This window comes from Nocardia sp. NPDC051900 (genome assembly GCF_044452545.1).
In the GTDB taxonomy this organism is placed as follows: domain Bacteria; phylum Actinomycetota; class Actinomycetes; order Mycobacteriales; family Mycobacteriaceae; genus Nocardia; species Nocardia sichangensis.
On record NZ_JBITBU010000025.1, the window covers coordinates 55,822 to 98,459 of the forward strand.

General features: G+C 65.8%; 29 protein-coding genes. 15 read left to right on the forward strand and 14 right to left on the reverse strand.

Going from position 1 to position 42,638, the window contains the following annotated elements:
- Window positions 1-184: 184 nt before the first annotated feature.
- Entirely contained in the window at window positions 185-946 is a 762-nt protein-coding gene (locus tag ACIA5H_RS32805) for a BTAD domain-containing putative transcriptional regulator (protein ID WP_397079715.1), read from the forward strand.
- Between the two features lie 158 nt (window positions 947-1,104).
- Window positions 1,105-3,186 carry a trypsin-like peptidase domain-containing protein gene (locus ACIA5H_RS32810; RefSeq protein ID WP_397079717.1) on the forward strand — a complete coding sequence of 694 codons (2,082 nt, stop codon included), beginning with the start codon at window positions 1,105-1,107 and terminating at the stop codon, window positions 3,184-3,186.
- 383 nt (window positions 3,187-3,569) lie between these two features.
- Here the strand turns inward: ACIA5H_RS32810 and ACIA5H_RS32815 are convergent, their stop codons facing one another.
- A complete protein-coding gene (locus ACIA5H_RS32815) occupies window positions 3,570-4,115 on the reverse strand; it encodes a hypothetical protein (RefSeq protein WP_379252284.1) in 546 nt (181 codons plus the stop codon).
- Between the two features lie 316 nt (window positions 4,116-4,431).
- Here ACIA5H_RS32815 and ACIA5H_RS32820 point away from each other — a divergent pair, with 316 nt between their 5' ends.
- Window positions 4,432-5,346, forward strand: a complete 915-nt coding sequence (locus tag ACIA5H_RS32820; protein WP_397079720.1) for an SDR family NAD(P)-dependent oxidoreductase — start codon at window positions 4,432-4,434, stop codon at window positions 5,344-5,346.
- 98 nt (window positions 5,347-5,444) lie between these two features.
- On the opposite strand, the gene ACIA5H_RS32825 is transcribed toward ACIA5H_RS32820, so the two are convergent.
- Entirely contained in the window at window positions 5,445-7,442 is a 1,998-nt protein-coding gene (locus ACIA5H_RS32825; protein WP_364425396.1) for an APC family permease, read from the reverse strand.
- A 431-nt stretch (window positions 7,443-7,873) separates the two neighbouring features.
- Here ACIA5H_RS32825 and ACIA5H_RS32830 point away from each other — a divergent pair, with 431 nt between their 5' ends.
- Window positions 7,874-9,271, forward strand: coding sequence for an amino acid permease (locus tag ACIA5H_RS32830; RefSeq protein ID WP_397079722.1), 1,398 nt, complete (start codon window positions 7,874-7,876; stop codon window positions 9,269-9,271).
- 65 nt (window positions 9,272-9,336) lie between these two features.
- Here the strand turns inward: ACIA5H_RS32830 and ACIA5H_RS32835 are convergent, their stop codons facing one another.
- Both ACIA5H_RS32835 and ACIA5H_RS32840 read right to left on the reverse strand, forming a co-directional pair.
- Window positions 9,337-12,270 carry a tetratricopeptide repeat protein gene (locus ACIA5H_RS32835; protein WP_397079724.1) on the reverse strand — a complete coding sequence of 978 codons (2,934 nt, stop codon included), beginning with the start codon at window positions 12,268-12,270 and terminating at the stop codon, window positions 9,337-9,339.
- A gap of 101 nt (window positions 12,271-12,371) precedes the next feature.
- Window positions 12,372-12,818, reverse strand: coding sequence for a hypothetical protein (locus tag ACIA5H_RS32840; protein ID WP_379252288.1), 447 nt, complete (start codon window positions 12,816-12,818; stop codon window positions 12,372-12,374).
- Window positions 12,819-13,328: 510 nt separating this feature from the next.
- Between ACIA5H_RS32840 and ACIA5H_RS32845 the strand changes: the two genes are divergently transcribed.
- Both ACIA5H_RS32845 and ACIA5H_RS32850 read left to right on the forward strand, forming a co-directional pair.
- On the forward strand, window positions 13,329-13,934 hold the full coding sequence (locus tag ACIA5H_RS32845) for an ABC transporter ATP-binding protein (RefSeq protein WP_397079765.1): 606 nt from the start codon (window positions 13,329-13,331) through the stop codon (window positions 13,932-13,934).
- Between the two features lie 8 nt (window positions 13,935-13,942).
- Window positions 13,943-14,749: a hypothetical protein gene (locus ACIA5H_RS32850; RefSeq protein WP_397079727.1), complete on the forward strand. Its 807-nt coding sequence runs from the start codon at window positions 13,943-13,945 to the stop codon at window positions 14,747-14,749.
- A gap of 282 nt (window positions 14,750-15,031) precedes the next feature.
- Here the strand turns inward: ACIA5H_RS32850 and ACIA5H_RS32855 are convergent, their stop codons facing one another.
- Window positions 15,032-16,825 carry a polyprenyl synthetase family protein gene (locus tag ACIA5H_RS32855; RefSeq protein ID WP_397079729.1) on the reverse strand — a complete coding sequence of 598 codons (1,794 nt, stop codon included), beginning with the start codon at window positions 16,823-16,825 and terminating at the stop codon, window positions 15,032-15,034.
- A gap of 169 nt (window positions 16,826-16,994) precedes the next feature.
- On the opposite strand from ACIA5H_RS32855, the gene ACIA5H_RS32860 reads away from it, so the two are divergent.
- Window positions 16,995-17,135: a hypothetical protein gene (locus tag ACIA5H_RS32860; RefSeq protein WP_397079731.1), complete on the forward strand. Its 141-nt coding sequence runs from the start codon at window positions 16,995-16,997 to the stop codon at window positions 17,133-17,135.
- Window positions 17,136-17,266: 131 nt separating this feature from the next.
- Here ACIA5H_RS32860 and ACIA5H_RS32865 read toward each other — a convergent pair whose 3' ends face one another.
- The 3 genes from ACIA5H_RS32865 to ACIA5H_RS32875 all read right to left on the reverse strand — a co-directional run bounded on the left by ACIA5H_RS32865 (window position 17,267) and on the right by ACIA5H_RS32875 (window position 20,681).
- Entirely contained in the window at window positions 17,267-18,595 is a 1,329-nt protein-coding gene (locus tag ACIA5H_RS32865; protein ID WP_397079733.1) for a cytochrome P450, read from the reverse strand.
- Window positions 18,596-18,885: 290 nt separating this feature from the next.
- The gene (locus ACIA5H_RS32870) at window positions 18,886-19,269 is read right to left on the reverse strand and encodes a GFA family protein (RefSeq protein ID WP_379252293.1); all 384 of its coding nucleotides are present in this window, start codon (window positions 19,267-19,269) and stop codon (window positions 18,886-18,888) included.
- A gap of 239 nt (window positions 19,270-19,508) precedes the next feature.
- Window positions 19,509-20,681 (reverse strand): hypothetical protein, encoded by a 1,173-nt coding sequence (locus ACIA5H_RS32875; protein ID WP_397079736.1) that lies wholly within the window; start codon window positions 20,679-20,681, stop codon window positions 19,509-19,511.
- A gap of 390 nt (window positions 20,682-21,071) precedes the next feature.
- On the opposite strand from ACIA5H_RS32875, the gene ACIA5H_RS32880 reads away from it, so the two are divergent.
- The gene (locus ACIA5H_RS32880) at window positions 21,072-22,214 is read left to right on the forward strand and encodes a protein kinase family protein (RefSeq protein WP_397079738.1); all 1,143 of its coding nucleotides are present in this window, start codon (window positions 21,072-21,074) and stop codon (window positions 22,212-22,214) included.
- A gap of 104 nt (window positions 22,215-22,318) precedes the next feature.
- On the opposite strand, the gene ACIA5H_RS32885 is transcribed toward ACIA5H_RS32880, so the two are convergent.
- On the reverse strand, window positions 22,319-23,068 hold the full coding sequence (locus ACIA5H_RS32885) for a TetR/AcrR family transcriptional regulator (protein WP_397079740.1): 750 nt from the start codon (window positions 23,066-23,068) through the stop codon (window positions 22,319-22,321).
- 29 nt (window positions 23,069-23,097) lie between these two features.
- On the opposite strand from ACIA5H_RS32885, the gene ACIA5H_RS32890 reads away from it, so the two are divergent.
- Window positions 23,098-23,391 (forward strand): hypothetical protein, encoded by a 294-nt coding sequence (locus ACIA5H_RS32890; protein WP_397079742.1) that lies wholly within the window; start codon window positions 23,098-23,100, stop codon window positions 23,389-23,391.
- Between the two features lie 208 nt (window positions 23,392-23,599).
- On the opposite strand, the gene ACIA5H_RS32895 is transcribed toward ACIA5H_RS32890, so the two are convergent.
- Window positions 23,600-24,307 (reverse strand): hypothetical protein, encoded by a 708-nt coding sequence (locus ACIA5H_RS32895; RefSeq protein ID WP_397079744.1) that lies wholly within the window; start codon window positions 24,305-24,307, stop codon window positions 23,600-23,602.
- 590 nt (window positions 24,308-24,897) lie between these two features.
- On the opposite strand from ACIA5H_RS32895, the gene ACIA5H_RS32900 reads away from it, so the two are divergent.
- Both ACIA5H_RS32900 and ACIA5H_RS32905 read left to right on the forward strand, forming a co-directional pair.
- Window positions 24,898-25,275 (forward strand): hypothetical protein, encoded by a 378-nt coding sequence (locus ACIA5H_RS32900; protein WP_397079746.1) that lies wholly within the window; start codon window positions 24,898-24,900, stop codon window positions 25,273-25,275.
- A 57-nt stretch (window positions 25,276-25,332) separates the two neighbouring features.
- Window positions 25,333-33,828 carry an amino acid adenylation domain-containing protein gene (locus tag ACIA5H_RS32905; protein ID WP_397079748.1) on the forward strand — a complete coding sequence of 2,832 codons (8,496 nt, stop codon included), beginning with the start codon at window positions 25,333-25,335 and terminating at the stop codon, window positions 33,826-33,828.
- Window positions 33,829-33,917: 89 nt separating this feature from the next.
- Here ACIA5H_RS32905 and ACIA5H_RS32910 read toward each other — a convergent pair whose 3' ends face one another.
- Window positions 33,918-35,237: an FAD-binding oxidoreductase gene (locus ACIA5H_RS32910; protein ID WP_397079750.1), complete on the reverse strand. Its 1,320-nt coding sequence runs from the start codon at window positions 35,235-35,237 to the stop codon at window positions 33,918-33,920.
- A gap of 456 nt (window positions 35,238-35,693) precedes the next feature.
- Between ACIA5H_RS32910 and ACIA5H_RS32915 the strand changes: the two genes are divergently transcribed.
- The gene (locus tag ACIA5H_RS32915; RefSeq protein WP_355078115.1) at window positions 35,694-36,578 is read left to right on the forward strand and encodes a hypothetical protein; all 885 of its coding nucleotides are present in this window, start codon (window positions 35,694-35,696) and stop codon (window positions 36,576-36,578) included.
- A 584-nt stretch (window positions 36,579-37,162) separates the two neighbouring features.
- Here the strand turns inward: ACIA5H_RS32915 and ACIA5H_RS32920 are convergent.
- From ACIA5H_RS32920 to ACIA5H_RS32930, 3 genes are all read right to left on the reverse strand, one after another.
- Complete coding sequence (locus ACIA5H_RS32920; RefSeq protein ID WP_397079752.1) at window positions 37,163-38,404, reverse strand: hypothetical protein; 1,242 nt, start codon at window positions 38,402-38,404, stop codon at window positions 37,163-37,165.
- Window positions 38,405-38,646: 242 nt separating this feature from the next.
- On the reverse strand, window positions 38,647-39,084 hold the full coding sequence (locus tag ACIA5H_RS32925) for a peptidase inhibitor family I36 protein (protein ID WP_379252303.1): 438 nt from the start codon (window positions 39,082-39,084) through the stop codon (window positions 38,647-38,649).
- A gap of 89 nt (window positions 39,085-39,173) precedes the next feature.
- On the reverse strand, window positions 39,174-40,073 hold the full coding sequence (locus ACIA5H_RS32930) for an AraC family transcriptional regulator (RefSeq protein WP_379252305.1): 900 nt from the start codon (window positions 40,071-40,073) through the stop codon (window positions 39,174-39,176).
- Between the two features lie 571 nt (window positions 40,074-40,644).
- On the opposite strand from ACIA5H_RS32930, the gene ACIA5H_RS32935 reads away from it, so the two are divergent.
- The 3 genes from ACIA5H_RS32935 to ACIA5H_RS32945 all read left to right on the forward strand — a co-directional run bounded on the left by ACIA5H_RS32935 (window position 40,645) and on the right by ACIA5H_RS32945 (window position 42,541).
- Window positions 40,645-41,244, forward strand: coding sequence for a putative immunity protein (locus ACIA5H_RS32935; RefSeq protein WP_397079755.1), 600 nt, complete (start codon window positions 40,645-40,647; stop codon window positions 41,242-41,244).
- Entirely contained in the window at window positions 41,241-41,750 is a 510-nt protein-coding gene (locus tag ACIA5H_RS32940) for a putative immunity protein (protein WP_355078110.1), read from the forward strand. The genes ACIA5H_RS32935 and ACIA5H_RS32940 overlap by 4 nt, the downstream gene beginning before the upstream one ends.
- Window positions 41,751-41,923: 173 nt before the next feature.
- Window positions 41,924-42,541: a TetR/AcrR family transcriptional regulator gene (locus ACIA5H_RS32945; RefSeq protein WP_397079757.1), complete on the forward strand. Its 618-nt coding sequence runs from the start codon at window positions 41,924-41,926 to the stop codon at window positions 42,539-42,541.
- The last annotated feature ends 97 nt before the right edge of the window (window positions 42,542-42,638 follow it).

Here is a 42,638-nt window from a genome sequence, read left to right on the forward strand (position 1 = left end):
GGCGGTTCGTTCTGGGCGTGGCGACGAGAGTCATTCGTCGACGTGCGTTGTCTCGCGATCGCGTAGTCGGCTACTCGCGCCGACAGTTCGTGACCTGGGCATGATGGCCGGTGTGCGATAGCCGAGATCGACCGGTCGACGTACGCCCGCGAAATGAAGACCGACGCCCCGATCGAGTAGTGAAATGGTGCTCATCCATAATGCCACGCATGCGACGTGTTTCCAGCTCACGTTGATCGAAGAATTCGCCCTGCACAGCGGCGACCGCCGACTTTCCATTCCGCACGCGGCGGAGCGGGTGCTGACCTATCTGGCACTGCTGAACCGGCCGGTCTCTCGTGGCCGCCTCGCCGGCGCGCTGTGGCCGGAGTGCGCTGATCACTGCGCGGCGCAGCGTCTGCGAACCGCCCTGTGGCGCTTGCGCCGTATCCAGGACGCAGTCGTGGAGATCAACGGCGACCGTCTTCGCCTCCATCCGGACGTGGTCGTCGATCTGGCGTATCTGACCGAATTGGCGCAGAAACTGGTTCACCAGCCGTGCTCGGAGGATCTCGCGCGCGTTCCGCTGCTGCTGGATCGCGCAGCGCTGCTGGCGGACTGGGACGAGGAGTGGGTGGTCGTCGACCGGGAACGGTACCGATTGGGCTGGGTCGCGGCGCTGGAAGCGGCGGCCGAATCCTTGCTGGAGCGTCGGCAGGTCGGCGCCGCCCTGATGGCCGCGTCGGCGGTGGCGGCGGCAGAGCCGCTCCGAGAAAGCTCCCGCAGGATTCTGATGCGAATCCATCTCGCGCAGGGCAACAAGATCGACGCCCTTCGGGAATACCGGCGATACCGAGACCTGCTGTGGGCCGAGTTCGACACCGAGCCGTCGCCGGAATTCGACGAACTCCTCCTCCGCGTCCAGAAGTGCGACGCCCCGGCGGTCGAGTCGCTCCGGAATCGCTGACACGAGTCGCACGGGCTCGGTGACGATAGACGACGAACACTGTCGGGAAATGCCGCGCTGGGCGAAACGCTGAGGTGACGGTGGTGTGACGCGCCTGAGGAACACTCCGCCAGTAGCGGACATGACCACATCAACCTCTGTTTCCAGGCGGTTGCACCATGAACTCTCGTGAACAAGTCCAAGCGGCGTGGTTGAAGCAGATCGGGGCCGCCGCAGAGCGTTACGTCGCGACCGAGACCAAGCGCGAAGACATCGAGCAACGTCGCAAAATGAAGGACAGTCCGGTTGTCGACTCTCCGGAACAGATCAGCGCTCGGGCGCAGCGGCTGGCTACAAGCGGCGAGATGCCGGTCGAGGCCATGATCGAAGCCGGCCGGATCGAGCCCTCCGACCGGATCACGACGCTCGAGCGGATCATCGGCGCCAGCAACGAACTCCAACCGGCCAACTTCCTTTCCCGCGGTGCTCGCACGGCGGCGTCGGTCGCGCGGATATCGCTGAGCCGCAACGGCCGAGAAGTACCGCTGGGCACCGGGTTCCTGGTGTCGCCCCGGCTGCTCTTGACCAACAATCACGTACTTCCCGATCAGGACACCGCCCGGCAGGTCGTGATCGAGTTCGGCGCCGAGACGACGATCGACAACGACCCTCGCCTTCCTGTGCGGTTCCGTCTCGACCCCGACTTCTTCGTCACCGATGAGCACCTGGATTTCACTTTGGTACCGGTTCGTCCCGGCGCCGACGGCAAGCCGCCCGGCGACGCCGTCGGCTGGTGGAACCGGCTGATCATGGACCAGGGAAAGATCGTCATCGGTGAGGCGATGAACGTCATCGGGCACCCGATGGGCAGGCTCAAGGAGATCGGAATCCGCCGCAACCAGCTCGACTTGCAGCTCGATGACTTCCTGCACTACTCGACCGACACCGAACCGGGGAACTCCGGCTCGCCGGTCTTCAACGACCAATGGGAGGTCGTCGCGTTGCACCACTCCGGCGTTCCGCGCACCGACGAGCAAGGGCGGATTCTGCGCCGCGACGGCACAGTCTGGCACGAAGGCGACGGTGACGACGCGATTGCCTGGAGGGCCAACGAGGGAGTGCGCATCAGTGCGATCCTCACGCACCTGGCCGGACTGCAGCGCTCGGCGCGCGACCACGAGTTTCTCGCCGAACTCGGTCCCAACGCCGGGCCGGTCGGCGGACCGTCGGCAATCCGCCCCCGCCTCGCACCTGCCGAGGACCGCACCGAACTGATAGGTCCGGCTTCGGCGCCGCGTGAAAGCACGGAACTCCGCCACGGCGTCACCGCCCGAGCAGGCGCCTTCGGCGGCACACGTCACCTGCTGTTCCTGCATGGCCGCAGCCAGCATGGTCGCGATCCCGAACTTCTGCGCCGCGAGTGGACCGCCGGCCTCAACAAGGGCCTCACCCTCGCCGGTCTCAGCACGTTCGATCCAGCGGATGCCTTCTTCCCGTTCTACGGCGACCGTTTGGCAGCCCTGCTGCAGCCCACGGAGGAAACGGCACTCGCGCCCGAGACCATGGCCGTCGATCATGCGCTGGCAATGGCGCCGACCACGCCGCAGGCTCGCCGGCTGTACGAACAGATCCTGCAGAACGCGGCCGCGGACGCGGGCATGCCCGCCCAGGACGGGCAACCGACCGACCGGGTCGAAGCGGAAGGACTCGGTTCGATCGGCAGCGCGATCGTGAGCAGGCTGCAGCGGCAGCTCAGCTGGCTCGCCGCCCGTACCGACCTGGACGAGCTCATCATCGCCCAAGTCTTCCGGGACGTCGCTTCGTACCTCGCCGACGAGCAGATCCGGCAAGCGGTACTCGACTGTGTCCTCGAGACCGTTCCCGCATCGGGACGGCTCACCCTCGTCAGCCACAGCCTCGGCACCGTGGTCGCGATGGATCTGCTCACCCGGCTCCAGCCCCAGCTCGACGTCGCCGTGCTGCTCACTCTCGGCAGTCCCCTGGGGCTGGACGCGGTTTACAACAAACTCCTGGTCCGAGGACCGCACCGGCCGGAGCGTGTCGGCGACTGGCTGAATGCCTGGTCCGTGGTGGATCCGATCACCATCGGATGCCCGCTGCGCCATATCTGGAAGGGACAACTGCGGGAGATTCCCGTCGACAATCCCAAGGAACGGGCCCACAGCATCGCTGAGTACCTTGCCCATCCAGCTGTCGCGCAAGCCATCCACAACGGTGTCGCGCCGACGACGGGACCATGACGGGGAGTCCGTGGTTCGTGATGGTCCGGGACTCGTCGTGACGCGTCGGACGCGGCCGGTGACAGCGGCGCTGCCGAGGGCCGGTCCCGGTCACTTGCTCAAAACCTGGCCGTCAGGTGCGGAATGGCGGCGAGCGAGTTCGCAGTGGTCGGCAACGACCGAGTTTGTGCCTGAGGACTGCGCGGATATTTCGCGGAGTTGCGGACGATTTCTACCGGCTGCTCATAGTCGTGTTCGATGTCGGCGGACCGGTGGCGGATTGCTGTCGGTGCCGCCAGAGTCGTCCCCAACGGTATGAGCTTCCCGCACCGGTTCACGCAATGTGGGTTGCCGACGGATATGTGTGGGCGCTGGGTGCGGCGACAGCCTAGCGAAGGAAGAGTTCAGCGTGGGCCAGCAGGTCCGTCGACCTGGTCGGGGTCGCCGTTGCGACCACTGTCGGGCTGGCCTTCGGTGCCTGCTCTCTCGCTTGCGCTTTTTCCCACTCGGCGCGGTTTGACCATGCGCCGAATACCGGCGGCCGGAGCATCTTCACCAGCTCGTTTCCGCCGCAACGCGTCGAGATCGATGACACTGGCATCAGGCTCGGCACTGCCCGGATCATCCTTCGGAGCGGGGTGCCGCGCCGCGCCGGGGTCGACCGGCCACCACCCTGTCTCCCGCTGCAGTTCCGATCGCAGTACGGGCTTGGTCGGTGCAGGATCATAGACGGAGCCACCGTCCGAGCGCCGAGTCTTATGGAAACGTTCGCCGGCCTCTTCTGCCACGCGCCGCGGGCGACGTGGTAGTCGGGTGACTTTCGACGTGCCGTCTCCCGCTCCGGGAGTCTCCACAGCCTTCATCCCTTCGTCCTGTTTTCCGCGCGACCGGTCCAGCTCGTCGAACCCCTTCCGGCTGGGCCCTGGCAAGGATTCCGGTGCGTCGCTCACGTCCGTATTCTCCCTCAATAGGTAAACCGCTGGGCACCGGAGCCAGGCCCGGGCCGCCGCGAGACCGGCGGGTATACCGGAATGTGTTGCGCACGCAGGTGTGCTGCCACACGGTGGTGATCGCATCCGGCGGATCTTTCAGGCCATCGCACACCTGCGACGCCATGACCGTCGTCGGCCACGCAAGGACCTCCCGATCGATGTCTCGCCACCCTCTTGCGCAACCGCGGCGGGAGCGCGACGGTGTGAGTGTGAGTCCCACCCCCGCCGGGCTCGTCGGACAATGCGACGGACCGACCGATCGTTGGGAGGAAAAATGGCGAACAGGTGGACCGAGCAAGACATACCAGCCCAGAAGGGACGACTAGCGGTCGTCACCGGCGCCAACAGCGGGCTGGGGTTCGAGACGGCCCGAGCGCTCGCGGCGCACGGTGCGTCGGTGGTGTTGGCGGTTCGGGATGTCGACAAGGGCAAACACGCCGCAGACCGTATCGCCGGTGCGGTTCCCGGCGCGGACACCACCATCCAGCAGCTGGATCTGACCTCGCTGGCATCTGTACGGACTGCTGCCGAACAGCTGAAATCCGCTCACGCCACGATCGACCTCTTGATCAACAACGCCGGGGTGATGTACCCGCCGAGACAGACCACCAGCGACGGGTTCGAGCTGCAATTCGGGACCAATCATCTGGGACACTTCGCGCTCACCGGGCTGCTGCTGGACAGAATGCTGCCGGTGCCGGGCTCGCGGGTGGTCACGGTCAGCAGTGTCGGACATCGAATCCGGGCGCGAATCGACTTCGACGATCTGCAAGGCGAACGGTCCTACAACCGGGTGGCGGCCTACGGCCGGTCCAAGCTGGCGAATCTGATGTTCACCTACGAACTGCAACGTCGTCTGTCCGGCAACGGCAAAACGATCGCGGTCGCGGCACACCCCGGTGCCGCGAACACCGACCTCATGCGCAACATGCCCACTGCGCTGCGTGCGCTCGTGCCTGTCATCGCGCCCATCGTCACGCAAAGCCCCGCGATGGGGGCCTTGCCGGTCCTCCGCGCGGCCACCGATCCCGGCGTGCTGGGCGGTGAGTACTACGGGCCGGGCGGATTCCTGGAGACCCGCGGCTACCCGAAGATCGTCGAATCGAGCGACCAATCACATGACATGGCGATTCAGCAACGTTTGTGGACGGTCTCCGAGGAACTGACCGGAGTCACCTTCCCGGTCTGATCGCCACCGCACGGCCGGAAGGGCGTTCGACGAAGAACCTCCCCAGCCCTGTCCACGCACCTCTAGCAGTACCTGCACTGGTGCACCGCGCCGCCTCGTCATGGGACGTGCGTGATGCCTCGGCGGATTTCGCCGGGGGAGTGTTCGATTTTCGACAGGTCACGCGAGCGTGAGGAGCGTAGCTGCCACGGGACGCTGGTGACCATCACCCCCGGTTCGAAGAGCAAGCGTGCCTTCAGGCGAAGCGAGCTCTGGTTGTGCAGGAAATTCTCCCACCAGTGACCGACCACGTATTCGGGGATATAGACAGCGACGACGTCGCGGGGATGGTCCTTGCGTAGTCGTTTGATGTAGTCGAGGACGGGGCGGGTGATCTCCCGATACGGCGACTCGATCACCTTGAGCGGGATGCTGACGTTGTGTTTGTCCCAGTCTTGATGCAACAGGCGGGTATCGGTGTCATCGACGTTGACGGTGATGGCGGTGAGCGTGTCCGGGCGGGTGGCCCGTGCGAATTGGACGGCGCGCTGGGTCGGCTTGTGCCAGCCGGAGACCAACACCAGGGCGTGCACCCGGCTGGGCAGGGTCTCGATGCTGTCCTCGTCGACAGCCAGTTCGGTGCGAACGGTGTTGTAGTGGCGGTTGATCAGCCACATGATCAGTACCAGCACCGGCATGGCGAAAACCACGAGATAGGCGCCGTGGGCGAACTTGGTGACCATGACGACCACCAAGACGACCCCGGTGAAGACCGCGCCGAACGCGTTGATCAGCCGGCCCTGGTGGATGCGGCGCTTGTCGGCAGTTGTCGTCGCAGTCGCGAGTTCGCGATTCCAATGCCGCACCATGCCTGCCTGACAGAGTGTGAACGAGGTGAAGACACCGACGATGTAGAGCTGGATCAGGCGGGTCGTCTCGGCATCGAAGGCGTAGACGAGGCCGCCCGCGACCACCGCGAGCAGGATGATGCCGTTGGAGAATGCCAGCCGATCACCGCGCGTGTGCAACTGCCGCGGCATGTATCGGTGCTGGGCCAGAATCGAATTCAGGAGCGGGAAGCCATTGTAGGCGGTGTTCGCGGCCAGAATGAGGATGAGCGCCGTCGTCACCATCAGGTAGTAGAACGGGAGGCTGTGGCCACCGAACACCGCGGCCGCGATTTGTGCGATCACGGTCTTCTGGGCGTCGGTCTCGCAGTTGCCCTGGAACCCGATCAGATCGCAGGTGTTCTCGGTGACGCGGGTGTGGGAGATCATGGCGAGGACGGTCACGCCCGAGAACATGGTGATAGCGATCAGGCCCATGGCGGACATGGTGCGGGCCGCGTTGAGCGCTTTCGGTTTCCGGAACGCGGGCACACCGTTGGAGATCGCCTCGGCACCCGTCAACGCCGTACAGCCGGACGAGAACGCTCGCAGAGCCAGGAAAGCGATCGCCGCGGCGCTGAGACCGACGTGCTCGGCGCGGATTTCGTAGTGCGCACTCTCGGCGACCGGTGCATGTCCGAGCAGCGCCTGACCCAGACCTACCACGATCATCACCAGTACACCGACGACGAATCCATAGGTGGGGATGGCGAACGCGCGGCCCGATTCGCGCACGCCGCGCAGGTTCATCGCGGTCAGGAACGCGATGAACCCGATATTGATCAGCACGCGATGCGCGTTCAGGTCGGGGATCGCGGAGATGACGTTGTCGACGCCGGCGGCGACCGACACTGCCACGGTCATCACGTAGTCGACCAGCAGTGCCGCCGCCACGACCAGCCCGGGAAGCGGCCCCAGGTTCTCGGCGACCACCTCGTAGGAGCCGCCACCGGAGGGATAGGCCTGCACCACTTGGCGGTAGGACAGGGTGACGACCGCGAGCAGGACGACGACGCCACCCGCGACCCACGGTGTGAGATAGAGGTAGCTGAGCCCACCGAGGGTGAGGATGAGCAGGATCTCCTGCGTCGCATACGCGACCGAGGACAGCGGGTCGCTGGCGAAAATCGGTAGCGCCAGTCGCTTCGGCAGCAACGTCTCACCGAGCCGATCGCTGCGAAACGGGCGTCCGAGCACAACTCGCTTGGCGATGTCGATCGGTGAAACCACGATGAGCGAGCCTAAGGCGACTGACCTCGATCCCGCATCGCACAAACCGTATGTATTCCGTAAAAAATTGCCCAGCCCTCCGCGAGGATTCTTCAAGTCCATGTTATCTGCGCCTTTGCCGCGACCAGCGCGGTTTGCTGAAGCGCGCGTGCGCTGGCGGGCGCCTTGCGAGTGGTCGGCATCCACGGGTCGCGAACATGGGCAGTTCGGACGAGCCGCAGGCAGCCGATACCGTCGTGCGGCACACCGAGCGCAGTGTTGCGGCCGTTGCGCGCCTTGTCGGTCCAGCGCCACAGGACTATCGGACCGATAGTTCGCGGCGGTGGTCGTCGGCGTGACTTGCTTCGCAGGCTGACTTGACGGAATCTTGATGCAGGAGCGCCGGGAAGTCTGGTCGGCATACGTATTCGTCGATCGACGGAAGTGATCTCGTGCCCGAGACATCCCAGCCCGGCGTTGCCCGAGGCCGCGTGGCCGTGGCGCTCAACGCGCGCGTGGCCCTGCTACTCGCATTCGCCTTCGCGGTGATGGCCGATCCGGTGTCGTCGGTGGCCTATGCGATCGAGGCCGCGTTGCGCGCTCTCGATGGTGATCTGGGTCTGTTGCTACCGGCGATGACGCTGGTGGTAGCGGTCATCGCGTTGGTGATCGTGAACTATCAGCAGCTCATCGCGCGGTATCCGCAGGGCGGTGGGGCATCGGCTGCCACAGGGGAGGCCTTCGGTGAGGGTTGGGCGTTCGTGCCGATCGCGGCCTTGATCGTGGATTTCGTCCTCACGATTGCGATCAGCGTCTCCGCCGGCGCCTCGGCGATGATCGCCTACATCCCTGCGCTAGCGCCCGAGCGCAGCGTCTTGGCCCTGGCGCTGGTTGTCCTCGTGGGGGCGGCAACGTGGTTCGGCCATTCGGGACGGATGGTGTTCGGTGCGATGACCATCGCCTTCATCGCCGTTTCCATGGCGGTCCTGGCGTTTGGGCTCGGTGCGCACCCTCAACCGATCGGCACCATCACCACCACTGCCGGACACCGGTCCGTGCTGGCGGTTGTGTTGGCCTTCCCTGTCGCCATGGCACTGGCGACGGGTGTGGAGGCTCCGTCTTCGGCCATCGCCCAGCTCGGTCAACTCGATGATCGGGGCCGCAGGTACTTCGGGAAGGTCACGCTATGGCTGACACTCGCCATCGTCGGCGCCATAACTTTGGGACTGACCCTGGAAGCCCATCACCTTCGCGTCGGGGTCCCGCCCGAGGGCACCACGCAGATCGCCGAGCTGGCTCGGATCGCGGCACCCGCTCCGTTGTTCGCCGCGTTCCAACTCGTGACGGCCTTGTTGTTGCTGTCCGCGGCGAGTTCGTCTTTCCAGGCCGGTCCGGGCCTGCTGAAAGCTCTGGCTCGGCACACCGATGCTGCTGGACGCAGCACCGGAATCCTGCCCCCGATGCTCGCCCGCACGAACACCCGCCACACACCGTATTGGGGCGTGGCGTGGTTCACCGGAATCGCCGCGGCTGTAACCGTGGCGGCAGGCGGCTACGACCAGCGGCTGGTCCTGTTCTACGCGGTGGCGGTGTTTCTGAGCTTCCTGGCCGGGCTGGTGGCCATGGCAGTGTTCTCCCACCGCGAGGGCCGGTTCCGTTCCCTGATGCTCAACATCGTGGGCGTTGTCGTCGTCGGATTCACCTTGCTGGTGAACCTGGCCCGCGGCGAGCCGGTGTTCAGTCTGCTCGTGGCCCTGCTCCTCGCCGCAGGCTTGCATCTGATGTGGGTCAAGGCCGGACGGCCGCGTGGGGTTGGCGACGTCGAAGCGCTCGCCGAGGGCGGCACCTGACCCACTCCCATATCGTTTCCTGGTTAGTGACTTGCTGCCCCGCAGGGGATGGGCTGAATCGAGTCTCAGGCCGGCGGGTTCGGAGGGTGCCGCCTGTGGGTCTCGGCTACCTGCTCGGCCGCGGCAAGATGGTCGCGCACCACGTCAGCCAGTGGATGGTCGCTGCCGAGGGCTCGCTTCGTCTGGTCGAACATTGTCTCGAAGAGTTGCACGGCCTCCTCGAATCGGCCTGCCGCGTGATAGGCGAGCGCGAGTCCGTTGACCGAACGCCCGGTGAGGGAGTCGTCGGGGCCGAACTCCTGCTGGTCGATGTTCGCCTCGTACAAGGGAATGGCTTCCTCGAATCGGCCTGCGGCTCGGAGGGTGTCGGCAAGCGCGTTGCGGGTGCTCCGGAGCCGTGGATGGCCGGGAAGAGCGCGGTGGTACTCGGCGAGATTCGTCTTGAACAAGTCGATCGCGGTGTCGAGATGACCGGCTGAGCGGTACGCGGCCGCGAGGCTGTCGCGAGAGGCGAGGGTGGCGTGGTGGTCCGGCCCGAGGACGCGCAGTCGGTCGGTCAAGGTGGTTCGGTGGTTGGTGAGGGCGTCATCGATGCGGCCTGCCGCGTGATAGGCGGCGGCGAGGTTGTGCCGGTAGGTCAAGGTGTCGGGGTGGTCGAGACCGAGTTCTCGCGCGCTGGCGGAGACGTTGGCCTCCAGCAATGGAATGGCGCGTCCTGGTTGCCGCACTCCCAGGGCGTCGGCGAGGTTGTTGCGCGCCTTCAGAGTGTCGGGATGGTCGGGACCGAGAATCCGGAGGCGATCCCGCAGGGAGGCTTCCTGTATGGCGATCGACTCGTCCCAGCGTCCGGACGCGCTGTAGGCGATGGCGAGCCCGCCCTGAGTGAGCAGGGTGATCGGGTGGTCGGAACCGAGTATCCGGGGAAAATCGGCGATATTCGCTTCGAAAAGTGCGACGGCGTCCGCGAGCCGCCCGGCCGTCTGCAAGGCACAGGCGAGGTTGTGGCGGGTTATGAGAGTGTCCGGGTGTTCCGGCCCGAGGACCCGCAGCCGCTCGACGAGGTTTGCTTCGCCGAGACGGACGGCGTCGTCGGCCCGGCCGATGGCGTCGTAGATCTCGGCGAGGTTGTTGCGGCAGGCCAGCGTGACGGGATGATCACCTCCGAAGATCCGCACGGCGTCGTCGAGGTTCTTCCGCAGGAGCGGGACGGCTTCGTCGGTGCGTCCTGCCGCCCCGTAAGCGCGAGCGAGTTTGTGCAGGCAGAAGAACGAATCGACGTGATCGGCACCGAGTACTCGTAGGTAGACGGGCAAGAGATCCTCGAAGATGGCGATCGCGTCCGCGAGGTGACCCGCCGACACGTGGACCTGAGCGAGCCCGCCGCGAAAGTTGAGGGTCTGGTGCGCGTCCGCACCGAATACCTGCCGGCTGTACGCGATGTTCTCGGTGTGCAGGGCCTTGGACTTGTCCAGGAACCCGGCCTGGAGGTACGTGTCCGCCAGTTGAAAGCGCATGGCCAGCGTGACGGGATGGGCGGGTCCGAGAACCTGCCCGGCGTCGGTCAGGGATGCCTCGAGCCAGGCGGCTGCTTCATCGAGCCTGCCGCAGGCGGCGTGGGCCCGGGCCAGTAGATATCGGGCAGTGAACGTATCGGGATGCTCGCCGCCGAGGATCTGCTCGCTGGAGATGACGACATCCTGCGCGAGGGTCAGCGCCCTGGCGGTGTCGGCGGCCTCGGTCAGCTGCTCGACGGCCCATCTGCGAACGGCGATCATTGCCGCGGCATGTTTTCTGGTGCTGCCGTGCACCATTTCGGTGTCCCACAGCGCGTCGATCTGATCGACGAGATGCGCGCCGTCCCTCCGGCGCGCCCACGCCTGCGAGGGCGGAAACGTATTGCGCATGATGATGGCGAGCGCGGACCGGACGAGTTCGACCGTGGACCGCGCGGCAGGAGCCCGATTACGAACTGCTGCGGCCGCTCGCCGGAAGAAGCTGATCGACTGCGTATTCGAACCGCGTTCGCGCAGCACGCGGCCCACGAGCCGGTGCATGATCAGCGCCTCGCCGGAAGTCGACCAGGACAGCAGGGAACCGGCCACACATCGTTCCAGTGCCTCGTCGACTCGCCTGGGGCTGGTGGCGAGCAGGGATCGGTGCACGCCACCGGGCGAGAGCATGGCCATCGCACCCAGAAGCCAGGCGACGTCGGCCGCGAGCTGGTAATCGCCGGTGACGCCCTCGGTGGTTTCGATGCACAACGAGATCGCTTGGACGACCGACCGGGGATAGTCGTGACCGGCGGTGCGCCGCAATACGGTCGGCAATGGGCTGTCGTGCAGCAGCTGCCGGTACTGCGCGTAGCCGAGGCGGCGACCGACCATCGTCGCCGCGGCGGCGGACAGTGCCAGCGGCAGGTCACCCAGGTCCTCGGCGACCTGATCGGCACCGTCGTCGCCGAGTCCGGTCGAGTCGGCGAGGTAGCGCACTGATTCAGGGCGAGTGAAACAGGTGACGTCGACTGCCTCGCCGAAGGCCGCGAAGGACCGGTCGACGCTGGTGATCACGATGCGCGTGCGGCCACCGGTCGGCAACAGCTCCCGGAGGTGGTCGGCGTCGGTGGCGTTGTCGAACACCAATAGCGCCGCGACGGTGTCTCCGGAGAGGTGATCGCGTAACCGCCGGGCCGACACCGCGGAGTCGCCGTCGGGGTCGGCGACGCCCAGCCGCTGGGCGATATCGGCGAGTCCGGACAGTGTGCTGTCCGGCGTTTCGGCATTGACCCACCCCACCAGACCCTGTCCGGAATCGAACAGTGAGCGTGCGTGAGCGGCCGCCAGGTGGGTCTTGCCCGCGCCGCGAAGTCCGGTGACGACGACGGCCGCCGCCGGGCGCTCCAGTGCTCGACGCAGACGTGCCAGCTCGTCGCGGACGACGAATCGTGGTGGCTCCCGGGGGATCCGGCCGACGACTACCACGCTCGTAGCCGGAGACGACACGCGAATGCCTGCTGCGAGATAGATGTCGCGGGCGTGAACGTCGGAGAGCCGAGTGACGATATGGGTGGTCAGCGCGGGGGCGTCGGTCGAGGCCGCCGCGCTCAGCCGGGGTGTGACGAGTCACCGGCCCCCGCATCGATGTCCTCGATGTGGATATCACCGCTGAATCGTCCGCCGTGCACCCGCACACCGGTGCCGGTTGCCGTGACGCGGCTGATCCGCAACGCGGCGGCCTCTACCATCTCCAGGTCGACGCCGACGGCTCCCACGTCCGCTCGCGCTGCCGCGGAAATGAGTTCTGTTGCTGTGGTGAGTAATTCCTGATCATCGGCGGCGCCGTACGCCTCCAGCGCGCCCGCGAGGGCTTCCCGTTCGGCGGCGGCGTCCGGGTCCGCCTCCACCTGTGCTAGATCCACATCGCGATAGCGGCGGGTGAGTAGACCCTTCAACGCCGCGTACGCGTCGGTCACGGATTGCTTGGCAGTATCGGTGAGACCGGCGGCGGCGCCGACCGCGACCGCGGTGGCGACTATGGTGGCCGGGTCCATTCGAATTCCCCCTCTGTGGCGACTCGGACGAGTAGCTCAAGTGTGCACGATCGCGGCAAAGCCAACCTTTTCCGTGACTGGTTCTGCGTGCTGCCCGTGACCCGCCGCCGAGCATGCCGTTCCCAGCGATCACTGGAGAAGGCACTTGCGCTCAGTTCAGTGTGAACGTCGCGCTACCCGAGATCTGGTCCATCTCGCTGTTGTTCGAGTCGCGCACCGCGGGAGATGGCGCTGCGAACCCGACCATCACGGCGGAAACAACGCTGCGGTGACACCGGCATGAACCAAAAACCGTTGCGGCTGTTTGCGATTGGGAGAATGTCCGGTTTGTCGGGCTGCGCGGCAACTCATCCCGGCGGCCGATCGGATATGCGGACTCGGATACCACAGCCGGAGAAGGTCACCTTCCGCGCGACGGTTCGGTGTCGCGAAATTGGCGTTCCGGCACCGGGTTTCGTGGTCGATTGATAGCATTCGAGCCGCTGTCGGGCCACTGGATCGGGGGCGTTGATGGAGGTGGAGGACGTCCACCACGCGTACGGCAGACGGTCGGTGCTGCGTGGCATCAACATAGTGTTGCCTCCGGGGATGCTGGTGGGCATCGTCGGTGAGAACGGGGCGGGTAAGTCGACGCTGCTGAAGGTTTTGTCCGGAGAGCTGCGACCGGACCGGGGGAGGGTCCGCCACCGTGGGCGGTTCGGTTACTGCCCTCAGCGGGTGATCCTGAACGACGCTTTCACAGTGCGTCAGCACCTGGACTTCTTCGCCGAGGCCTATGCGATCCCGGACCTGCGCCGCGCGGAGGAGACCATGGAGATCTTGCGTTTCGCGGAGTACGCCGGTGAGCGGGTCGGGACGCTCAGCGGCGGTACACGGCAAAAGCTCAACCTGACGCTGGCGGTGATGCATGATCCACAGGTCTTGCTGCTGGATGAGCCGTATCAGGGTTTCGATTGGGAGACGTATCTGCGTTTCTGGGATCTGGTCGCGGAATTCCGTGACACCGACCGGTCGGTCTTGGTGGTCTCGCATCTGGCTCACGACACCGACAAGCTGGACCAGGTGTGGCGGTTGCGCGACGGCGTCTTACGAGGCGGACAGGAGAATGCCGGATGAGTGATCGTGTGCGGTTGTTCGTGATCGCCACGCGCTACGGTCTCATCGAGCACGCGCGTAACCGTTTCGCCATGCTGTTGGTGGCCTTCTTCCTTCCCATATTGATCACCGTGGTCCGCGTGGCCGTCACGGACCTCGAGGTGCCGTTCCGGCTTCGAGACACCGGTCTGGTTCTGCGCGCCAACGGTAACGAGCTCGCTCAGGTCAGCGGCGCCCTGATGGCGGTCTCGCTGATCACAGGGTTCATGATGTTCGCTGCCACTTTCAGCAGCGGCGCATTCGACCGGCGCCTCTCGATGGCGGGGTACCCCCGGGTCGCTTCGGGTTTGGCGAAGATCGCCTGCCTGGTGGTGGCCTCGGTGGTGGTTTGCGTGTACGCCACGGCGGTCATCTGCTGCTACTGGTCGCCGCGGCAGCCTGTCATGCTCGCCGCGGCGCTTTTCGGCGCGGCGATGACATACGGTGCGCTGGGTGTGGCTTTCGGCGCGCTGCTTCGCCGAGAGGTGGAGGGGATGTTCGCCATCGCGATGATCAGCTGCTTCGACATGGCCGTACAGAACCCCATCGCCAGTGCTGGGGCGGACAGCGATTTCGTGCGCTGGCTGCCCTCCTATGGGGCCATGCAGGCTTCGACCACAGCCGGTTTCTCCGACGCCACGCCATTGACGGGATTCGCCGTACAACTAGCCTGGTTCATCGCGAGCGCCCTCGTCGGTCTGATCGCTTTCCATAGGCGCACCCGTTCCTCTCTTCGACCTACGATATGGATGCGCATCTGGAGCCCGAAGGGGTCCGGACAGTCGGTGAAGCACTGAGGAGGCATCCCGCGCGACCACACGGTGGAGGTACGGGACATGACTCTGCTTTGCCCGGCCGTGGAGCTTACGACGGCGTAGGAGCCGGTTCGTCGGCCGGGAGGTAGACCTCACGGCGCAAGCGTTCGAGATCCGGCGCTGCGACAGCGGAGGTTTGCGTGTACCGGCTGCTCTCACGCCCCCAGAGCCCCACGCTCGTAATGTTCACATACATCTCCGCGTAGTCCTTCCCCTGCCCCGCCAAGCCGGGAAGAACGCGCAGGAGCGCGGGGACGTAGTGGATTACCGCCTCGAGCTGGGCGCGCTGATCCGCCACCTGGCGCCGCACTTGGTCGCCGCTTCGTCGCGAGTGCAGCCGGTTTCGTGACGGACCGCCCGCACCAGGTTGTAGGGAACTCGGTCTGCCTCGTCCTGATCCAGTCCCACCAGGTCGTTCTCCACGAAGGTGACCCAAAAGGCGAGTTCCTCGAGACGGCGGATCACGGGGTGTTCGCGCAGCGTCGATGGCAGTTCCCGGTCGTGGTACACCTCCATGCAGGCGATGGCGGTTTCGATCCCACTGGTCGACATCCGCATCGGCAGGTAGTCGGCCGTGGAAGGGACGTAGCCACTGATGCGATGATGGGCTTCGCGTTCGGCGGCTTCGAACCACTCCTCGATGCCGTCGAGGAACCGCTTCTGCCAGCGGATGGTCCGGCCATCGCGCAGGCGCGGCCATATGCTCGCCCAGGCCGCCGGAATCGCGCCGGGCCGCCACGGTTTCTCCGGGTCCTGGCGCAACGTCGCCACCATGCCACGTCGCAACGCGGTCACGGCTTCCGGGTCCTTCAGCTGCGGATCCTCGAAAAGGTCATCCCAGGCGAGGACCAGCACGGCCATGCCGTAGGCGGTCTGTTCACGGGCCGCATTCGCTGCTGGGGCCAATGTTTGCGCCGGGATCTGGATCGCCCCCGTCCACCGGTGGTAGTCCGCCTCGGTAGAGGAGACGGCAAGGCCGGTGTCCACCAGCCAGTTCCGCAACCATCGCCCGAGCTGCGGCGGAAGCCCTTCGCCGCGGGTTCGAGGCGGCTGCGTCGACCGCCGGGGGACCGCGCGACCAGGAGTTCGCCGGTCGAGTATGGACCGGGCGTAGGCGGTGATCGCGTGGCGAGCGCCCGGATCGACGGGCAGACTGGCGAGCTGACCGGCGGCCCGGTCCATGAACTCATCAGCCACCGTTTGTGCTTCGTCCACGGCGCCGCAGGAGATGACGATCTCGCGGGCGCGCGCGGCTTGCTCGAGTGTCATTCTGCTCTGCAACAGGCGAGCAAGGCTTCTGTCGCGGGCGGCCGCGCGGATCACGGGCAGTGTGTAAATGCCCGCGGACAGATCCGCGTTGACGGGCTTACCCAGTTCTTCGGCGGTGGAGGTCAAATCGAGGATGTCGTCATACAGCTGGTAGGCCAGTCCGAAGTACCGGCCGAACTGGGCCGACGCCTCGTGTTGATCGTCGGGCCTGCCGGCCTGCATCGCGCCCACCCGGCATGCCAGCGAGAGCACCGCCGCCGTCTTGCCGTCGATCGCGTCCAGGTAGGACTGCTCGCTGCGGGAGGCCACGTAGAGGTCGGCGGCCTCGATCACCATGCCCGCGCACATCCGCTCACCGGCGATTGCCCCCGCCAGGATTTCCCGCCCGCCGAGTTCGGCCAGCATGCGCACACTTGTGAGCATCACGGAGTCCCCACCCAACACGGCCATATGCGAACCCCACACCACATTGGCACTGGGACGGCCTCGACGCTCGTATGCGTGATCGATGACGTCGTCGTGGTAGAGCGAGCCCAGATGCAGCAACTCGACGGCAGCGGCGGCGCGCACCGCCCGGTCGTCGGCCGGGGCCGCGGGATCGGTGAGCAGGTAGTACGACAATAGGGTCAATGTGGGACGGACCAAGCGACGCGAGGTGTCCGGGCCTTCCTCTGTGAGCGCCGCCAGTTCAGGCCTACCTTCCAGCCGAACGGGTCCGAGAACGTCACGGACCCGGTCCAGGTCCGCATCCAGATGGGGGAAGACAGCCGAATCGATTTCACGTGGCACGCGGGCACTCTCCTGACTGGTTGCATCGGTCATCCAGAACACCGCCGATCAATGGCAATGAGACACCATGTCGCTGCGGAACATGTTGGTATCAGCCGAAATTGAGGCCTGATCCGCAGGTGCTGTGCAGCTCGACCGGAGATCCGGAGGGTGCGCCACGCATCGAGAGATGACCGATTTACAGCGGGAGTTGGTCCAGGAGGTCATGCTGCGCGAGACCGCCGCCGGTACCTGGATCGACGTTCACTCGGCGCGCTGGCAGGCGACGTTCACCTTCTACGCTGTCTTTCGGCCCGCAGATCGTTCGTGATCGTCGACCACAAGCAGGGCCTCTCCGCTGAGCGTGCTCTGGTGATGGCGCGGCCGCGCTGGCACCTGCACGACTCCAGTTGCTCGAAGACTCCGGCGACGGCGAATCAATCTGCCGCGGTACAGGTCTGATCAGCGGGGATGCAGGGTTATCCTGGCGTTGTAGGCGGGGCTGAGGCCGGTGTGATAGCGACGTGCGGGCTCGACGGGGCCGGTGGCCGCACCGATGCGACGATGCTTGAGAATGGTGCGGAAGAGGATGCGCGCTTCCGCCAAGGCGAATTGGGCACCCAGACAGCGATGCGCGCCGGCGCCGAAGGTCAGCCAGGTGCGGCCGTTCGGCGCCTCGTCGAGGAAGCGTTCAGGGCGGAAGGTCATCGGGTCCGGGTAATGCCGTGGTGATTCGTGAATGAGGAGAATCGGGACTATGACGATGGCCCCCTTGGGGACGTGGACTCCGTTGACCACGGTGTCGCGCAGTGCGCGCCGCCCGGTGAACGGTGACACCGGGCGGATTCGCATTGTTTCGGCGACCACGGCGTCGAGGTATGCGTCGAGCCGGGCGGAGTCGCCTGCGTCGACCGCTGCATCGAGTTCGGCCATGGCTGCCGGGTGGACGGCCAGCATGGCGGCGATCCAGCCGAGCGTGATCGCGGTGGTCTCGTAGGCGCCGAGCAGGATGCCACGCATATTGCGGGCCAATGCGGCGTCGTCGTGCTGATCCAGTTCTGTGCCGACATACCGCGACAGCACATCCTTCCGGCCGTTTCTGTCACCGGGCGTGGACCGGCGCGCGGCGATTTCCTCGATGATGAGGGCGTCGACCTCGGCCTGGCGGCGCATGAGCGGCGGGTAGGGCAACGTGTAGCCACCGACCAGCGGGGTGAGCAAGGTGACGGCGAGAAAACCGCGACTTTCTATTTCCCCGAACCACCGGCTCACCGCCTGTTTCAGCCGGTCCTTGCGGGGCGCGGCCACGTCGCCGAAGACGACGCCGAGCAGCACGCCGATGGCCAGGTCGTAGCCGACCTTCAGAAACTCGAACGGTTCACCGACAGGCCAACTCGGCAGTTCGCGCTGGACCACCTCCACCATGAGATCCTCGTAGGACCGCAGTGCCTTGCTCTGGAACGGCGGTGCGAACAGCTTACGTTCGCGGCGATGTTCGTCACCGTCGAGGAAGATCAACGTCTGCTTGCCGAACATCATGTCGTGGCTGGAGAAGCGGCTCAGCACCTGCCCGACCGAGAAGTCGTCATGGTTGGCGAACAGTCCTCGCACATCGTCCATGTCGTAAGTGACCAGCATGGTCGGAAATCCTGGCGGCGAGACGACGAACCGTTCGCCGAATTCCAGCAAAGGGGAACGGTGCGTGCCGGGGCGCATCAGTCCACCGATCTGCGCGATGTGGCGGGTGCGTAGCCTAGGGAGTTCACGCAGAGACAGCGTGGCATGCGACATGTAGCCATCCTCAACCCGTCGCTCGGCGACTCGCAAACATGAAATCCCCGCAGTGGCAATAGATACAGGGCCTATCAGCGCTTCGCACAGGCGAAGTCGTCGACGTGCCGGTAAGGATCTTGTACTCGAGTGTTCAGTGCATCACCGCGCGAAGGCCACCCGGCGCCCCGCTGACGTGGACACGGGCGTCGGTCCTCGGTGGGGCGCCGATTGGATCCCCGGCCCCGTCGCCGTCATCGTCGGCCGCCACGACCGGCCGAAAACCTGCTCGGCGCGGTGAGCGCCCAGGACTACGAACCACCGTCGACGGTTTCGATCACCGGCAGCCACGGCACCGCGTGGGGTTTGAAGGACTGGTGTACCGGGGTGAGCGCGCTGTGGTCGTCGAGGGCCATCATCGTGATCCCCATGGCGGTGCCGCCGTCGTCGATCGCGGCGACGAGGGAGCCACAATTGGGGCAGAAGCCGCGTTTGGTGGTCGGGAAGGTTGCGAACCAGGTCGGCTCACCGCCCGCACCGGTCCATTCGAACTTCTCGAGCGGGAAATCGACCCAGGCTGTGACCGGCCCGCCGGCCAGCTTCTGGCAGTGCGGGCACGAGCACAGGTGCGGCCATCCGGCCTCGGCATAGGCGCGGAACCGGATCTGCCCGCACAGACAGCCACCCTCATGCATCGGCTTTCCCCTCTCTACCGAAAATTGTTGTGAATACAGCTAATTCACGCATCGCTGACAGCCATGACGTCCGCCCGGTCAGCGTAATGGAACACGGCGGGCCGAGCGGGGACTTGCGGCTGTGCCATGAGCCAGGTGTCAGAACACTGCAGACTACCGCGGAAATGTAGGCCAGCGGTGTATCCGACAGCAGTCACTGCTGCGGATCCCACCATACGGATCCGTCCTCGGCGTTCGGCTCACCGGATCCCGAATTCCGCTCTGAGCGCGGCGAACAGCGTGTCCACCTCGGGGCCGAAGACCAATCCCGTGGCGTACAGGGTCGTCATCGCGGCATCGAGGGCGTCGGGTCGGTTCGCGTCGATGATGGTGGGCAGTGCGAAGGACGGACGGTGGATCGGACCCAGATCGAAAGAGCTCGCCGTCGTGCCGGCCGAACCGAGAACCATCGTTGCTTCTACTGCGCCGACGTGTTCGTCATCCGGCGGGCCGAAGTCCTCGTCGTGCAGTCGGGTCATGGCCGCGTCTACGTCGTCGAACGGGGGCGGTAGCGGTCGGCCGTCCCGCAGCGCCGCCAAGGCGGGCCGCACCCATGGCCGGTCGCTGAGGCCTGCTTTCGCGCAGGCTTGGGCCGCCGACCAGCGCGCCAGGCGCCGCAACTCGGGATCACCCATGGTGGCGATCGCCTCGGCGATCGCGCGGTCATGGCGTGCCAGGTCTTCCGCGCCCGGGTGATCTTCCAGCGGGGGTATCGGCTCCCCGCCCCAACGCTGCCGCTGGAAAGCGGCCGCTTGCGCCGGTAGTTCGTCGATGTGCAGGCGGCGAGAGCCTTTGTCGTCGACTACGACGACCCATTCCTCCGCGTCGACCGACGCGGTGACCTCGGGTAGCGGGACATTCTCGGGCACACCGTATCCGGGCATGTTCCACTGCATGGCCGGGAGCGGTTCGCTGCCGTCGTCCGGCCAGAGCCGGATACGCCACACATCGCCGGGTTCGGTCGACCCGGGCCAGCCGTAGTTGACGAATCCACGGCCGCTGATCTCGATCAGGTACTGGCCCTCCGGAACCGGGCAGTCGACCGCGCCGTCGGTCGGCGAAGACAGGCACAGTGTGCCCTCCGGTCCGACTCGCAACCGCGTCTCACACACTTGCTGCCACTCGGCGCGATCGCCGGGCGGCCGCTCGTCCCATACCTGAACCGTTACCGGCATATGGAAGTTGTTCTGGTGCGGGCTCAACACCACCACCGCCAGCCCATCGGAGGCGAACGGATGCGCCGCCAGCGCCCGGTCGAGCAGTTCGAGTTCCTCGACCGGGCTCTCGACGCCACCGTCGATGCGGAACTGCCCGTAATCCATGAACAGAATCACGGTTTCCTCGCTGACCGGCCGCCTGAACACGGTGCTCATCGCGTCATCCTGGCACGCGAGGCACGTCTCGGCCCGAGGGCGACGTTCCCGGTCAGGGGGAGTCTGCATGCCGGACCAGCGCGGCGGTATGCGGCGCGACGGGCGCTGTGCGTATCTCCGAGTGCAGTCGGACAACCGTATGGTCCGTGGCCGTGCTGCGGATCGGCGACATGTCGAAAGCAGCGGCCCCGTAGCCTCGGACCGTTGCTTGACGCCTACATGGAGGTCGTGACGTAGAGTGCGGTTTCGGGGGGACAAGCCGGGACCGCCGTCGGGTGCTCCTCCGGACCGGCCTCCTGCCCGCTCCGGAGGCCGCAGGCACGACCGCGTGGCCATGGCTGAATCGAGGTCGGCGCCCACGTGGAGACCGCAGCGAACTCCCTTGACGCAGTGACGTCCTCCTCACCGGGCGCAGCGATATCCCGCGGCGCGGCGACGACCCGCGACATGGCGCGCCCGGCGCGTCTGCACGCCCACAGCGCCGTCTCCACGGCCCTGGCGCTGCACAGCGATCCCGCGTTGCGTGAGCTCGTGGACACGGCCACGCCGATCGGCGCCGGTATCGGCGGGAAGTCGGCGCTGCTGGAGGTCGCCGGAACCCCGGTCTTCGTGAAGCGAGTGCCCCTCACCGACCTGGAACGGCAGCCGGAGCACGTCCGGTCAACGGCGAACCTGTTCGACATGCCGCTCTTCTGCCAGTACGGCGTCGGCCTCATCGGCGGGCCGGGCTTCGGAGCCTGGCGCGAACTCGCCGTGCACACCATGACGACGAACTGGGTGCTCGCCGCCGAACACGAGGGCTTCCCGCTGATGTACCACTGGCGGGTGCTGCCGGACACGACGCCGCTGCCGGAGGAGCTCGCCGACATCGACCGTGCCGTCGCCTACTGGGACGGCCGACCGCAGGTACGCCACCGGATCGAGGCCCTCCAGAACTCTTCGGCGAGCATCGCCCTGTTCCTGGAATACATCCCGCAGAACCTGCACGAGTGGCTCAACGCCCAGATCGAGGCGGGCGACGAGGCCACCGACCGGGCCTGCGCCATGGTCGAGCGGGAACTGGCCGCCGGCACCGCGTTCATGAACAGCCGCGGGCTGCTGCACCTCGACGCGCACTTCTGGAACATCCTGACCGACGGTCGATGCCTCTACTTCGGCGACTACGGCCTCTCGCTCTCCTCGGCGTTCGACCTCTCGCCGGAGGAGGCCGCGTTCTTCGACCAGCACCAGAGCTACGACCGCGGCTACACCGCAACCTATCTGGTGAACTGGCTGCTCACCGCCCTGTACGGGCTCCGGCGGGAGGACCGGGAGGCGCGCGCCGCGATGGTGCGCGCCTTCGCCGAGGGCAAGCCGCCGGAGGGCATCCCTGGGCAGGCCGCCACGGTCATCACCCGGCACGCGCCGATCGCCGCGGCGATGTCCGCATTCATGCGCGCGTTCCAGCAGGAGAGCCGGAGCACCCCGTACCCGGACCAGGAGATCCGCCGCCTGCTGGGCGGCCAGGCCTTTCGGAGCCCTGACGTTAGGTGACCACCGTGTCCTCGGAGCGAACATGTAGTTGGCGAACACCGATCGACATGACGGACAGGGAGTGTTCCGGCCCCGTTCATCGACAAGGCGTGGACTCTTGCCAACTATGCGGACCATTCGGAGTTGTTCTGGCTGTTTGCCGACGCGCCGACGCCACCCACGCGTGCGCTGACCAGACCCACGATCAGGTCCACGGTGAAGTCGAACTCGCGGTCGCGGTCGAAGCGGGCGAGGTGGGCAGCGGCAAGGCGGACCTCGGGCAGTCCGGATGACTCGAGGGTGCTCTGCCGTTCGGCGATTTCGCCGGGGTCCGCGGTGCCGTAGGTGGGCCCGGCGGAGGCTTCGCGCAGCAAGGTTCCGATCAAGGTGGCCAGCAAGGCGCGCATCAAGTGAACGGCGTCCTCGGGGCTGCAGCCGGTGCGGCGCAGTACCGCGAGAGCGGCCTCGACCGGAGCCAGGCCGGCGGTCGATGAGAGCTGGCGGGTCAGGACCAGAGTGGCGGCTTGGGGGTGGGCGAGGGTGATCCTGCGGAACTCATGCGCCCATGCTCGGAGGTCATCTTCCAGCGAGCCGGTCTCCTCCGGTGGACGCAGTTGCTCGAGCAGGTATTCGGCGACCGCGTCGAGCAGGTCGTCCTTGTCCCGCACGTAGTGGTAGAGGCTCTTGGCGTCTACACCCAGCGAGCGGCTGACCGACCGCATGCTCACCGCACCGACACCTTCGGCGTCGATCACCGCCAGAGCTGCCTCTCGGATCGCCGCACGGGAGAGCAGGCCCTGCGCCTTCGGTGGACGCCCGCGACGGGCCGAGGCCTGGCGGGTCGAGGCGGGCGGCGTCGCGGGTGCGGGGTTCATGGCTTCCACTCTGGCATATTTCCCACGTTGTGGGTTTACTGGATCGTGCCGATCAACCCGCCCGGCCACAGCCGCGAGCATGCAGCCGTGGCGGTCGATACGGGCAGCTCGACGGCAACGGATCGACGCCGCGCGCGATCACCGCGATGGAATGCGTGATCTCCTACGACTGGCAGAAGGTCGAGGCCAACCACGCGCGCCTGCGCGAGCTGTGGGCCGCCGCCGAAACCGCTCTGCTGGTCAACGCCCACGACCCGCAGCTGCTCGACCGCGGCTCCGACGAGGCTGAGCCACTTCCCACCCCATCCCGAGCCAGTGGGTGACGCACGCCCGTAGCCCGGGGTGCCCTGAGGCGGGCTGCGTCCTTCGACGGAAAGAGCCGGATCTTCGGTGACATCGCCCAAATGGGTCAACCGCGGCAACAGCTCGCCGGTGAGGACTACCAGAGCCTCTACGACGAGGCCCTCGCGCTCGGCTACGAGTTCGGCCCGAGAGCCGGGTTGACACATCTTCGTGAGCGTCGCTTGATGCTCAGCGGTTTGCGGATAGGTCATCGCGCCCGGCCTTGATCAATTCCACATTTATGTGATCCAAGTCGGCGACGAAATCGTTGATAGATTTGACCATTGCAGCCGAATCATGCTCCCACTCCGCAATATCCGACTCGTTCGGCGCGCCAAAACTCAAATATTTCCGCGCAAAAGTGACCCATTCGTCCTGATTGAATCGGATATAACGCTCGGCGAGTCGACCCGCGACGTCCGCCATCGCAGGGCTCCCTACCATCATCGCCAATTCCAGCTGACCCAGAACACGAATACCCACGCGAGAGTATTCGGGTAACTCAGGTTTGACCTCTTCCCGACTTGTGTGCGCAATCAATTTTCCCTGTATCCTGCCAAGCTGTTCGAAAAGCGCGAATAACGTTGTAGCACAGTCGACATAGACCTTCTGGCGATCGGAGCGCACAGCTTTATCCGTCTCGATACGGACGGTCCTATCAGACTGAGCGATGTTGACGTAGACCGCCGAACCCGCAGCCACAACACTCGAGATGACAGCCGCAACAAGTGCCGCGAACAGCGTGTATCGGCCACTCCGGCCAGCGACCTCGAGTGCGCCCTGGCGCGTCGGCTCGGCGTCGGGCTGTCGATCCGATGCCGCCGAGCCCAAATCTCCTTCACGCGGCGGGTGTGCAGCATCCTCCGACTCGGGCATCGGTCCGGTATCGGCGTTCATCACCTGCTCCTAGGCGCGCGCATACCCACGTTGCGATTGTTCACTACGGGACAGTGCTCGACCGCCAACGTAATCACATGGCAACTTTCCAGCTAACAGCATCTCCGTGCCAATAGGCCGTAGCGGCCACCTTGTCGCGCCGGTCGCGTAAGACGCGTCAACTGCCGCCGAGGCGGCGACGGTAGAGACCCAATGCGATTTGATCGCTGGTGCGCCGGCATGCATGGTCCCGGGGGGAACCGGGGCCTGAAGAATGGTGGCTGGCCTGGGCGGGATTTTCATCACCGGAGCGGGGGCGTGTATCCGTCCGGCCAGCGCGCGGCGTCGTCGTACACCACACCGATCAGGACTGCGTCGCTGGGGTCGGCGGCGGTCCAGGTGACCCGTGGACTTGGTCGTCGGTCATCGGCAGCTGAGCACGTGATGGCGCGGAACCGCCGTGCAGGCGTCGAGGCAGGTCGAGAAAGTGGTGAGTTCCGCCGACCGAAAGCCTGCACCGGCGCTCGCTTCGGAGTTATCGTTGAAGTCCCTGCTGGAGGCCATGGTCGGGGTGCACAACAGACCTCCTGGCTGTGGCCTTGGGATACGACATGCACGCACCGACCGCGTCGCTCGCCGACAACCTCTGCATGCCGCCGCTCGCGAAGCCAGTCGCGGCGGTCGATGCCACCGCGCTGGTCCGGCTAGCAGGGGCAGATGCCAACTCGCTCGAGTTGAGCTTCATCGTGGGTAACGAGTCGATCATCAGCGGTCCGCCAGTGCACCGTGATGTCGGCGGGCTGTTCACATTTGCCGCCGATCCGGCGGTACCCAGCAAGTCGCGGCGTATACGGCTTTCCGAAACGAGCGGTCGACGTCTGCCGTCTTACATCCCGGACTGCGGCCGATGCGTCGACGGAACCTCTGTCGGCGCGGCCGCCGTCCTGAGCCTGGCTCAGACTGACAGAAAAGGAATACGACATCTGTAGTGCTTGATCGTGAGGAATGGCCCGAGTGGCTACACCGGTCAGAATAAAGGTCTTGTCATGCAACAGTCTTCCGCTAGACCGATCGCTACCGGCAATAGGCTGTCCGACGGAGTTTTCCCGCTCTCGGCGGCCCAACGCGGAATTTGGTTCGCCCAGCACGTCGCAGGCGATGTCCCGATCTCTATTGCCCAGTACGTCGACCTGGCGGGATCGATCGACCTCGACCTGCTCGCCCCGGCAGCGCGCCAAGCCGGGCGCGAGTTCGGCACCGGGTATCTGCGCCTGATAGAAAGCGACGGTTATCCGTTCCAGTGCGTCGACACCACGCTCGACGATCGTGCACGCGTTGTCGACTTCCGAGGTGAGCGCGATCCCGCGGGCGCGGCTCATGCCTGGATGCGCCACGAATACTCGGCGCCCCTCGATCTGATGAATGACCGGTTGGCCTGTGTCGTCATGCTGCGGATCGCCGACGACCGCTGGTTCTGCTACTGGCGGATGCACCACATCGCGCTGGACGGCATGGGGGTCTCGGCCATGGCGCGACGCACCGGCGAGCTCTACACCGCGGCGATCGAGGGGAGGCCGCCCCCTGCCGCACAGGCCGAGGACCTGAGGAAGATCGTCGATGCCGATCAGGCGTACCGCAGCTCCGACCGTTTCGCGGCCGACCGGGAGTATTGGCTTCGGCACCTGGACGGGATCGCCGACCCGGTGAGTCTGGCGGGCCGTACCGCCGAAGTGGACGCGCATCCCAGACGTGTGGCCGCGGCGCTGACGCAGGAAACGGCTGCGTTGCTGGAGATGGTCGCGAAGGCGGCGTCATCCGGTGTGGCGCCTACGGTGGTCGCAACCTTCGGCGCCTATCTGGCTGCGATCACCGGTGCTCCAGAGGTGGTCTTGAGCCTGCCGGTCTCTGCGCGCACGACGGCGACGATGCGACGCTCCGGCGGCATGATCGCCAACGTCGTCCCGGTGCGACTGAGCTTGCGGCCGACCACGACCGTCGGTGAACTGATCCGGGCAGCACAGGCTGAGCTGACCGGCGCGCTGCGGCGGCAGCGCTACCGCCAAGAGGACATCTTCCGCGACCTCGGTTGGCCGATGGACGAGGTAGCGACCTTCGGTCCGTCGGTGAATTTGATGATGGTGGACACCAGGGTTCAACTCGGTGCGGTCACCGGACGAGCGCATGTGCTGACCTCCGGGCTGATCGACGACCTCTACGTCAATCTGTATCCGGGCGTTGGAGGCGAGAGCACCCACATCGACTTCCAGGGCAACGCGAACCTGTACAGCGATACCGAATTGATCACTCACCACAGCCGATTTCTGCGGTTCCTGCGCAGGTTCCTCACCGCTGGACCGGACGCGGCACTGTCCACGATTCCCGTCGTACCTGATAACGAGCTCGCCGAACTCGCACCGGCACGCGGACCGACGGGCGTCGCGCCGCGCACGCTCCCCGAAATTCTCGCCGCGGGTGCGGGAATCGACCCCGAAGCGATCGCTGTCCATAGCGGGTCAGCTCGGCTGACATACCGCCAAGTGGACGAATACACCAACCGGCTGGCACGCATCCTGATCGCCGCCGGTGTCGGGCCGGAACGCGGTGTGGCGATCTCGATTCCGCGCTCGATCGATTCCGTGCTCGCGATGCTCGCCGTGGCCAAGGCAGGCGCCGCATTCGTGCCGATCGACCCGACCTACCCTTCGGACCGGATCGAGCACATGGTCGACGACAGCGGCGTCGGCATCGGCCTTACCGTAACGACCGCGCGAAGTCTGCTTCCGAATCGGGTGAACTGGCTGATCCTCGACGAGGACGAGACCGGCCGGGACATCGCGGAGCAGAGTGCGGCCGCGGTCGACGATACGGTGCGGCACGCTGCGGTGCTCTTGGATCAGGTCGCCTACATGATCTACACGTCAGGGTCGACCGGATTGCCCAAAGGCGTGCTGGTCACACACCGTGGCTTGGCGAATCTGGTCGCCAACTCCGCGCAGAGTTTCGGCGTCGCCGCGGATTCCGTGATGGCACACGTTGTTTCGCCGAGCTTCGATATTTCGGTCGAAGAGATCCTGGTCAGCTTCGCCGCCGGTGCGACGCTCGTCGTTGTTCCGCCATCGGCGTACGGCGGTGAAGAGATGGCGGCGGTTCTGCGCGCGGAAGGTGTGTCCCACCTGGACGCCACACCGGCGGTCGTGGGATCTCTCGACCCGGCGACACTACCCAGCCTGCGCACTGTCGTTGTCGGTGGTGAGAGCTGCCCAGGCGAGTTGGTGGCCAGGTGGTCCGGTCGTTCTGTACTCAATGGGTACGGGCCCACCGAGACCACGGTCACGGCGACCTTGAGCGACGCGTTGAGACCCGCTGGGCCGGTCACGATCGGAAGTCCGGGTCGCGGTTTCTCAGCGGTCGTGCTCGATTCCTGGTTGCGGCCGGTGGCTCCCGGGACGATCGGGGAGCTCTATCTCGCCGGGGCGGGTGTGGCGCGCGGCTATCATCAGCGTAGAGGCCTCACTGCCTGCCGATTCGTAGCGAACCCTTACGCGTGCGGCGAGCGGATGTACCGCACCGGAGACTTGGCTCGCTGGACCGAGAGTTCCGGGAGACTGGAGCTGGATCATCAGGGTCGCAGCGACTTCCAGGTGAAGGTGCGCGGCTTCCGTATCGAGCTCGGCGAAATCGATGCCGTTCTGCGACAGCACCCCGGCGTCGACTTCGTGGTCACCCTCGGCAAGGAGACCGACTCGGGTTCCACCGCGCTGGTGTCGTACGTGCTGCCCGAACCAGGTGCCAAGGTCTCTGTGGACGCGTTGAAAGCGGCTGCGGACAAGGCGCTTCCGGCCTACATGGTGCCCGCCGCGGTGGTAATACTGGACAGTATTCCGCTGACACCGCTGGGCAAGGTAGATCGCACGGCACTGCCAGAACCAGAGTTCGGCTCGCACGCGCCTGTGGGCAGACCACCTTCGACCCCACGGGAGCAGGCGCTGGCCGCGCTGTTCGCCGAGGTTCTCGGGCTGGATTCGGTGGGCGTCGACGCGAGCTTCTTCGCACTCGGTGGCGACAGCATCTCGGCCATTCAACTGGTCTCGAAGGCGAAGTCCGCCGGGATCGGCTTCGGCGCACGAGATGTATTCGAGCGCAAAACCGTTGCCGCTCTCGCAGCGGTGGCCACCGAGGCGCGCACTCCGGTGGCACGCGAGCTGCCCGGCGGTGGCGTCGGCGCCGTCGAACTCACACCGATCGTGCACGCGATGCTGGACCAAGGACAGACCTGGCGCAGGCTCGGCCAGGCGGTCTTGGTCGGTCTACCGGCCGACGTGGACCACACACGATTGGTCGAGGCCGTGCAAGTGCTTCTCGACCATCACGACCTACTGCGCTCCTCGACGCGAAACACCGACCACGGCTGGGAATGGGTTGTCGCACCAGCCGGTGCGGTCGAGGCAGGCACCTTGGTGGACATCGTGAGCGCCGATCGCGATGGCGATCCGACGTTCGATGACGAATTGCAAGCTGCCGCGGACCTGCTCGATCCGGAGGCCGGAGTCGTCGCACGCTTCGTGCTGATCGAACGAGCGAATGCTCCTTCCTTGTGCTGGATCGTGCTGCATCACCTGGTGATCGACGCGGTGTCGTGGCGCATCCTGCTGCCGGATCTGGCGACCGCGGCCATGGGCTTCGCCCTGGCTCCGGTCGGCACCTCGTTTCGGCGTTGGGCGCACGGACAAGTCGAGCATGCGGCAGGCCGCAGCGCCGAACTGCCGGTCTGGCAGAACATTTTGGCGACGCCCGATCCGCCGATCGGCACGGGCGCTTGGGACCCGGCCCTCGACATCGCCGCCACCGCGAGGACTTTCCGGACCATCATCGTTCCGGATGTCGCGAACTCGGTACTCACCACGGTGCCGGACCTTTTCCACTGCGGTGCCGACGATGTGCTGCTGACCGCGCTCGCGATGGCGGCATGCCGCTGGCGTGATCGAAGGTCATTGCTTCTCAGCACGGAGGGCCACGGACGCACGGAGGCCGTCCTGCCCGGCGCCGATGTCGCGCGCACCGTGGGCTGGTTCACCACGGTCCATCCGATCGCCATCGATCTGACGGGCATCGACCTCGCAGACGCTTTTACCGGTGGCCCCGCGGCGGGCGCCGCGATCAAGACCACGAAGCAACAGTTACGCGCGGTGCCCGACAAGGGTGTCGGCTTCGGCATGCTCCGGTATCTGAACGCCGACACCAAGAATGCGCTCGTGGACGCGCCGACCCCGCAGATCAGCTTCAACTATCTGGGCCGGGTGCCGACCGACAGCGAGGCCGGGTCCTGGTTGCCGCAACGCTTCGCGGCAACACGGGACGAGCGAGCGCCGCTGGCCGCGGTCGTCGATATCAATGCCGCCCTGACCGACGCCGGGCTGGAAGTGACGTGGGCATACGCAGCTCGGCTGCTCGAGGCCGTAGACGTCGAAGAGTTCGCCGGTCTCTGGGCAGCCGCGCTGCGGGCACTGGCCGATCACAGCGGCAGCCAAGGAGCCGGAGGACACACTCCTTGCGACTTCGACCTCGTCGCGGTGACGCAGGCGCAGATCGACGCCTGGGAACGCACCTATCCGACTCTCACCGATGTCTGGCCGCTGTCACCATTGCAGCATGGCCTGCTCTTCCATGCGCTGTACGATCCCGAAGGCGCCGACGTCTATACGGTGCAGTCGCTACTCACGTTGACGGGTACCGTCGACACCGCGCGACTACGCTCCGCCGCGCAGACACTGGTGGCACGGCACGACATCCTGCGGGTCGCGTTCGTGGAGACCGATGAAGGGCCCCGCCAACTCGTCGTCACCGACGCCGACATCTGCTGGCGGGAGATCGACCTGACCGGAATCGCGGAAGCCGAGCAACGACAGCGAGAACTCGACCGGGTGATCGCCCTGGACGCGGGCAGCCGGTTCGAATTGACCCGCCCGCCGCTCGTGCGCTGCACGCTCGTGCGCACCGCTCCCGCGCAGTACCGGTTCGTGCTGACCAACCATCACCTTGTGCTGGACGGCTGGTCGACTGCGCTGCTGGTGCGGGAATTACTCACGCTCTATGCCACTGCGGGCGACACCTCCGCGCTGCCGCCCGCGCATTCTTACCGCGAATTCCTCTCCTGGCTGCGCCAGCAGGATCATGCTGCGTCGACCGCCGCGTGGGCACAGTACTTGGCAGGTATCGACATCCCGACACGGGCGGTCTCGACATCGACCGGCACGGAGGCGACAGGGACCGGGACGGTGTCCGCCGACCTGTCCCCGGACATCGTCGCACGTCTGCAAATGGCCGCGCGCGATTCGGGCACCACGGCGAACACGATAGTGCAGGCGGGTTGGGCGATGCTGCTGGCCGTGCTGACGGGCCGATCCGACGTGGTATTCGGCGCGACGGTGTCGGGCAGGCCACCCGAGCTGGCCGGTGTCGAAGAATCGGTTGGTCTTTTCATCAATACGTTGCCGGTGCGCGTACGATTCGATCCCGCGGAGCGGGTCGCCGACCTACTGGCTCGCATGCAGAGTGAACAGGCACGGCTGATGGATCATCAGCAAGTCGGGCTCGCCGCGATTCACAAGACGGTGGGCTTGGCCGAATTGTTCGATACTCTCACCGTTTTCGAGTCGTATCCGCTCGACCGAGGCGCGTTGTCGGTGCTGCCGGACATCGCGGGCATGCGGGTAGTCGACATCGAGGGCACCGATGCCACGCCGTATCCGTTGAATCTCATGGTAATTCCGCTGCCCGGCAGTGACGGGCAGGCCATGCTGCGGATCAGCGTGAAGTACCACGCCGACCAGTTCGTGCCGGAGACAGCGCGCCTACTGTTGGATCGCTTGGTCCGGTTCCTGACTCAACTCGTAGGCAACCCACAGGCGCTGGTGTCCGAGCTACAGTGCTGCGACGACGCGGAGCGCGCCACGCTGCTGTCGGTGCGTGGACCGGCGTCGATGCCGCCGCGAACACTGCCCGAAATTCTCTGTGCCGGAGCACGGATCGACCGCAGTGCCATCGCTGTTCGCGCGGGCGAGACAACGATGTCCTATGGCGAGCTCGACGCCTGGTCGAATCGTCTTGCCCGCGTCCTACTGCGCCGAGGCGCGCGGCCGGAAATGTGCGTCGTGCTTGCTCTCGGTCGATCGCTGGAATCGGTGGTGGCGGTATGGGCAGTCGCCAAGGCCGGCGCGGCGTTCGTGTCGCTCGATCCTTGCTATCCGATCGAGCGGATCGAGCACATCCTGGTCGACTCGAAGGCGGAGATCGGCGTGACGGTGACCCGCGAGACGCTACCGGGAACCATCGACTGGCTGCTGCTCGACGACCTCGATACGCGCCGCCGGGTCGAGAAGGTCTCCGCAGCACCGATCACCGACGCGGAGCGTGGGAGTCCCATCCGCATCGACCACGCGGCGTACCTGATCTACACCTCGGGCTCCACCGGCGAACCCAAGGCTGTGCTGGTCAGCCATCGCGGGCTCGCGAATCTGGTGGCCGACTTGACCGAGTCACTGGACTTGGATCCGGCGGTCGGCGTCCTGCATGTGGCGTCACCGAGCTTCGACGCGTCGATCTTCGAACTGCTGACAGCACATGGCGCGGGCGGCGAACTCGTGATCGCGCCGCCTGACGTATGTGCGGGCGGAGAGTTGGATCGACTGCTGCGCGCCGAACGGGTCACCCATGCGTCGATCACGCCGTCGGTACTGGCCACGATGGATCCTGGCGGACTCGATCAGCTGCGGGTGCTTGCTGTGGGGGGCGAGCCCGCGAGGGCTGAACTGATCGAGCGGTGGTCGAATGAGCGTCGGATGGTGAACCTGTACGGTCCGACAGAGTTCAGCACTTGGGCGACCTGTCACCGCGATCTCGCCGCGGCAGCGCCGATCACCATCGGCGGGCCGATCCGTGGCGCCGCGACCATGGTGCTCGACACCTGGTTGCGTCCGGTGCCGGTCGGCGTCGCCGGTGAACTGTACCTGGCCGGTCCCGCGCTCGCCCGCGGCTATTTCGGCCGTTTCGAGGCGACCGCGACACACTTCGTCGCCGATCCCTACGGCCAGCCGGGGGAGCGGATGTACCGCACCGGAGACATGGTGCGATGGGTCATCGGGACCGACCATACATACGAACTGGAGTTTCTGGGCCGCAACGACTTCCAGGTGAAGATCCACGGCCTGCGGATCGAACTCGGCGAGATCGATTCCGTGCTGTGCCGCGATGAACAGGTCGAGTATGCGGTGACGATAGGCCGCGCCGGGCCGACAGGGGCAACCGTACTGGTGTCGTATGTGTTGCCTGCCGAGAATGTCACGGCCGACGCCGCGCACCTGCGTATGGTCGCGACCGCTACCCTGCCCGCGTACATGGTCCCTTCCGTGTTCGTCGTGCTCGATACGATTCCGCTCAACGCGGTCGGCAAGCTCGATCGGACCGCCTTGCCCACACCTGAATTCGCGAACGGGCAGGCCGAGTACCGACCACCCTCGACACCTGCCGAAGCAATTCTCGCCGACATCTGCGCGGAGCTGCTCGGTGTCGACAAAGTCGGCGCCGACGATTCCTTCTTCGTTCTCGGCGGCGACAGTATCCTCGCTCTCCAGCTGGTATCCAGAGCCGAGCGGCGGGGCGTCCACCGCACGCCGTTTCAGGTGTTCCAGCACCGCACCATCGCCGCATTGGCCGCGGCCGCCGGGCGTATGGCCGATGAGCTGCCTCCAGTCGACGCCGGACCTATGCTCGACGTCGTGTGGCCGATCCGGCTCGACGGCACCGAACCCGCGCTGTTCTGCGTGTCCCCGTCCTCCGGAGTCGCCTGGCCCTACTCGGGATTCGCGGATGTGCTGTCGCCGGGCAGGCCGATCTATGGGCTACAGGCGCCGGGCCTGGGCGGTGGCGAAGCACTGGCGCGATCGATCGAAGAGTTGGTCGATCGGTACATCCACGAGATCCGGATTCTGCAGCCGACGGGTCCATACCACCTGCTCGGGTGGTCGTTCGGCGGGCTCGTCGCGCACGCGATCGCCACGAAGTTGAGGAACGCCGGTGAGCATGTAGGACTTCTCGCGCTACTCGACACGGACTCCGCGGACACCGATGGTGACGGCATCGAGCAGCTTTCCGCTGGCGGCTTCGTCAGTACTTTCGGCCCGATGTTGGGTATTCGTGGTGTGCCCGCCGATGCGTCCGCAGAAGATGCCGCCGATCTGATTCGTGCCCGACTGGGCGGTGTTTCGCCGATCGACGCGGGCACAATCGAGCGTCTGACGCGGTGGTACAACATAGTGGCACAGATCAGAACCGGATATCATCGTCCCGTATTCAACGGGGAAGCAGTGTATTTCAGTGCAACCGTCGACGCATCCGGCAACTCGGGCCCCGGTGGATGGCGGCCCTACGTGACCGGCGAGATCGTCGATCACGATATCCGAGTCACCCACGACGAACTGACCGCACGACACGTGTTGCCGATCATCGCGCGGGTACTCGACGAGCATTTGGCCGGTCGAAGATGAACCTTCAGGACAGGCCGGCATGTCACGGCAGCTCGCGGAGATGGGTTGGGTCGGTCCGGGTCTGCGGAACTGTCATTACTGAGTGTCGATCAGTGTGATGCGGGCGGGATGCTCTGCTCGTACTGGAAAACGTTGTGAGGGTCGTACTTCGCTTTGATCGTGCGCAGCCGCTCGAAGTGCTGTCCGCCCCAGTAGGCGGTTCCCCACTCTTGCATTCCGACGTTCGGTACGTTGACGTAGGCGCCGTCCGCGTAGGGCCGCAGCGCCTGGCTGAACTCGGCGGTCCAGGCCTGGGCCTGCGAGGTCAGCGGGTCGCTGACGCCTGGTTGTGTGGAACGAGTCCCCCAAGCTGCGCCGATCTCACCGTAGAAAAGCGCGTCGCGATGCGCGAACGCCGTGCCGCCAGGGGGTTCCGTCTTGATCGCCCCACCGAAGGCATCGACGAAGTAGTTGCTGTCCTCTGTGGGAGCGTTCCGCATGAAGTCGCCGATGATGTCGATCGCCTCCTTCGGGAACGGCTCTTTGACGAACTGCGAGAAGAACTTCCAGTTCGCGGGCTCTTGCGGGAGCGGGACCTGGGCTCCCGCGAAAATATCGCCCCAATTACCGACCTGCACCGTGACATCGGGGCTACCGACCGACAGGATCGCAGCCAGCATCTCTGTGGCCTGTGCCGCCGCCCCCTCCACGAGCCACGCGGACAGCAGGATCTGGGACTTGTGGACCTCGAGCTCGGATCCCAGACGGCTGTCGGCGGACGGTACCGTACGCTGCCACGCCTCGAAGACCCCGTACAGGTCCCCGAGTCCATCCCACGTCGCCTGCACATAGGCGAGATGCTCGAGCGGATACACCTTGTAGGTGAGTTGGGTGACGATCCCGAAGTTGCCGTTGCCCGCGCCGCGAAGCGCCCAGAGCAGGTCCGAGTGGTGCTGCGAGTCCGCGTTGATCACCTCGGCGCAGTCGTCACCCGACGCGACGACGACCTCGGCCGCCATCAGGCTGTCGCAGGCCATGCCGAGCCAGCGGTTGAGCGGCCCGAGGCCACCGCCGAGCGTCGCACCGCACACGCTTACGCTGCCCTCGCTTCCGGTCGTGATCGCGAAATTCTGCTTCGCGAGCGTCGTCACCGCTTCCAGCTGGTTCAGCCCGGCGCCGACCGTCGCGATACGAGCGCCAGGGTCGATCCGGACGGACTTCAGCCGGCTGACGTCGATCACGATGCCGTTGTCGACGTTCGACCAGCCCTCGAGGGCGTGGCGGCCGCTGCGTACCCGCAACGCGACGTTGTGCTGCCGCGCCCACGTCAGGGCGTTCACCACGTCCTGGGTGTCCTGCGCGAAGACGATGACCAACGGATAGTGCGAAAAGAGCTGGTCCCAGCCGAGTCGGGCCTCCGTGTACGACACGTCACCGGGTCGGACGATGTGGCCGGTCAGCGTCGCGGGCGGGCATCCCGGGCTTTTTTCCGGGACGCTTGCGTCCGCGATATCCGGCGTGTCTGCGGCTGTGAGGCCCGAAACAACGACTGCTCCTACGCCGACGGCCGTCGACGTCCTGAGCAGGTCACGGCGAGAAAGATCACTCAAGGCCAAGTCCTCTCGATCGGCTACGCCAATACCGGGCTCCCCATGGAACTCTTACCCGCCAACCGCCGGGCAGTCCATCGTGCTCGATTTCCGAACGGTAACGGGTGACGTGGCGGTGTGTCCCGACACGCCAATCGAGGACGATCACAACCGCCCGAAGGGGTGACTCAGTAAGATTCGGACTCGGGCCGTGTCGGTTACGCGCGTCCCCTTGGCGTGTTACTCAGCGTCCAGAGACAGAGCTGCCCGACAGGCGTGGCTCATTAGGCTGGCTGGGTGGAGTTCACAACGGATTTCGAGCGTGGTGGGTGGCTGCTGGCGCGCGTCGGCGAACACGGGGTCGGAGGCGTCGCTGGTACCGGTTTCGAGGCTTATGCGCGGATCCTGCACCCGGTCGAGGCGACTCGCCGCGATGTCACGGTCACCGACGAGTGGGGTAATCCCGAGATCGTGGAGGAGGTGAAGTGGCCGTGGGCCGAGGTCGCCGTGCGCAACGGCAGAGTGATGCATCCGCTGGTGCAGTGGCGCAACCTCACCGACGATGAGGACGAAGCGGCGATGTCGTTCGATGACGGCTGGAGAGTCGGCCAGACCGTCGAGGGGTGGTTCGACCCGAGCCTGCTGGCCGCGCTCACAGTCCACCTTCGCGCAGCCACCGAGGCACCGGAAGAGGTGACGGCTGGAGTGTGGAATGGATTCGGCGAGCTGAACACATCCTCGGGTACGGTGTTCGTCGCGTCCACCGATGGCGATCCGCAGAACCTCGAGCGCGAGCGAGCTCGAATCGACGCCGAGCTGGCAGCCTCTGTCGCGCCACAGGTCAGACGAGCGGTCCGGACCGGGCCTTTCCTGCGGTGGCCGGGACGCGACTTCATGCTGTTCGACACCAGCCTCTCCGAACTCGCCGACCCCAGCTGGGTGCATGCGGCGGGTCTGGGATGGACGACCGACTTCCCCGGAGTGACGCCCCAGCTGCTCTGGCCCGCCGACCACGCATGGGTCGTGGCCAGCGAGATCGACTTCGACTCCACGATCGTCGCCGGCTCACGGGCTCTGATCGACGCGGTTGTGGCCGACGATCGTTTCGAGGCCTTCGAGGTCGCCGAGAATTCGGATCTGAGCTGGTACGGCGACACAATCAACTCCGCGCCGAAGGACTGAGATGTCGGCGAGAGCTCGACCAGGGCGTGCAGCCGATGTCGCGGGGTTGGGCCTGGCGGGTGGTGTCGGCCGGCCAGCCGCCAGACCCAACACCTCCAGTCTGGAGAACATCCGTTCTCAGACGCGGAGAATTTGCAGGAGTTTGCGGGTTCAAAAGAGTTCACAGCTTTCGACGCCGATTTATCGCGGGCAGTCCCAGGGAGTAGGCCCGGACTGCGATCCCAGGCTGCGAGTGCTCTTGCTGGGACGGGCAGGATTCCGACCTCGGCCGCATATGCGATGCCGCAGCGTCGGATCGAACTCTCTTGTACCGCGAACACATTCGAACTGTGATTCCCCAATGCCGCGACCAGGTCGCCAATCGCATACGGATTCGTCCTGGCCCTCATCGTCGAATGGCTCGAATCATGGGGAGACACAGGCTAGTCGTGGCGGCCGACTGCCGACGCCGGACCTCGTCGACTTACCTGTAGTCGCCGAGACTGCCTGCCGGAATCGACCGCCACGTCCTGTCCCGCTGAAGCCCTTTCGCGCTGTACCGGATCGAAGTTCGCGTGCCACCGAGCGGGGCACGGGACATCAGTTCATGCGGAGGTGGGGTTGAACTCGGCGGTGACGCGGTCCACGAAGTTCTTGGCTTCGGGGCTCTCGTGGTCGGTGGGCAGCTCCACGGGCTGTCCGTTGAGCGGGACGGTCGCCGGCCGATGGTTCGCCAGTACCTTTCCGGCACCGTCGCCGAGCGGTAGACCGGCCAAGGCCGAGACCCGGTGCATCACGGCGTCGGTGCCGACCGGCGGGAGGGCTACGACGCCCTGCGGCCACTGCACGCCTCCGATTTCGAAGAACTCATGGTAGCCGCCTATGTGCTGGTACCCGACCTGCGCAAAGTACAAATCATCCGGCGTCGAGCCTTGCGTTTGATTGATCTTATCGTTGAACGTGCCGTGGAACACGCCGCTGGCGGGGTCGAAGTGTGCGTATTGGCCTGATACGGATGCCTGTATCTCGAGCACCTCGAACAGAACCTGCATACCACCGGGAGCAGGCTGATTGTTCTTGGAGTAGAGAGCCTTGGCGCCATCGATATCGGGCGGGTTCCACATGTGCGGGACGATGTCGAGGTCGTTGGCGTAGCGCCGAACTCGTTGCAGGCGCTGGGTGGTGTAGTTGACGAATTCCTGATTGCAGAAACTCGGTCCGGCGGTCGAGAGCACGCTGATCCTGGCTTTTTCGGAATTGTCCCAAAGCCACTGGGTGTCGCGCAGGAACAGCGCCAGCGTGAGTGACAGGGCGCCGCCGAGGCTGTGGCCGGTGACGGTCAGGTCGATCGCCTTGTCGCCGAGCGAACTCAGGAACTCGGGCAACGTGTGACCGGCGCCGGGACGCTGGCCTGAGGGCTTGATATCGAGGAGGGTTTTCACCCCGATAGCGGTGCCGATCGTGTGCCAGGCGCCATTATTCGCGAACCACGGCGTCTGGAGAATGAAGGAGTCCTCGACGAGCCAGTCGAACACCAGTGCATCGGTGCTGCCGGCCATCGCGATCACGTACCGGGAGCGATCCTCTGTGCTTCGCGCCATGTACAGGGCGTTGACCGCGTACAAGTCGGTGTCGAACAGCGCGACTCCCGGACCCCAGACGATCTCCCACCCTCCGATGACGTCCCGGTTGGTGTCGAGATACTGCTGGATCTTCTGAGCGAGGGTGTCCTCCAGGTTGCCGTCTTCTTTGCTGATGCTGTTGACCAGATTCGCGTACTCGCACAGCTGGTATGTGATTTTGTCTTGCAGAGACGGCTCATTGATCGTCGTGGATTGTGCAGTCATGTACCGCTCCTTACCGTATGAGTTTCATCCGAAACAGAGAGGAGAAAGCGGTGACGCGAATTCACACGCCGAGCCGAGACAGAACATCCCGAACCGGTAGCTGTGTATAGGAGTCTAGACGATCCACCACACCTGCGGGCGAATAGTCTGCCTGTCCGCGACCTGACGTCGTCGCCCGCGGACGGTCGGTACACCTCCCGGCTGCGCGCCGAGAGGGTTTACCGAGTATTGCAAATTTCAACTCAGCCGCAGACCCACAGGGCATCGGCCTTGTTGTCACCGTCGGCGGGCACATTGCCCTTGCTGTTGTCGGGGACCGAGACGAGCAGTTGCCACTCCTGACCGGTCCAGTTGTAGACGCCGACCGTCTTCCCGGTGCGGTTCCAGTACGAGCTCAGACGATCTCCATTTCCTTCGTTGCCGATGTCGTGCAGCAGGCAGTTGCTGTCGACCTGCACGAACATGCCGGTGCCGTTGCGGTGGTCGTAGCCGCAGAACAGTCCGCCCGGGCAGTCGTAAGCCGCCGACGCCGGTGCCGGCGCGAGGGCTGCGCCGTATCCAGCGACCGCGAGGGTAGCCGCCGCCGCGACGCTGAGCCGGCGAAACAATGTGAGTGAGAACATGATTGACCCTTCGAAGCCGATGGGATCGAGTATCGGTGCGGCGGAAATGCGCCGCACTCATGATGGGTGGACCGGACCGCCCGCGACTATCCACCTCGCGCGAGTTCTATCCGGGCTGCGCGGCGGGTTCGGCGCGGCGCGGCGTTTCAGGCGCGCAGCGTCACCGACGGCGGCACACCCCATCGCCGTCGGTACAGGGCTGAAAAACGGCCCAGATGCCAGAACCCCCAGTCCGCGGCCACCGCCGCGACCGTGGTCATGGTGGGGTCCGCGGCGGCCAGCGCGATGTGCACGCCCACCAGCCGGGCTTCACGCAATCGCGCCGTCGGTGTGGTGTCGAGGTATCGCCGGAAGCCCTCTTGCAGGCTCCGCACCGAAAGTCCCACTGCCTCAGCGATGTCGGTGATGGTGAGCATTTCGTGCGCATGGTCGGTGATGAGTTGTTCGGCCAGGCGGATGGGACGCGGCGTCGACTTTCCGGGTGCGTCGTCGAGCAGGAGCTCGGTGTAGCTGTTCGGCTGGGCCAGCAGGAGTTGGGACATCATCAGCTGCTCGATCTGCGGCCGCAGCCGCGAATCCAGGAACAGGCCGGGGCCTTCGGCGTCGGCCTGCAGCATGCGCAGCGATTCGAACCAGGTCCGGGCGGCCGGTGACCGCAATTGCATGGCGACGGCCATCCGCAGCGGACGATCCGGCGGCCGGCCCAGCATCCGCCGCAAATGGTCGTCCAACGCGGCACGGTCGAATCGGACGAGCAGTTGCCTGCTGCTCTCGTGCCAGTTCATGTCCAGGGGCGCGTCCGGGTCCGGAACCGAGGCCACCGCAGGGTCGGAGGCGATATCCGCGGTCCCGTTGAGCACCCGGGCCCACCCGGCCAGCGGTATTTGAACCAGGCGGAAGGTTTCGATGGGCTCGGTCCGGATCCGAACCTGGACCCCGTAATGCTTGTAGACCAGGCCGACATCGCCGTACCGGACGACATTGCAGCTGGCCTCCATGGTGGAGGCGCTCGGATCGAGCCGGTGCTCACGCAGAATGCCGCTCATCCCCGCCCGGGCCACCTCGGGGTCGGCGGTCCGAAAATAGCGATGCCTCGACAGCGGCTCTACGAACATCCCGACTGCCCTCCAAGCAGCAGGCACCGCGCGAACGGGCCTGGATCAGCGGATATCGACGGTATTGTCCGCCGACACCTGCGGGCACGCAGTCGGTTTCACATTCCAGGAAATCGGCGAGGTCCTGGGTAGATCGACCGAGGCCACCAAGATGATCGCCAGCCGGGCTCGTCGCAACGTCAAAGCCGCAGATCAGCCGACGGGCCTCGGTCGTGATCATCGAGAAATCGTCCGAGCCTTCCCTGGGCGGCGACTTCGAAGCGCTCCTGCGCGTCCTCAACCCGAACGTGAAGCTGACCGTAGACACCTCCGACCAGGGGTCGGTGGTCCGATGGCGTGGAAGCGCGCTGGACGGGTGGGCCCGTCTCAGGTGTGGGGATGCTCGTTTCGGCTGTCCGGTCATTCGCGGCTGCCGTGGCATCACTTTGAGGGTTTACGGTCGAATCCCCTGGTTATATGGCCATAACGTTCAACCGGATGTTCAAGGATACGATCGGAGGGTATGAACCTCCGGTCAGAGCCTCCCCTCCGGCGCAAGCAACGCACCCCAGACTTCGCGTTGACCATGGACGAGATCCGGGCAGTGACGGCTTTTGCCATGACCTCGGCAGAGCAGGTACTTCCGCTGTTCGAGGCATGTCACCCCGATGACAGCAGACCCCGCGACGCGCTCGCCGCCGCAGCCGCGTTCGTCCACGGAGACGACCGCTCTCGCGCCCAGCGGGTGACGGCACCTGCCGCCCACCGTGCTGGGCGAGAAGCGGCGGCGCCCGTGCCGTTTCACGCCGCGATGGCCGCGGGCGATGCCGCCGCGTCGGCGTATCTGCATCCGCTGGCGGATGCCGCTCAGGTCAACCACATCCTGCGCGCGTCTGCGCACACCATCCGAGTATTCGAGCTGCGCCCCAGCGACGAATACGGCGACTCGGTCGAGCGCATCGTCGACCTCGCGACGCCACTGGTGATCGACGTCCTCCGTCGTTATCCGAGGATCGGCGCCGGCGCGAACCGGGTCAGCCAGCTCGTGCACCAACTCGACCACCGCCTGCGAGATGAGCGCACCCCGTCACCGCGGCACGAGCGAGGGGCGGAGCGGCGATGATCCTGCCCAAGGTCCGAGACCCCCGAATGGTGACGATCCGTCGGGGTGGCCGCCTGACCGATGCCGACCATCAGTTGCTCGCGCTGTGGGCGGCGGCATGCGCCGAGCACGTTCTCGGCCATTTCGAGCACGAACAGCCCGACGATCCACGCCCACGAGACGCCATCGCCGCCGCCAGAGCGTGGGCGCGAGGCGACATGCCGATGATGCAAGCCCGGGCAGCAGGCGGACACGCGATGGGCGCCGCCCGCCCGCTGACCGGCGCGGCCCGGTTCGCCGCCTACGCCGCCGGACAAGCCGCATGCGTTGGACACGTCGCCGAACACGACCTCGGTGCCGCCGCCTACGCGATCAAAGCCGTTCGAAGCGCGCACCCCGGCAATCCCCAGGCGGGCCGGATCGAGCGTGACTGGCAGCGAGACCAGCTCACCGACCCCATCCGCGCCCTGGTCCTCGAAGACCAGGCCCGGCGCAACAGCATCTGCTGGTCGGTCTTCTCCGACTGAGCCGCACAGCATCTCCGCCGTATCGACCGCTGTCCTGGCAGTTTCCGCTCGGGGTGATCCGGTCTTCGAAGGGACCGCGAACGCGGTGCGTGCGGGCTTCCGCCTCAGCTGGGAAATTCAACATCGACAGACTGTCCGTAGTTACGGAGCGAATGCTCTGTTATGCTCCAGCCATGCCCCGCCCTCGTGTACACGCCCTGGATCAGCTCATGGATGCCGCAGAACGGTTGGCAGTCGACTCCGGACCCGCCGCGGTCACCGTCCGCGCGCTCTCGGAGGCCGCGTCGGTGTCCAATGGCGCGATCTATCACGCCTTCGGCTCCCGCGCCGGGCTGATGGGACGTGTCTGGCTGCGCGCCGCGCAGCGGTTTCTGACTTTGCAGCGTGAGGCCGCGGATCGTGCACTGGCGCACGGGGGTGCCGTCGAGGCGGTCGTCGCGGCCGCCGACGCCCCTGCCGAATTCCTGGTGCAGCAGCCGGTTTCGGGGCGTTTTCTGCTGACCGTGCCCCGCCGGGAGCTCCTCGGTTCCAGCGAGATCCCCGACGACATCGCCGAGCAACTACGCCGACTCGATCAGACCCTGACCGAGCTGTTCGTAAATCTGTCGCGCGGCGTGTTCGACCGCGCCGACCGTGAGGCCGTCGCCGTCATCCGTGATTGCGTGGTGGAACTGCCCACCGCGTTGCTGCTGCGCGGCAGCCGGAGCCCCGATACCGCAGTGCGCCAACGCCTCGCCGCGGCGGTCCGCGCGGTACTGGCCGTACCCCTGCACCCCACCACAACGAAGTGAAAGGACTCTCAATGACCGTGTCAAGCCGCCGTGGCCACCGGGATCGGGTTTTCCATGCTGAATTCGCGGCTGTCTCGCAGCAATGCCCACAACACGT

Bases quoted from the DNA above. Each gene is read 5' to 3' on its own strand.
- ACIA5H_RS32805 (WP_397079715.1), top strand. From the start codon at position 185: ATGGTGCTCATCCATAATGCCACGCATGCGACGTGTTTCCAGCTCACG.
- ACIA5H_RS32810 (WP_397079717.1), top strand. From the start codon at position 1,105: ATGAACTCTCGTGAACAAGTCCAAGCGGCGTGGTTGAAGCAGATCGGG.
- ACIA5H_RS32820 (WP_397079720.1), top strand. From the start codon at position 4,432: ATGGCGAACAGGTGGACCGAGCAAGACATACCAGCCCAGAAGGGACGA.
- ACIA5H_RS32840 (WP_379252288.1), bottom strand. From the start codon at position 12,818: ATGGACCCGGCCACCATAGTCGCCACCGCGGTCGCGGTCGGCGCCGCC.
- ACIA5H_RS32845 (WP_397079765.1), top strand. From the start codon at position 13,329: ATGGAGGTGGAGGACGTCCACCACGCGTACGGCAGACGGTCGGTGCTG.
- ACIA5H_RS32860 (WP_397079731.1), top strand. From the start codon at position 16,995: ATGACCGATTTACAGCGGGAGTTGGTCCAGGAGGTCATGCTGCGCGAG.
- ACIA5H_RS32865 (WP_397079733.1), bottom strand. From the start codon at position 18,595: ATGTCGCATGCCACGCTGTCTCTGCGTGAACTCCCTAGGCTACGCACC.
- ACIA5H_RS32870 (WP_379252293.1), bottom strand. From the start codon at position 19,269: ATGCATGAGGGTGGCTGTCTGTGCGGGCAGATCCGGTTCCGCGCCTAT.
- ACIA5H_RS32875 (WP_397079736.1), bottom strand. From the start codon at position 20,681: ATGAGCACCGTGTTCAGGCGGCCGGTCAGCGAGGAAACCGTGATTCTG.
- ACIA5H_RS32885 (WP_397079740.1), bottom strand. From the start codon at position 23,068: ATGAACCCCGCACCCGCGACGCCGCCCGCCTCGACCCGCCAGGCCTCG.
- ACIA5H_RS32895 (WP_397079744.1), bottom strand. From the start codon at position 24,307: ATGAACGCCGATACCGGACCGATGCCCGAGTCGGAGGATGCTGCACAC.
- ACIA5H_RS32900 (WP_397079746.1), top strand. From the start codon at position 24,898: ATGCACGCACCGACCGCGTCGCTCGCCGACAACCTCTGCATGCCGCCG.
- ACIA5H_RS32905 (WP_397079748.1), top strand. From the start codon at position 25,333: ATGCAACAGTCTTCCGCTAGACCGATCGCTACCGGCAATAGGCTGTCC.
- ACIA5H_RS32920 (WP_397079752.1), bottom strand. From the start codon at position 38,404: ATGACTGCACAATCCACGACGATCAATGAGCCGTCTCTGCAAGACAAA.
- ACIA5H_RS32930 (WP_379252305.1), bottom strand. From the start codon at position 40,073: ATGAGCGGCATTCTGCGTGAGCACCGGCTCGATCCGAGCGCCTCCACC.
- ACIA5H_RS32935 (WP_397079755.1), top strand. From the start codon at position 40,645: ATGAACCTCCGGTCAGAGCCTCCCCTCCGGCGCAAGCAACGCACCCCA.
- ACIA5H_RS32940 (WP_355078110.1), top strand. From the start codon at position 41,241: ATGATCCTGCCCAAGGTCCGAGACCCCCGAATGGTGACGATCCGTCGG.
- ACIA5H_RS32945 (WP_397079757.1), top strand. From the start codon at position 41,924: ATGCCCCGCCCTCGTGTACACGCCCTGGATCAGCTCATGGATGCCGCA.